Genomic DNA, 56,910 nt, shown 5'->3' with positions numbered 1-56,910 from the left:
AGGTTATTGACCTAGATTTAGTAAGGGAAGTGCATAGAGTACTTAAGACTAATTCTAAGGCATACTTGGTTTTAAGAGATGTAGTATTTGGTGGAATAAATCCAGTTGAAGGTATAAAGAGAATATCAGCAAAATTCAAAGTTGTTAGAGTCAAGGAGAAGGAAGGTTTTTGGATAATAGAGGGAGTTAAGATAAAATAAATTGTATTAAGTTGGACGTTCGGAATTGTTTATTCCTTAACGAAGGCATTAAGTATTAATCTTAGGGAAACTAAATAGATAATGATAGTTATGGACAATAATAAGATTATTACTTTAGATGAAGCAGTTAATCTAATTAATAATGGAAATTCTATCACTACAAGTGGAATATCAATTCATAGGAATCCTATGTCATTCATCTACGCAATGATAAAGACCGGGATACGTGATCTTTATTTCATTGATCGAGAACCTGGTTTCGGGTTAGAGGTGCTTCTGAAATATAATGCCATAAAAAAGCTTAGAATAGCGATGTCTACTCTAGAATGGTTTTCAAGCATTCCTAAAAATTTTAGAAAAATGATTGAAAACAAAGAAGTTGAATTATTAGAAGATACTTGCGGAGCATTTATAGCGGGTATTAGAGCTGGGGCTTTTGGAGTTCCATTCATGCCAGTAAGAGGGATAATAGGATCTGATCTCATTAAGCTTCATGAAAAAGAGGGTACTTGGAAGGTAGTTGAAGATCCATTTAATAATCAAAAAATAGTCTTAGTGAAGGCAATCACTCCAGACGTGGCAATTATTCATGTTAATAAGGCAGACGAGGAAGGAAATGCAGAGATTTTGGGTCCCCTATATGAAGATGTTTATAAGGCTAAGGCTTCAAAAAAAGTCATAATAACAGCTGAGGAAATAGTTCCTAGATCATACTTTTTCGGGAGGAGACCGACAATTAATGGCATATACGTTACTGCCGTAGTACATTCTCCAAACGGAGCTTATCCAACTAGTATGTTTCCCTTATACGATGCAGATTATGAGAAAATCATTGATTTTCTAGAGCACTTCTGAGCTGATAAGGATCCATATCGTTAATGAATTTTAAGTCTCTTTCTTCCAAACTTATTAGCTCCATTTTACCTTTTTCTACACCGAATTCAGTATTTTCTACTATCTTGTCATAGGAGCTCCATGGGTATATCCCATCAACGTACCATTTCTTGCTTTCTCTATCATACCTTAATATCCCTAAATTAGTAACCACGTAAACTAAGTTGTTTGAGAATTTAGCTGTCCCCGTTATGAAATCCACTTTCTTTACCAAGCTCCTTTTATTATGCTTTAAATTCCATAAAATAGCTTTTTTGACTAGGGGTAGAATGAAGGCAGTTGCTGCTCCGCCAGGTAATCTTGTGTTAGGTTTATCATAATTTCCAATAACTGAAAGATTAACATTGGTTTCTTCATCTATTTGAGCAGGACCTAAAAACATTACATCTAACTTTCCTTTTTGAGCTAAATCAAAGGAATCTGCTGTAATTATTACTGGAGAGGACTCTACAAAAAATGGATTTCCAGTTGATGGTGATAAAATTACTTTCTGCGGGTTTTGTGCTTCAGCTACTCCAATAATTCTAATCTTTTTCCCATAGAGATCCCTAGCCATAAAACTTCCAATTAAAGCAGGAATGGAATTTAACCCTATATAAACTAACTCTCCATCTCGTAAAAGCGTGGAAATGGCTTTTATCACATAATCTATTGTGTAAGTCATCAGTTAATTTTTAAGTGATATTAGAATAAATATTATTGATGTCTAAAGTATATAAAATAGGCGAGTATTATCTAGCTGGAGTAGAGCATGTAATTCCTGGATATTTTCAAGATGTAGTTTTCGTTTATAAAAATAACAATAACTGGATTAGTGTGAGTGCAGAGAGGTTCAGAGCGAATAATCCTGATATAGAGAAGGTAAAGGAGGCAGTAAAATATGCTACTCATGAGGATGATTTAAAGCAGGCTATTGAAAATTTGAAGAAGATGGGAATTAAGATAGAGGAGATACAAAATATTCCTTTCCCAAGGAAGCTTATTGAAGGGAAGAGGAAGATTCAAGAAGAAATAGATTGATTTTTGAATTTGCTTTTTCTTAAAGCAAAGTTAAGAATTCTTTGGTCTACTTTAAGCCAAGAAGCTAGCTCTCTAGCTTTCTCCAAATTCAATTCATTCATTTTATTTATTTCTGTAACTAATCTATTTAGTTTATCAGCGTTTGATTGTGATAATATTATAGCATCTTCTAATGATGATCCCGTAATAGTATTAAGAACTATCTCAACAATCTTGTTTATCCTATCCGGAACTCCCACGATTGATCCCCTTAAAGTTATTTTTACTTGAGGCAAATCGTCGTAACCATATTTTTTTGCCAAGAGAGTAGTAGCGTTCTTATATCTTCTTCCCTTGTCCACTATACCTCCTATTATGAAAAATTTACTGTTCAATATTATACTCTCATTAGCGATTATATCTCCATATGGATTTAGAACAATAGTTTTCTCCTTAGGGATTTGATTAATCGTATAAACCTTATTTTTAACCTCTAACGAGAAGAATTCAGGTTTATTGAATAACTTTAAATTTAAATCACTTAGGTAATGTCTAATCGTTACTAAAGTTAGTTTAATCTGCTCTAATAAGCTTATTTTTTCTTCCTCAGTATGTTCTTTAAAAAGTCCCAGATCAATAATAAATTGAGGCTCTAATGGGACTATTTCTTCCTTAATCTTTATCTCTCCGCCTTTACTGGTAACATAATTTGTCTTAGCCTCGCCATTTCCCGCGAGTATCTTTACTTTCTCCTCTTCAGAAACTATCCACCCTTTTTCCTCCTTTTTCAGTAAACCGTAGTTATATATCAGCATATTAATAGCAATCGACTGTAAATATCCCGTCTTGAAAACTTTCTTTAGCCTAGTTACTTTCAATGAGTCAATACCTAGCTCATCTCTTAAGTATTTGCCAAACGCCTTGCCTAGTATCATGACCTCATCTTTTTAGTTACTTCTGATAAATCAGCTTTTTTATCACTTCCTAATTTTTCAGTCTGTTCAATCAGATCGGACCTTCTCGTCTCCTCAGCGATTTGTCTCAGTTGATTAAGTATTCTAGTAGTGTCCTTGCCAGAGACTAAAGCCTCTGTGTATTCCCTCAAGAGTCTATAATATCTAATCGTCAATAATACGTCCCTATTGATGTGACTTTCCACAATTTGAGTATTTCCTCTTTGAATAACAACGCTCTTAGTTTCGTTTTTTTGCTGATTATCTACAGGATCAATATAAGTTATTGTAAAGAAAACAGTGAAAGCAGTGTTGCCTGGAGGGATCACAAGGCTCCCATATATTGATGTTAGTTTATCTATTATCGGTAGTCTTATTGGTAAATCATAATTATAAGGTATAAATCCTTGTGGCGTTATGAATTGCAAATTATATGCATAAGCTGAAGTAGATCTCTCTTTCTCAAATACGTTAGGTAGCTCAGAAGTATTCTGAATATGATAGAAGTTTCCAGCACTTTTATCAGCTAATTTCTTAAGTATCTCTTCATTGTAATCCTTACCTATCCCTATTGTAATGATTTGGACGTTTTGGGGAATGTCCAGTTTTTCGTAATCTTTAACGTTTCTCTTATCTGTTGGTTTACCATCGGTTAGCATTATTATTTTAGTGGGGACTTGTGACTGCTTAGCTAGATTTAAGCTGAATGAAATAGCCTCGTGTAACCTGGTTGTGTAACCCTTACCTACATCAAAATTAACTGCGCTTCCGGTAGGTCCTTGGTATTTTATCTCGGGATGATTAGAGAAAGCTATTATAGTTACGAAATTACCTGGGGGCAAATCACTTAAAAGCTTTTTTGCTGATTCAACCGCTGTACTAAGTTTTTCCCCTTGCATCGAAGGGCTGTTATCTATCATAATGATGTAGTGTGTATTTCTCGTGATTGCTGTCTTCTCTGGCGTTATATAAATTACGAAGCCCACTTCTGTTGGTCTGTCAGTATATGCGTAATCATGTGTTTGCTTTACGTTAAGTGTTACAGTCATGTCAAAAATATTATAACAGAAATTTTTAAGTACTATTACTCGATTTATACAAACATGACATGGAAATGTCCAGTTTGTGCGTATGAAAACGCTGATGATTCATTGTTCTGTATAAAATGCGGTACTAAGAAACCTGAAGAGGCTGTTGCTCCCCAACAACCAGCTCAACCGCAAGTTTCCTCTCAGCAACCGGAATCTATTCAGCAACCAACAACACAACAAAGCCAAGTTGAAATTTCTCAACAGCTACAAGTCGAATCTCAACCTTCTCCATCTCCGCAAGCTCCAGCCCAATCTCCTACCCCAGAACTTTCCACTCAACCATCTGTTCAGCAGCCTCAAGTAGCAGTCCCTCAACCATCTAAATATTATTTGTTGTTCATAAATACTCCAAATTCGGCATTCAACAAGACTAAATTACCCTTAGACTTTGATATCTTTCCCTCAATTTCATTAGGGAGAAGTCCAGAAAATGTAATAGTTATCCCTGACCCTGAAGTTTCTAGAAAGCATGCAGTTTTAAGCCTAGAAAATGGAGAGTTGTATATAGAGGATTTGAATAGTACGAATGGAACCTATATTTATGATGGTAAAATGTTTCAACCCATAAAGGGTAAGGTTAAGATTCAATCTAACTCAATAATAAAGTTAGGTAACAATACAGTAGTCAGAATTGTGGGAGAATGAGTTTGATTGAGCTAGACGAAATCAAGAGCATTGTAAATAAGGCTCTAGAAATATTTCAATCGTTTGAATCCCCTTTTCTAGGAACAATTGAAGTAGATGGTAATGTAGCATTCGTAGGGGATACACATGGCGCAATTGATGTCACAAGCCAAGTTTTTTCTGATATTGCAGATAAGGTTGACAAGGTAGTTTTTCTTGGGGATTACGTTGATAGAGGGGAGGATCAGTTAGGTAATTTGAAACTTATATTACAAAAATTGATTGAAAATAAGGAGAAATATATAGTGCTAAGGGGAAATCATGAGAGTCCATTAACAAATGAATATTATGGCTTTAAGAAGGAGATTAGTAACAAGCTGGGTGAAGAAAATTACAATATGTTTATAGAGTTATTCTCTTATATGCCCTACGCAGTTGTAGTTAATAATTATTTTTGCGTACACGGAGGAATAGCTTCGGGGCTTGAAAAAGTAGAAGACATAAAAAAGCTACCTAGGCCAGACGAGATACCTAACGATCCTATAGCATTCCAGCTACTTTGGAACGACCCGAGAGAAGGATTAGGAGATTTAGATTTTTTGCCTAACATAAGAGGTGAGGGAACTTATTATTTCGGAGAAAGAGTAGTAGAGGATTTCTTAAAGAAAAACTCGTTAAATGGGATAATTAGGGGTCATGAAGTAGCGGATGGATTTAGAGAAGATATGAATGGGAAAGTGATAACAGTTTTTTCAAGTAGGTATCATAAAATGAGAGCAGGTGTTTTAATTTTAAAAAAGGATGGAAAAATGGATAAGATTTATCTATAGGTGGGTAAGATGACTCTCTCATTAAGGGTAAATACTAGTCACAAGTATTCGTATAATGCAGATGTTAGGTATGTCTTTAAAGTTTTATTAGTTCCGGAAAAATTGGGGTCAGCGTCTGGCTTTCATTACATTATAGTGTTGGATACTAGTGGGTCAATGGCTGGATATAAGATAGAATTAGCAAAACAAGGTGCAATTGAGCTATTTAAACGTATACCTAAAGGGAATAAAGTTTCATTCATAACTTTTTCCTCAACAGTTAATGTAGTTAAGGAATTTGTTGATCCATCTGATATGACTGAGGAGATACAGAATATAAGCGCTGGAGGTCAGACCGTTCTTTATACAGCATTACTCAGTGCAAACAATATTGCTAAGAAATATAACATTCCTGCTTATATATTGTTATTGACGGACGGTAATCCGACTGATGAAACCAACCTGGATAACTATCTTAAAGTGAAATATTATGATAGGCTTCAGATTCATTCCTTTGGTGTTGGTGATGATTATAATGAACAACTACTCCAAAAAATTAGCGATAAAACGGGAGGAGTAATGTATCATGTATCTGATCCCTCAGAGATCCCACAAAAGTTGCCCCAGAAAGCCGTAACCCAAATAGCGGCAAAAAATGTTACAGTTGACATAACTTCTGAAGGGGCAGTAAAACTATTGAATTATGCTAGTCTGCCGGTTAAGATTAATGGAATAGAAAATGTAGTAAAGATTCTAGGGGAGACCATATTGCCAGCAAACTATGAGGGAAACTTCCTAACAGTAAGAGTAACTTATGAAGATCCCGTTACAAGTAAGCAAGAGTCACTATTGCAAGTAGTTCAAGTTAGGAAAGCTACTGACCAAAACACGTTTGTTTCCTCTTTAGATGAGGATTTATTAAATGAGTATAGATACTATGAGCTCTTAGACAAATACGCAAAGCAAGTTCAAGCAGAACAATTAGTAGAAGCTACTAGAACTTTAACACAAATGAACCAAATAGCTCAACAAACTAGGAGACTTGACTTCATAGAGACTACCAGAAGACTCTCAGAGAACTTAGAGACAACTAAAAGGTTAGGCTCAATAGAACAGACTAAGAGACTATCAAAAGAGGTAACTAGTGAAGTGACAAGAAAGCTTAGGGAAGGATAAGTGGGTTTTGATAGTAATCAACGTCAACTATTTTCACTTTTCCTCTCTTCCTAATTTCTCTATAATCTGATGCATTTACAATAGTAGGCAATGTGGAAATGTCAAGACCTAATTCTTGTTTTATAAATTCTATTGTTTGTGAAATCAATTCTTCTTTTCTATTTGTTGTAACGATTGGAATATCGTTCACTACTAGGAGTTTAGAAGGTTTATCATTCTTTAATCCTAAAAAGTTAATAATTGGTTGCATTACTTTCTCGTTTCCCATACTTTTTCTCGTAGCCTTGATATATATTAATATCTTTTCGGCATCTTTAAGTGATTGTAAGGAATAGTTATCATTAAAATTACTCTTCTCTATAATATACTTATAATTTGGATAGAAACTGAAATTGATTCTAGGCCTAGAAAGTACAATTAGTTTTCTAATAATTCTTCCATTTACATCTAAAGAGATATACGTAGGGAAGTCTTCAGCGAAGATTTCTATGAACTCGTATGTTGTAGCTACGTAGGCTGTTTGGGAACTGATGATCGATGAGATATCAATTCCGTTTAATTTCATATTTATATATACTTCTTTATGATATTTAATAGTTTCTTTTTTATCGTTGATTTTTTTGAACAAATAGCTGATCTATCATTATATATTTTGCTATATAATTAAAAACTTTTTAATAGAGACCGTCAATAAATTTGCATAGATAATGGTAAAAAGATACTACATGATATTATTATGTGTTTATAGTAATTCAGTCTTTATAATTAAAATATTTTATATATTTATCTAAATATCTACATTTTTATATTTTATAAAATAGATAGAAAAATTCAATTCACTCTTGTCCGAAAGCCCATTGATGAATTTAATCATTTTTTAAATCTATTTTACTTACTAAATCCTAAAATTAAAAAATAGTCAACATTGGAAGTCTTTTTATACTCTTTAAAAACATTAAGTTAATTTATTTTCTTTAGCCATTTTAACTATATTGTTTAAAACTTCTTTAGCTTTAGACACTAATGAAGAGGGCATGAATTTGCTCTTTTTTTCTAGCTCATCCTCATCCAATACGATTATCTCAGAACCCTTAATCACAACATCAATCTCCAGATCTAGATACCTTATTTTTCCTCTAAGTAACTCGGGTGGAGTAGAGATGTTTACATATGTTCCAATTAATTTATTTTCACTATTAAAATATCGATGTATTTGATACCACTTCTCAGAGTCATATTCAACTATATCATAAGTTCCCTTTGTGATTTTCTCGTTAATACCATCAAGTACTCCACCTTCTTTGAGATCTCGTTTAAGCTTTATTACGTACTCATTTTCTCCAATGTTTTTCTCTAGGACTCTACCTCCAGTTAGATATAACACTTTCCCATCAGCCTTTATATGCTCAATGTTTAAGAACTCACTAACTAATCCATCCAATAGTTTTGCTAAACTACCACCATTTTCCTCTACGATATCAACTTCTTTTCCATAGCTTAGTTTTAACATGTGATGAAATTTAACAGTATTTACTATCCTTTTCCTTACATCGTCTAGATATAATTTATCTGTCAAAGAAATATTTACAATATAAAATTCTTCACCTTGATTTCCGAAATTTTCTGAGTTGTATCTCAGTAATAAGTTGTCTAAATCATTTTTCAATTCAGCTAAGTTTGCAAATCTAGCATTGCTCCTCCACTTCACGTTATATCCTTTTTTATTAAGGTTTTTACTTAGCTGTAAAAGTCTAATCCTATCCTCGTCTTCTCTTATGTGCTCAGAAAACACTGTATAACCTTTTCCTCTCCATAACATTGCATACTTACTAACTACCTTTGGTTCACTTAATCCAATCTTATTATCTCCGTACGGGACTTTCACGACCAAACCTTTATTGATACAAGGTTCGACCTTAAATTCCAAGTAAGTGCAGTCTTCTTTTGGTTCTATGACAGAATACAATTTTACTGGACTCCTCCATATGAACGAATTCTTGAAAACATTAGCTATATCCTCATAGATATCGTCATCACTCATAATGATTAGCGTTCCTTTATCCTCTCCATCTTTAATCGTTATATCAGCTGGTTCTTCTCTTATCTCTTGCATGAACCTTTCAGCTATTTCAAAAGATTGTTGCACTACGGAAAAAAGTGATGAAAAAATTTCTGTAAGTGCAGTAGAGTAAATTCCTCTTATTCTAACTCTTTTCATCATGTTCTAAAAATCTTTTGAGCACATAATTTAATATTCCTCCTTCCTTTACATAAGATAATTCAGCGTTATTATCAACTCTCACTAAACCTTTTATAGCAATTTTTTCTCCATTATCTCTTATAAATTCAATAGTGACTTCCTTCTTCGGAGTTAGATCTTTTAATCCGTATATATTTACAGTCTCATCTCCCTTTATTCCAAGCTTTCTCCAATCTTGAATCTCAATTGGTATAACTCCCATAGAAACTAGATTACTTCTGTGTATTCTCTCAAAGCTCTCCGCTAATACTGCTTTAACGCCTAAAAGCTTAGTAACCTTTGCAGCCCAATCTCTTGAACTCCCGCTTCCATATTGTTTACCTGCTACAATTACCAGTGGTACTCCCTCTTTCTTATATTGCATTGCTGCCTCATATACACTCATTACTTTACCTTCAGGTAAATGCTTTGTATAACCTCCTTCTTTATCTACTAATAGGTTCTTAAGCTTTGGGTTAAAGAACCCTCCTCTTAGCATTACCTCATGATTTCCCCTTCTAGCACCATAGGTGTTTAACTCAGAAGCCCCTAATGATTTAAGGTATTGTCCAGCTGGAGAATCTGGCGTTATAGGACCTGCTGGTGAAATGTGGTCTGTAGTTACTTTATCTCCTAGAAGGAGAAGAATCCTAGCGTTAATCACATCATTCAATTCTTCTTCCTTTTCAGCGAACCATGGTGGTAATCTAATATATGTTGATTTCTCATCCCAATTATAAACATCTCCTTGTGGAGCCTTTAGTGAGTTCCATAACTCATTTCCTTCAAATATGTTAGATCTTTTCTTATAAATTTCTGGGTTTAAGGCTAAATTCATGTAAGTCTTAATTTCCTTCATAGTTGGCCAAATATCCCTTAAATAAACTGGTTTGCCATTTGGATCATAGCCTATTGGCTCGTTATAGAAGTCAATATCAATTCTTCCAGCTAAAGCATAAGCAACTACTAGGATTGGTGAGGCTAGGAAAGTTCCTTTTAATAGTGGATTTATTCTCCCTTCAAAGTTTCTATTCCCGCTGATCACTGAATAAGCCTCTATTCCATTGTTTTTGATATCGTCTTCAATGTGCTTAGGTAATGGTCCAGCGTTTCCTATGCAAGTAGTACATCCAAATCCTACAATGTGAAAGCCTAAAGCCTCTAAGTATGGTAACAATCCAGTCTCCTTTAAATATTCTGCAACAATCGGAGAGCCTGGGGCAGTACTTGTCTTTACGTACGAAGGAACTCTTAACCCAAGCTCTACAGCCTTTTTAGCTAAGATTCCAGCTCCTAACATGACAGTAGGATTTGAAGTATTTGTACAGCTCGTTATAGCGGCTAATACTACATTATTGTCTTCTATGAACCTACCTTTCTTCTTTTCTTTAACTTTCAACTTGTTAGGAGCATCTTTCAATGCTATTCTCTCATCTGGGTTTCTCGGTCCTGCTATTGAAGGTTCAATTTTACTTAAATCTACTTCAACAACATCAGAATATCTAACTTTTAACATGTTATTGTAAAATAATCCTTGTAATTCGGCATATGTTTTAACGAAATCACCATCTCTATTAGTTAATTTTAGATACTTTATGGTTTCATCATCTATGGGGAAGTAAGCTGCAGTAGCTCCGTACTCTGGAGCCATGTTTGCTATTGTTGCTCTATCAGGTACTGATAGAAGTGATAATGATGGTCCAAAGAACTCTACAAACTTATTTACAACATTCTTCTTTCTAAGTAATTCCGTAATATACAATACGACGTCTGTCGGAGTAACTCCTTCTTGAATCTCACCAGTTAATCTCACTCCGATTACTTCTGGTACGTTCATGTAATATGGCTCGCCTAGGAGAACAGATTCTGCTTCTAATCCTCCTACTCCCCAACCTAAGATTCCTAAACCCTCTATCATAGTAGTGTGAGAATCTGTTCCTATAATTACCTCTGGATATGCCGTTAAAACGCCTTTGACCTCAGACTTAGTGACTACCGTACTTAGATACTCTAAATTCACTTGATGGATTATACCTTTTCCAGGTGGGACAATTCTTAAATTTCTAAAAGAGCCTTGTGCCCACTTTAGAAATTGATATCTTTCATAGTTTCTCTCGAATTCTTTCTTCATGTTAAAATCTAATGAATAAATCGTTCCAAAGTAGTCCACTTGGATTGAGTGATCTATAACTAAGTCAGCAGGTATTACGGGATTTATAATCTTTGGATCTTTTCCTATTTTTCTGACTATATCCCTCATAGCTGCTAAATCAACTAACAAGGGAACTCCAGTGTAATCTTGCATCACAACTCTAGTAGGCATAAAGGCGAATTCTTTTCCTACTTTCCAATTAGCTATTGCATCTAAATCTTCTTGAGTTATCTTGTTTCCGTCTAGATTTCTGTAAACGTTCTCTATTAATATTCTTATTGAATAAGGTAGATCGCTAATCTTATATCCTTTTTCCTCCAATTCTTTTAGAGGATAGTAGTATAATTCAGTATTCTTATATAAAAACTTACTTGGCATGTTTTAATATTTATCTTCCGCTTTAAAAAACCTAATCTACGAGATGCTTATGAAACTTCTGAAAACAAACATTATTCCAGTATTTTTAATAGATTTTAAAAATTTTTGACTAGCGATATACTGACTTCCTTCCTGTCATAAATGGTAAAGATTTCTTATTCTGTAAAGCTTCTCCTCTTAGTTTAAGTTTTAAACCATCTGATGCTTAGCAGTAATTATAATAATTTTCCGTCTAAGGAGATTTTTGTGAGTGAATTATTAGAAATTTGTAAGAAGGTTAAGGTTCTAGCATTCTTCGGCTCTTATACTAGGGAAGAGGATTTTGTCGAAGGAATATCTGATATTAATATTTTGGCTCTTTCAAACGATAAAAGCGTTTTAGTCGAGTTAGCTAGTTTCGGATATTCTCCTATAGTATTATCTGAGTACAATTTCAAGCGAATATGCGAAGAAGGAGACCCAATATGTTATTATGCTCTTTACGACTCAAATGTTATATGTGGAGAGTTTCCATTTAATATAAGATTTAATCTTTCAAAGTTCACTTGTGAAAGGATAAGAAAGGCAATTCTTCCCTTCTTGTCTCTGTCGATAACAGCTTTTATACGTCGAGACGAGATTTCTACGGTGGAAAACTCATTTAGAGCATTAAGGAATTTAGTTCAGTGGAAATCTTGTGAGTCAAATGGCAATATACCAATTAAAATAGAGGAAATTAAGGAAACATGCACAAGACTTTCCATCAACATATGCAATGAACTTTCTGACATAGTACTCATTAGAAAACTTAAATCGCCCTTATCATTATGGAGTTTAGACAAAATAGTTGAGGGAATATGTAACGAACTGGGTATTAGTTGTGTTAAGCCGTCTAAACTGCTGCAGGAGAATAAGAATATCAAAAAAGTTGATATAAATGAAGATGGATCAGTTACAGTAACATCGTCTTAAGGTTATAATGAATATTTAAGGCAAAATACACATGATGTTTTAAAAGCTCTCTTAGTTTGGATAATTATTAAAAACTCTATTCTTAAAGTTTTATCATTGTCGATGTTATTAGGGATATAGTCTAAATTTTACGTGAATTCCCATGAGAAATTATTTAAAACTTGATAAAAGAGGGCAAGCCTTTTTAACGCGTGGAGGAACTGAGTATCCATCACATTTATCTCAATGGCTCTCTTTCTGAATGGCATGTTTTTGAAAACGTAAAGAATATGTGAAAGGTTTATATTTCTAATTACTATAAATAGTAAATGTATGACAGAAGATTTTAATCGTGATATTGAGAGAGCGGAAGAATATGAACATACTCAGAGCAGGATTTCAGCTTTAGGTAAAAACAAGTTTGAATTAAGTACCGGGCTAATTATAGCTGCGAGATATGCTGATAAGTTAAGAAGAGTTGCTTTAGTAGCATTCAGTAGAGTAGCTCCGAAAGATGTTATTGTTAGGGATGTAAGTGAGTTAAATAAACAATTATATCATAAAATCGTTGAAGAAATGAGGCTAGGTAAGCTCGACGTTATTAGAATACTGGTTGATGCTGAATACGACGAACAAGCTAATAAACTCACTTTTACTAACGTAAGGATTACAAGATATATTCCAGAGGAGGAGTGTGAAAAAAGGTATAAAGGAATAGTTCAAGAGAACGAGATGCTAAAAAAGGAGATTGACGAATTAAGGCAAAAACTTCAAGATATTATTAATATTCTAAAGTAGTCATCCTTTTATTATACCTATTACGAAGCCAATTATGAATACTAGTGAATCGTAGGGAATTATTCCTTTCAATGCGTTTGCCTTTGATAAGATAGATGGCAATTGGCTACTTACGCTATGTAGGAATGTAACAATTTGGTTTGGTGTTATGTATCCAACAGCTAAGAGGATAAGTACTATTGCTAGTAGTATAAGACCTACTGCTATAACTTTTCTTACTAGAAGACCTATTAGTAGTCCTAATAGAAATGCTACAACTAGAGATACAATCCCACTTGTAGTGATAACTGGTAGCACAGAACAATATAGGAAATCAGATTTATAAGCTTATACGAATTCATCTTTTACCATGAAAGTCGTGAAATATCATTTGAAGGCAAAAGTTGAGAGAACTGGTAAAGATACTATAACAATAGAAAGGAACTTCAGAGAATTAATTAATGCGAGGAAATTTATTGATGAATTAGTTAAAGAAGCTGACGTTAAATGTACACCTTTAAATAGGTCAGAGAATTTGATCACGAAGCAATGTGAGGGAAATGGCGTCAAATATTTCTTTGAAATAGGTGTAGAGAGGATTAAGAAGCCAAAGAAAGAAACTAAAAAAGAGGAGAAAAAGCAGACTGAAGAGAAGTCAGAAGAGAAAACGGAAAATCAGAATACTCAACAGTAAACGTCATAAAAGGTACATATTTAATTTAAAGAAGTTCAATAAAGGCGTTATTTTTAGAAAAATTTTAAATTACTATTTCTAATGCTGCAGTCTTCTGCAAGGTTTGTTTCATCGCACCGGCTAATTTTTCTAGATCTGATTCTAGTTTTCTGTATAATCTTTCCTTTTCTACCCAATAGATGTAGTTTGGTCTGCCTTTCTTTTCCTCTTTATCACTAATAGCTTTCTCTCTCTCAATTAATCCCTTGTCTAATAAATTATTTAGTGCTTTGCTTATCGAAGCTTTTGTTACATTTAATTTCTCAGCCAGCTCATCAGTTGTCATTTTGCCATTAGCTAATAACACGTGTAGAACTTCTATGTCGCTCTTGGAGAGTCCATACATGAAAGCTATAAAGTCGTCTACCTCTACTTCTCTCCCATCAGGGAACCTGACTTTTTCCGCCATTTTTGTTTCCACCATCTATAGATTTAACTTAGTTGCTTAAAAAAGCCATATATATTCACATATACATTTACACACAAATATGTACAAATGTTATTCATATATTAATTTATAATTAGTAAAAATTCAATTCATCTTACCTCTTCCTCACTATGTATAGTTATCTATTTTTGTTTAAATGTTATATCTAAGATTATGAAAGGTAAGACAATCATACTCTTATCATCTACATCTTTCTTTTTATCATACTTTTCTAGAGTCTCTTGGTCAATAATTGCACCGCTCTCTCCGTTCAAATCCTCACTAATTTCGAATAGCATAATTTTTGCCCTATTCTTCACGGGATATATTCTAGCTCAATTACCGGCTGGAATACTGTCAGACTATTTATCAGCTAAGTCGCTGATAGTCCTCTCCTTAGTTGGAATTACAATAACATCTGTAGTCTCAGCTTATTATGTCTCTCTTATGATTGAATATATAACAAGTTTCTTCATGGGTTTTTCCTCAGGATGGATTTATCCAATAACGATCAAAATTTTGAGCAATACCTTTTCCGGTAAAGATTTGCCTCTTGCTATGAGCATATATAGTCTGGCATGGCCTACATCGATTGTAGCATCTGGCATTATAATCACTTTCTTAGCTTTAAGATTTAGTTGGGGAACCCCTTTTTACTTTATAGCTATATTATCGATTACTCTGGCTATCCTATCAGCATTCTTTTTGCCTTCTATAAAAGTCCACTCGCAAAGAATAGAGATTAAAACGCTAATATCTAATAAGAGTATAATTTTTATCGCAATAGGTGGATTTTTATTCTTCCTCTCATATTGGATTCTTGTATTATATCTTTACAAGTATTTGTTAGATGTTATAAGAAACGCTTATCTGTCAGGATTAGTATACTCATTTACGGCATTAGCAGGAATTTTATCTACTATTTTATCTGGATACTTAATAAATAAAATAGGTCTTAAGAAGACAGTAGTATTTTCTATCATATTTTATAGCTTCTCTATAGTAATGATTTCTATAACGTTTAACATAATTTACCTTGGATTGATTGCCATATGTATAGGATTCTTCAGGTTCATGATAACACCAGCTAACTCTACTATATTAGCTTTGGAAGGGGGTAAGGAGAAGTCAGGTAGTGTAACCGGTATATCAAACTTATTTTGGCAATCAAGCGGAATATTGGCTTCTTTAGTGTCTCCATTATTTATTGAAATATTCTCTTATACATATCTGTGGATTTTTGTTGGTTTGATATCATTAATCTCCCTAGTGTTTTACTCATCATTAAAAAATAATTGGTCTAGGGATTAAAAGTGTCATTATCCAAGCTCATCCTCTCTACTTCTGCATATGCTAACGTATCTAAAATTCTTCTCATGTAAGATTTCACAAAATAGTAGACTTTATATCGTCTAAACAATTCCTCCTCTCTCTTTATCACCTCTTGTAAATACTCCTCAGGCTTATAATGAAGTATTGTAAATACTTGCCCATCTACTTCTATCTCCTTAGGCAATTCAACATCTGACACTAGTAATAGGCAGTTTTCCCTTATGCCTGCGAGATATATGTGAAATCTATCAAATTTATCTAATGCTTTAAGTAACTTATCTTTATCATCTGGCAATTCTCTTAGCCTCTTCTTCGAACTGTTTGTATGCTTCATTTATTGTTTTGAACTTGTTTTTAACCGTAGATACATCATCTACCTTTACTTTAACTATCCAATTATCATAAGGGCTTTGGTTAAGTAATGAGGGATCCTTTATTACCTTATCATTAACGTCAAGTACTTCTCCTTCTATTGGCAATCTAATTTTCCCTACCCATTTAGCGCTTTCCAAGGAAAATATTATAGTTCTGCTACTAATCTTTTCGCCTTTATTCTTCACAGTTACTTGAAATATCTTTCCCGCCATATATTGACCTAGATCCGTTATACCTATACTTATAACATTATCGTTCTCGATCCTAATCCAGACGTGCTTCTCTGTATCGTATAATAGATCATCTGGGAAATTGAAACCTAGAACCTTCATAATTATTTTTAAATATATTTAAGCTTATAAACTTTATTTAATCAAACTTTATTAATGGTAAATCTAGCTATTTGGTTGGACGGTGTTATTTTAGACATAGATTTAACAGATCATCTATACAATCAGTATAAAGGTATGAGCTTATCGACCTTGCCAGTTTCTTATAGCGTAAATAAGGATTGGTCAGAGGTTAATAAGTATTTGTCAATTTATGATATGGCTATTCTTTCCCCCTATGATAAGTTTACTACAGAAGATGTTATATCTCGTATCCGTTTAGAACCTAAGTATGTGATTTATAATCAAGGAAAAACTAAGCCATCCCCTGAACCATATAAATTATTATTTAGTCTAACGAAATGGGATCCCTTAGATGTTGTTACTATCTGCTCTTCTCCATTAGATCTGTTATCGGCTAGATTTTATGATTCTAGAATTAAAATAGTATGCGTGAAGAGAAATAGGGATTGTTCGAAATATTCACCTTTTATTTATTCTGAAGATTTATTGAAGGCTTATTTTTCGCTTAAAAGGTTAAAGATCTTGCAGTAATAATTGTTTAATAAATTTAGAAATGACACAATTAAGTTTTTATTTTCGTAAACATATGTTTTGTTATGTCAATTGAGAATGAAGCTAAGAAAATTGCTAGCACCTATGCTAGATGGTTAAGAAATCCTCAAGATGCTCTATTTGGAAAGGAAGGTAAAGGTGTGGTATTAAAGATGTATGAGAGGCTAAAACAAGCTAAAAGTAAAGAAGAAATTAGGAAAATTTTAGATTTAAACCAATATGAGATGGAGAAGTCTACTTACAATGATATGAGTAGATTTATAAGTGATCTAATTAATAAAATCCAGCAGTTAGATGACGAGAACAGTATTAAGTTTGTTATAGAAGTCTTTAGATATTTTCAAATAGCTTTAGCTACTAAAATAGATGATATAAATAAAGGTGTATGGGGTTAGTTTTGCAAAAATCACGTTAACTTTTTTTGCTAAAATAAGGAAAGATTTATATATACGTTTTTACTGATATATTCATATGCAAGTAGAGAATATAAGAGTAAGACTTCCATCTGGGAAGGAAGTAGGATTAGTAGATGCATTAAGTTTTTGCTATGATATCTCAGATACAGACTTCCAAGTTCTAAAGACTTTACTAAACAGTGGTGCAAAGACTGAAGATCAGCTAGCAGAAATGCTCCATTTAAGCAAAGCATCCATAAACAGATCAGTAAATAAACTTGTGTCACTGGGCTTCGTGGAGAGAGTGAAGGATTCTTCATCTAAGGGTGGAAGACCTAGGTATATTTATAAGCCGATGGATCCCGATAAGATATCTGAAAAAATCTCTAGTGACTTCAAATACTGTGCTGATATATTCTCGTCCGTAATACCGCAGGAATTAAAGAAATAAGATGTTTTTAATTATTTTTCACTTTTACAATTATATACAAATCTATCTGGCTCTTTCATGAAGGCTAGCATACATATTTCCGTATCAAAATAATACGTGATCTTATTATACTCTTGTTTATATGGTGTGCACTCAGCCTCAAATAATCTATTACAAACTGGGCAGATAACTTTCATTGTAGTTAAGAAATAAATTTTTATATTTATAACGTTTAACTCTACTTATCATGGTCGAAGAACTAGACCTAACTTCATTAGAATGTCCCGAACCCTTTATGAAGGTAGTTGCAAAGTTAATGAAAATGGATAGTGGAGAGCTAAAAATAAGATATAAGGATCCAAAATGCAGGGAAATGATTCTAGAGGCGATGAAGTTGATGAATTGCCAAGTACTAGAAGATAAGCAAGCTAATGGTATATTTTCGATGCATATTAAAAAGGAAAAATCGTCAATGGATAAGCCCAATAAAAAAGTGGAACTAACCGGAAGCTGTTGATAAGATTCTTGTGGCACAGTTTTTAAGATCTTGTTTTATTTTGTTCCTTACGTCTTGTATGACGCTATAAACATATTTTGGTCTTCCTATTCTTTTAGTATCATCAGCAATCTTGGTTCTAACAACTAATCCTAACTCAATCAACTTCTTTAGACTATTCTCGATTGTAGTTTTACTCAACTTCATTAATGAAGCAAATTCTTCAGCGGATATTGGTTTATTTATCTCAATTAGTTTAAATAAGCAATCTACGTCAGTATCTGATATCTTATAGCAACACCTTACTATTTCTTTACTGTCTGGAGATCCTATTATAATTTCTTTTTCCTCTTCTTGTGTATCTATGCTCATCAAATTATATTTTTATTTTCTACTATTAAAACTTTAACTATTATTTAACGATGATTCTGGAGGAGGATTATTTATACTCTCTGTATTTTTTTCATATATTCCTTGTACATACATCTATCTTGAATGACTATTAACCCCATTTTTCTAGCCTTTTCAGCACTCTCATCATGTCTTATCCCTTCCTGCATCCAGATAACTTTTACATCTCCTACTCTCTTCACCCTTTCTAAAATTTGATCAACAATTTTTGGTATTTCACTAGAAGGTCTAAAGATTTCTACTACCTCGACCTTATCTGGTACGTCAAGGATCGATGGATAAGATTTCTTACCTAAGATCTCATTAGTTGAAGGATTTACTGGTATTACATTATAACCATGTTCCATTAAAAATTTTGGAACTTGAAAAGCTGGTTTAGATGGATCTTTTGAGAACCCTATGGTTGCTATATTTTTATATTTAAGGAGAATTTCCTTAATTAACTCCTCTTCATTAACATTTGATGACATATTTTATTATACTATCTCGTGGCTTTAAATCTATTTTTTAACGCCTAAACACATTTGAATGTTTTTTAAAGATAAGTTTTTATATTAAGTTAATTAAAACTAACCTAAATGAAAGAATTTAGGTTTCTAATTGAGAGAAATAGCCAAGCTTATATATTAGCTGGAGAAGAAGCTCTATTAACTTCACTCTCTATTCATGAAAAACCCATTTTAAGATTTGTTATATTTGATCCCCCTGCGGTGCTAATAGGCTATCATCAAGCGGTAGAGCAGGAGGTGAATTTGGAAGAAGTAAAGAAGAGGGGATGGGAAGTAGGGAGAAGACCCACTGGTGGGGGAGCTATAGTAATGGGACCATGGCAATTAGGCTGGGAAATCTATGCTGAAAAGTCAATTTTAGGAGAAACCCCAGATGTTGCCATGAGAAGATGTGCAGACGGTGTAATAAGGACTTTAGATAAGCTTAAAATTAAGGCAAATTTCAGACCTAAAAATGACGTAGAAATAAATGGTAAAAAGGTATCCGGAATAGGTGCTTTTTCAGAAGGGAAATACATTGCAGTAACTGGGACTATTCTATTAGATTTTGATGTTGACGCAATGGTATCAGTCTTGAGATTAACATCAGAGAAATTAAAGGATAAATTAGCCAAAGACTTTAAGGATAGAATTACATGGATAAATAGAGAATTAAATTCAAAAATCGATATGCAAGATCTAATTGCATATGCTAGAGAAGGCTTTTCCGAAGCCTTAGGTATAGAGTTAAGAGACTCTATCTATACGGAAGATGAAAAAGAGTTAATTGAGAAATTGGCAACAAAGTACTCTTCCCCAGAGTGGATATATAACTTAAGAAAACCTTTAGTAGGAGACGATATTAAATATGTAGAAAAGAAACTGCCAGGCGGATTAGTAAGAATTCAAGTCAAACTGGCTGGTGAAAAGCTAATAGAATCAGTATTAATTACAGGTGATTTCTTCATAGAGCCTAAAACTGCAATAAACGATTTAGAGGCTAGGCTTAAGTGGTCGAGGGTTGAAGATATAGAAGGAGAGGTAAATGAATGGTTCAAAAATGTTAATCTATTAGGAATTACTGCGAGAGACTTAATTGACTTGATTAAAGGTGCTTTGCAATGAGGCCACTTTTTCTATATGCTCCAAATCTGAAAAGATATGAGTCTGAGTATTTATCGTCTAGCAATGGTTGGAAAGCAATTTCCGTAACCGGAACTTATTGTGCTTTTAATTGTAAGCATTGCGGGAGAAGGGTATTAGAATCCATGATAGATGGTTCTAATTTATATAAGATAGAAGAGGAGTTATCGAAAGCAATAGCAAGAGGTGACAAGGGAATAATACTGTCGGGTGGTTCTACTTCGAGAGGAGATGTTCCCATATGGAAATATTCGAAATTATTAAGCAAATATTCAGATAGATTAACTATTATTGCTCATACTGGCGTTATAAAGAATGAAGAAATAGCACAAAAATTTAAAGAAAGTGGTGTGAAAATCGCACTACTTGATATGGTAGGCGATAATGAAACCATTAATAGTGTCTTAGGACAACCTTTTACAGTTGACGATTATTTAAACTCTTTCAGATATCTTAAAAAGGTTGGAATCAGAGTAGCCCCGCACGTAATAATAGGGTTAAGCAAGAAAGGTATAGAAGGTGATCTTGAAGCAATAAGGCTTCTTAAAGAGGTTAACCCAGATGCCTTAATAATTGTAGGACTAATGCCGTTAGTGGGCACGAAGATGGTAAACTCTAGACAGCCATCTCCAGATGACATGATAAGAGGACTTAAAGTAGCTAGAGACTTGTTCAATGATATTCCGATTAACTTAGGTTGTGCAAGGCCTAGAGGAAAACATTACTTAGATGTAGAAAAATTTGCTGTTGATTATGATATTGATGGGATAGCTTTTCCAGAAGATGAAACTTTCGAATACGCAAGAAACAAGAGAAAGGTTTTTTTGAGTCATGCGTGTTGTGGTAATGTAATTTTAGACTTAATGGAGGTGATCAACTCATGAGTCTTCGTCTGGTCTCAAGTCCAGATTGGGTAAGATTAAGTTTTGGAGCAGATATGGTATTAGGCTTTTCACCCGGTGTCTTCTTAAAGGGAGCACTAAACACTACTATAAACTTACTACAATATTATCCTGATGGTTGCAAGGCTAATTGCTTATATTGTGGCCAAGCCAGAGAAGTAGCTAACGGACCGGAATGTAAAACATTAATTAGAGTGGAATGGCCGTTAAGGCCATTAAATCAAGTTATACAAAGAATAAAGGAAAGACAAGGAAATCCAGATTACGGTTTACAAAGGATATGTGTAGGACAATTAGCTCATCCTAGAGCTTCTCCTGATGCTATTGAAATAACTAAGAGAATAAGAGAAGCTGGAATAGAATTACAAATATCAGAATTAGTAACGGCAACCTACACTTTTAAACATCACATGATAGAAATGAGGAAGTATGGAGCTGATATGATAGACGTTGCAATTGACGCTGCTAGTAAAAGAGTATTTGATGAGTTAAGAGGGAAGAAGGCTAGGAGTATGCATTCTTGGGAACGTTATTTAAAAGCTATTGATGAAGCTGTAGAAGTGTTCGGCAAGAAAAACGCTGGGATCCATTTAATAATAGGCTTAGGAGAGACAGAAAGGGAAGCGGTGGAATTGATGTGGTACGCTCATGAAAGAGGGGCTAAAATATCGCTATTTGCATTTTATCCAGAGTCTGGAACACCAATGGAAAAGAAGAGACCAGTACCAGTTAGTGTGTACAGAAGAATGCAAATAGCGAGGTGGCTAATAGAAAATGATTTAGTAACTATCGATTCATTTAAATTCAACGAAAAAGGAGAAGTAATAGACATTGATTTACCTAAAGACTTAACCCTTGACGAAATAGCTCCAGCCTTCATGACTAGTGGTTGCCCAGGATGTAATAGACCATATTCGAATGAGAGACCTGGTAAGGTTCTGAAGAACATACCATGGTACCCTAATAGACAACAAGTTATAAGTTCAATCAAAGCATCTAAATTAGATACTTTAGTTAAGATATTAATTAAATAAAAAGGATTTTTGTTAGATTTTTTATGGGGAAGTATTTAATGTTTATATGCAATAAATCCCTTATTAGTTACTTCACGAGTGGATTTCCCTCTCATGTTAGGGTAAAGGCAATAGATATATCATCACCAGATTTCAAAACCTTTTACTCACCGATTAGTGGAGAGATTGTTGATATAATCAAGTTTGAAATAGGTAGACCTAATAAGTTTTCTAAGATAAACTATGACTATCTCACGTTGATTCATGATGACAAAGGTAGAAAGATAAAAATATTGCACGTTTTACCATATTTCCAAAAAGGTGATTACGTTAAAGAGGGAGATAAGTTTGGGGAATTCCTAGAGACTCCTTATACCGGTGGAGATTTTCCTCATGCTCACGTTGAGGGTTTAACGATCCGATTTCCTAAGATTAAGAGATACAGAGAATCAAAAGTAGGCATTGTAAAATACAAGACAAAGGATTTCTTCGATATAATAATAAAGGACTTCTCTGAAGCAGGTAATCTAAGGGGATTAGGTTGTTGTAATGGTCTTTTGAACGCCAGTATACCTTACGCTTGTTACGGAGGTATAATAGGAGGCTATAAGGAACCGGTAAATCTATACGGCATATCATTAGGAAGGATAGTCATGAAGAGGAAAACCTATGCCCTCTTCGAGGGCAGAAATGGTATTTTGCGAAACTGGGAAAAGGAGGCTTCATTCAAGGTGTTAGCAAATAAACCTATTTGCGGATTCGCCTTTATGGAAATAGTTCTCTCATATGGCGGATGCCCTATGATCAGATTCTTTTTTAATAACAATGAGATAAAGGAAGGTGAAGAAATTGAGCTATCAACCCTTATTAGGAATCATTTGGGATCAAAGATTTACTGAAATATCGTTTTCTCATCCGATGATAAGGGATTTATCGAAAGCGAGGATTAGAGAATTCATAAAGATAGCTAAGGAAAAGCTCTCATTCATCCAAATTAAGCCAGAAAAGGCTAAGATAGAAGATTTACTTACTGTTCATACTAAGGAGTATGTGGATAAACTTCAAGAGGCTAGCAAGATCCCTTATTTGGGATTCTTAGATGATGGGGATACTGTACATTATCCGGGGATCTTTGATGATATATTACTAGTTCTGGGCTCTTCCCTCACAGCGATAAAGTATTCTTCATACCTGGATCGCATCTATATTCCCTTAGGAGGCTTTCATCACGCGTTACCAAATAAGGCAATGGGCTTTTGCCCTATAAATGACGTAGCTATTACAGCATTGAAGCTTTATGAAAAAGGAGAGAGAGTAGCTATTGTTGATGTTGATGCCCATCATGGAAATGGATTGCAACAAATTTTATATGATAAGCCCATTCTCAAGATAAACATTTTTGCATACGATGGTCATTTCTTCCCCGGAACCGGCAAGATGGATGAAATAGGTGAGCGAGAAGGAAGGTATTATAACATTAATATACCTTTACCTCTGGGTTCTGGGGACGATGTTTTTGAAGCATCTCTAGAAATACTAGATTTATTAGAAAGCTTTGATCCAACATATATAATTGCGGTGGTTGGAGTTGATGGTCATAGGGATGATCAGTTAAAGTCGCTTAATCTTACTACTAATTCATATAATCTTTTAGGATTAAAGTTGAGGAGGTTCAAGAAAAAGATTATTGCATATGGCGGAGGAGGATATGGTCAGATGTCTGCATTAAGTATGGTTAATTTTTTAGAAGGCTTAATGGGCAAAATTGTCTCCTATGAAGAGCCAACATCGAGCAAAAAAGAGATTTTATTTGACATTAAAAATAAGATCTCAAGATTTAAAGGTCTTTCCTACTTGTTTAGCTAGCTCTAGCATTAATCCTATTGCGTATCCAGTATCTTTATCACTTCCAGCTCTAAGTAAGCTTAGAGTTCCCACTGGTCTAACATTTGGTATCTGATTAATCCATTCCTTAAAGGCTTGCGAGAACTTTTCAGTTACTAGTATCATACCATTAATGAACTGTGGATCAGCAAATATATCTAGTAATTTAATTAATCTATCCATCATTCCAGTTTTCTGTAACTCAGCGAATTTACTCATCAATGTTATTAATGAATCTATGTCTAGTTGGGATAGCGTCTTCACAGTTTTCTCATCTGTTAACTTCTTAAGTATTGGTATACTTGCCTCAACAGCACTTAGCGTCGTAGCTATATCAAACTGTTGAATGATTTTAATTGCTTTATCACTAGTTAGCTGTTTCATCATAGGTGTTAACGCTTCAATTGCGTTAAACATTGCATCCCAATCCATACTCTGTAGGATGTTCAGAGTTCTCTCGCTTGTTAGTTTTTCTACTATTGGCCATATTGCTTGTATTTTTGGTAGTTGGTCCATTCCGAACGATATTATTGCATTTATTAGGTCAGCCTTCTGGACAGCATCTAAAAGTGAAATGCCTTGTTCCATGAGACCCATTAGCATGTCAATTTGCCCTTTACTATACATGTCGTTCATCATATTTGCTATTTTATTTAGACTTGGGCCCATTTTCGATAATAATTCAATTAAAGAGTCAATGTCTAGGCTTTCTATAGCCTTCACAGTTTTTTCATTAGCTAACTTCGAAAGAACTGGTACTAACCTAGAAGTACTATCAATAAGTGAGTCAATATCCAATTGATCTAAAATCTTTAAGGCTTTTTCACTCGTTAACTTTTTCATTACTGGCATGGTTTTTTCTAGTGTCATTAACATAGAATCAATGTCAAATTGTGAGAGCAATTCCATAGACTTCTCGCTTGTTAGTTTTTCTACTATTGGCCATATTGCTTGTATTTTTGGTAGTTGGTCCATTCCGAACGATATTATTGCATTTATTAGGTCAGCCTTCTGGACAGCATCTATTATTGAAATAGTTTGATCAAATAAGGACATCATCATATCGACTTGTCCTTTTCTATCCATTTCCACAAATTTATCAGTAACTTTTTCTATTACTGGTAATGCGTCCAATAATTTACTAAGCCTACTTAAATTTTCAGGTTTTAAGAGTTCCTCAATAGGATCTTTTGTTAAACTCATTCAGTACTACCCTAGATTATTTAATATCTGGAACTTATATATTTAATATGTTTGCAGTTATCTCTCCTAGCTCATTCGAGAAATTAAAGGATATTATAAAGGTAGCTAAGAACTACAAACTAATAATTACGACATTAGGAGTTTCATTTGCGATAAAGAACAATATAGACATAGATTATGCTTTAGATAATGGTGTTACAGTTAGAGCGTTTTCTCACAAACCTCCCAAGGTAGATGATTTGCCTTCCTATGAGTCAGAGGCTATAATGGTAGCATTAGAGTTAAACGCCATACTAATAGCAAATGATAGATTAGTTATAGAAAAAGCTAAAGAATTAGGAGTTAAGGCAATTACTATTGATGAGCTTTCAATATCATCTTAAGTATCATTAGCGTAGGAAACGTTCCAGGAATTTCTACTTTATCGTTATAAATTATCTTAGGTACACTTAATACCCTATACTTTTCTTTAACATCTTCATATTCAGTTACATCATATATTTCCAAGTTAATGTTTTCATTAACTTGAGCAACTTGATAGAGAAATTCTGCAGTAATTGGACATTTAGTACAATCTGGAGTGACAAATAGTTTTAAGTTTCCCCTTATCTGCTTTGCTAACTCTAACTCCTTTTCTTCTAAGTGAATTACATCGTTAGAAAGTCTGACAAGCGCATTAAGGAAAGGCCAAAGTTCGTTAACAATAGGCAGTCCATGATAGGTAAATATTGTTCTACTATCCTTAACTACCTTTACCACTGGTTTTTCACAGTTGTTAAGTTTTTCGATATTTAGAAAACTTTTCATATTATCGAACAAATCATCTCCCTTACATTGAAGAATCTTTACATTAGGTTTTATTGCAGAAGAGTATTGTTTAATAATGTAATCGTAACTCATAAGAAATACCTCAAACTTTCTATTCCCTCTAATGACTTAATAATTCCGCTTTCTAAATCTTGTCTATTTCCATATTTTTTGATAACATATACTATAGACCCCTTTAGTTCATATTCTAAAGGTGATCCTAATCCTTGAGCAATTCGTGAGGCTCTAGCGTATTTGATTCCCATGCTCACTAAATCATCTAAACTTTCTTTCCCAGTAGGTAGGGGTATAGGTAATAGAACAGTATTGCCATTAGCTATGTAAAATTCGTAGTCATCCATTACAACCTTTTCCATCTCGTTATGCTTGGTTAACGAAAAACCCTTCTTCTTTAAGTAGTCATTTAAGCTCATCCTTACTCTTATATCTATCCACATCCAAATCAAAAAAGCTCTTCGCTGAATTAGTTATTGCCTCTGAGAAAGAGGGATGAATAAACGGAAGCAAAGCCAATTTTTCCACACTTAGTTTTAAATTCACAGCAATAGTGAGGATATTAATTAACTCCTCTGCATTTTTTCCTACAACCTCTCCAAAAACTATCTCATCCCTATCATTAACACCGATTTTAACGTAGCCCTCTCTTAATCCTCCAATTATAGCCCTCGTTGTAGCATTGAACGGGAACGTCTCAAATTTCCTTGCTTCCCTCACATCTCCCACTACACCGACTTGGGGATCAGTATAAACGACCTGTGGTATTTTAAAATTGAATTGGTCTATCACGCTCATCAGTCTATTATCTCCTAATATGTGTAATGAGGCAATTATTGCATCTAACATTGCAGAGTGTGCAGTCTTATTAGTTTTATCTACCACGTCTCCTATTGCGTAAACGTTTTCTAAAGCTCTTCTAAACTTATCAGTTTTAATACCATTGGGAGAAATGTTTAATCCTAACTTTTCAATTCCTATTGGAAAATTTGGCTTCCTGCCAGTGGCATATATTACTACTTCTCCATTTATCTCTCTATTATCATTTATTATAACTTTTTTATTTTCAATTTTTTTGATAAAAGTATTTTCTATAATTTCTATCCCATCAAATTCCAATGACTCTCTAATCACCTTTCTAGCGTCCTCTGGGACACATCTAAGAATTGAACTCCTTGTTACTAGAGTCACATTAGATCCTAGTCTTACAAAGAATTGAGAGATCTCTACACCTGCAAATCCTCCGCCTATTACTATCATAGAGTTAGGTACATAATTTAGGTTTACAGCTTCATCTTCATTGATAGCATTATTGACTCCTTCTAAATCTGGTGGACTAGGAGATGACCCACTTGCTATAATTAATTTTTTAAATCTTATTATCTTACTATCCACTTCTATTTCATTTGGTGAGATAACTTTAGCCTCTCCAAATAGAGTATCTCCTCCTGAGTCTTCAATTAATTTTTTACCAGCATTGGATAAGTATTCTACTATCTCATTCCTCCTAAAAAATAAGTTTTCATTAAGCTCTGCACTTATGTTTAATCCTAAATAAAAACCTAGCTCTCTCAATCTATTTAATAAAAAAGTTACATCGTAAAGAAAAATGCTTGGCACACAACCATAGTTTACACATACTCCACCGAACTTATTCTTCTCTACTACTAGTACTTTTTTTCTACTTCTAGCTAATACACTCCCTGCCACATAGCCAGCGGTTCCTCCGCCCACTATCACAGCATCATATTCCATGCTTGATCAGAAGAACAATGTTCTATCAGCATCCATTGTTAAATCTATTAACGTAGATCCTCCTACTAATTCAATTCCATCTACAACATCATCTTCCTTCATGTGGCACATATCCTTAAGACTTTGAATGCATACATACATTTTAACTCCGTTATCCTTAGCCATGTCGAAGAAGTGTATAAATGGATTGTTACCTTTCTTTCTCTCTTCTTCTTGCCATTTCTTGTCTAATAGCTTTGGTCCCTTTATCATGAAGAAGACTGACGTTTCATATTCCATTGAAGCAGCAATAGATGCCATAAATAATGGTGCATACGTTCTATCAAGATCTTCGGGTCCATGAGTAACTACAATTAATACTTTTTTCTTCTGTTCCTGCTCTTGACTTTGAGTCTGTGCTTGTTCCATACTTCCCACTCAACTATAATTTAAAATGAACTTACTTAAATTTTTTATTTATCAAATGTTAAAGGTATGCGGTAAAACGGAGACACAGATAGCCCCAAGGTGAAAAGGAGGTCAGTTCACACATAACGAAAAGTAATAAAGTGTGTGAGTTAATTCTAACATAATATATTTATTAAAATGTGAAATATTTGAAATATATGAAAAGCGAAAAGCTTAATAACTTAAAAATGAAAAAGTTAAAAAGGGGATTTTAGGTGGCAGAAGAAAAGAAGAAAAAACTATCCATAATAGTATTCTCCGGTACTATAGATAAACTGATGCCAGTAGGGATATTAACCTCAGGTGCAGCTGCTTCTGGGTACGAGGTAAACTTATTTTTCACGTTCTGGGGGTTACAAGCAATATCAAAGAGAAGTTTAACAAGTCAAACTCCTCCTCCAATAGATAAGAATTACGAACAGATGGGTCCAATGATGATGAAGAGAATGCAAGAAATGAAGTATCCAATGTGGCACCAGTTAGTTCAACAAGCTAAAGAAGTAGGAGAGGTCAAAGTATTTGCTTGCTCCACGACTATGGAATTCTTCGGAATAAAAAGGGAAGATCTAGCGGAGTTTGTAGATGACGTAGTTGGTGTAGCTACCTTCTTAGACAGAGCAGAAGGCGGAATAACTTTATTCATTTAACAGGGGTGTTTCTTGGTGTCAGAGCTTAGGATTTCTAAGACTTTGGATGTTAGGGGTATGTATTGCCCTGGTCCCGTTTTGGAGACTGCTAAGGCTATTAAGCAGATTAATGTTGGTGAGGTTTTGGAGGTTTTAGCTACTGACCCTGCTGCTAAGCCAGATATTGAGGCTTGGGCTAGGAGGACTGGTAATCAGATATTGGATATTAAGCAAGATAATGGTGTAACTAGAATATTAATTAAAAGAGTGAAGTAAGTTACGTTTCTTTTTTATTAATAAAATTTATAAGTTTCTGGGCTTAATCTTATACTGTGGGATGGATGGCTACTAAAACTTTATTACCAGCTCTCCCGGACGATCCCAGATTTTTAGATATGGCTTATGAAGTTCAAGAATCATTGCCGGAAGAGGATAGGAACTTAATAAGTAACTTAAAACCTGAGGAAAGGGATTTAGCAAAGAAATTCTGGGAAGCAGTAAAAAGTGATTTTAGATATAATGAATATCTTAGAGGATGTTTGAATTGTGGTGTGTGTACTTCTGGTTGTCCTGCTGCCAAGTTCTATGATTTTGGTCCCAGAGAAATGATTCAATACATGATGAGGGACGCTGTTGATAAGATTTGGGAATTTGTGAATAAAAAAGTGTGGGCTTGTGTCCAGTGTTATACTTGTTCTATGAGGTGTCCATTCAATAACGAAATAGCCGGGTTAATAATGCTACTTAGAGAATATGCAGTAAAATTTGGGTTAGAATCAGCAAAGCAGATCTTGGCTCCCTATAGAAGGGTATTATTAACAGTAATAACTATGGGTAATCAAGTTACCCCTGATATGATACAGCCTGACGCTTTTCCTGATTGGGGACCTCAAGCCGTTGAGGAATCTAAGAACATGGATGTTTATAGAAAAGCAGTTCCAGTTGATTTATTGCAAAGGACTGATATAGGTTGGCACGCATCACTACAGACCGCTGTTGAGATGATGACAATTTTTGTAGAAGCTGGGGTCTTAGACTCGATTAAGAATGTTGATAAGGATTTATATGATATGATTATGGATATATATGAAGAAAGAAAGCAGCAGCTAGAAGAAATTAAGGAGAAGTGGGAGAAAGGAGAACTCAATGAAGACGAATTACCAGATAGTTGGTTAGACCTATAAAGAGAATTAAAACGACTTTTCTTTATAACTTTTTCAAACATGTAAAGACTTTTCTTATTCCTTATTCTTTATAACTTTTTTCAAAGATATAAACTGTATAATATTACTATGAAAGGGTTGGTTACATCTGTAACTAACGTTAATTCCCCAAATTTCAATATTTAGTTAATTATTTGTACTCATTACCATAAAGAAGTTTTAAAATAAAGCTTATAAATCTAAAAAACTATTATTAATCGGGTGTAATTGTGAGTCAACAAGAAGAAAAACAATTACAAAAGTCTATTGAAGAGGCTTTTCCAATGGCTGATACAGTAAATTGGGACGAAGTTTATCAAAGGATAATTTATAAGTATAGTACACCTCATAGTTTAGAGCATGTTAAAGAAGAATTATATAAGCTAGAAGATAAGGGTGAAATAATTGTCCATCATATAAAGCCTTACAACAACCCCGTGGAATATCAGACATTGAATGGTCAACCAAAGAAGATTCCAACTACTAAGCTATGGCATCATAAGAGTTGTGGGCAATGTGGTCATATACCAGGGTATCCTACTTCAGTGTTTTGGGTAATGAATAAATTGGAAATTGATTACCTAGACGAGCCCCATCAGACTTCATGTACGGGTTGGAATTATCACGCCTCTGGAGCTTCTAATCCAGTTGCCCTAGCTGGAGTATACGTAAGAAACATGTGGAGAGCTTATGAAACAGATTACTTCCCGTTAATACATTGTGGTACGTCTTTTGGACACTATAAAGAAGTTAGAAACATGATAATTTTACACAAGGAAATAAGGGATAAACTAAGACCTATAATGAGAAAACTTGATATGGATATAGTTATTCCAGAAGAGGTTGTACACTATAGTGAATGGTTATACGTTATGAGTAAGAAAGCAGCCCAACAGAAGAAATATGACTTAAGTAACATAAAAGCCGCTGTTCACACACCTTGTCACGTATATAAGCTAGTACCAGAGGATACTATTTATGATCCAGAAGTCTTTCAAGGAAGAAGACCAGCTGCACCATCTGGAACTGTACAAAACTTCGGAGCTAAGTTAGTAGATTATTCCACGTGGTGGGATTGCTGTGGATTCGGATTTAGACATATATTAACAGAAAGAGAGTTTAGTAGAAGTTTCGCGTTATTCAAAAAAGTAATTCCTGCTGTGGAAGAAGGTAATGCTGACGTATTCGTGACCTCTGACACTGGATGTGTAACCACGTTAGATAAGAGCCAGTGGGCAGGAAAAGCTCATGGGTTTAACTATAATTTACCAGTGTTAGCAGATGCACAGTTCGCAGCTTTAGCTATGGGAGCTGATCCCTATGTAATTGCTCAGATTCATTGGCACGCTACAGACGTGGAAGGGTTCTTAAGGAAGATTGGCGTTCCAGTAGATGATTATAAAGAGAAATTCATTCAGTATTTACAAGATCTAAGAGAAGGTAAGGCCGAACCACAATACTTATATCCCAAGCATAGGAAAATTGACTTTTATCTATCGCTGCCAGATAGAGTTAAATGGTATAAGAAGGAACAAGTTGGAAAATAAATTTAAAATAAAGTTTTTTAAATCTTAACTAATAAGTATAAAAGGTGATTAAATGGTTAATAAATCCATCCTAGTTATAGGGGCGGGACCAGCAGGATTATCTGCTACCAAAGAACTTGCTAGAATGGGGGTAAATGTTACAGTAGTTGAGAGAGAAGCTTTCTTAGGAGGTACTCCTAAAAGGTTAAAATATAGCTTACTATTCCCAGAATTAAGACCGGCATCTGAAGTAATAGATCCTCTTGTTAAAACAGTAGAGGAAAACGGTAATGTCAAAGTTTATAAGGAAAGCATAGTTGAAAACGTTAAAACAGTTCAAGATGGCTTCGAAGTTGGTATAAAAGATAAGAGTGGAAAATTAACCACTGAAAAGTTTAACGCAATTATAGCAGCTTCAGGTTTTGAGCACTTTGATTCTAGGAGAAAATACGAGTATGGATACGGCATTATACCCAACATTTATCAGATTTCTGACATAGAAGGTATGCTTCATGACAATAAGTTAGTCACTACTAAGGGAACTCCTCCAAAGAGAGTTGCGATATTATTATGTGTAGGTTCAAGAGATGCTACAGTTGGAAACACTTACTGTTCAAGAGTATGTTGTGCTGTGTCAATCAAGCAGGCTATGGAAATAAAGCAGAGGATACCAGACGCTGTTGTACATATCTATTACATGGATATAAGGACTTATGGATTAATGGAAGACAAATTATACTGGAAGGCTCAGTTAGATTACAGAGTAGGATTCATTAGGGGTAGGATATCCGAGTTCATGAGAGGACCTAACGATACTGTTATAATCAAGGGAGAAGACACTATGAACCTTAATAGGGCATTAGTAGTTCCTTATGATATGGTAATATTGGCTAACGGTATGGAATTAGGATTAGGATCAAAACAAGTGGCTAAAGTATTAGGCTTAGAACTAGAAGAACATGGTTTCGTAAAGCCATTAGATCCAGACAGCTTACCAGTACAATCAGCTAGGAGAGGAGTATTCTTAGCAGGGGCAATAACAGGACCTAAGACAATCTCTGACTCAATAACTGAGGGATATGCTGCAGCTATGAAAGCTTATGAATATGTAACTAGTGGGATATGGGAAGATTCTGACTATTATAAGAAGACTGCAGAAGCCAAGGTGGTTCACCATTAACATTTTTTTAAACATTGACTATGTTAGGGATATTTTTAATGCAATGTTAGCTAAAGAGCCAAATAATACTGTAAAGGGCAATCCTAAGGAATCCTTGTCAGTTATTTTGAAAGCAATGAAGATGAAGAGTGATTTCTTATCCACTTTACAGATAAACTCTGAAGAAGACGTAAAGAAACTATTTGATGTAATATTTTATGCAAAGAAACACTACAGTGAGGTAATCAGTAAAAATAGTGTGGAAAAGATTAGACAAAGTTATGATAAATTAAGGGATAGTAATTTAAGTTATGACGAAAGAGTAAGTGCATTTTATTCTATTTTTGATCATGAAGATATAGTTGATATGGCTAGAGAGATAATTCATTTCTTAGAAGCGGACAAATATCCCTTATGGACTAGGTGGATATGGAACCCTGACAAAAATTCAGGCTCAATAACTTACGTACTAAAGGAAGGAGTGACCATAAATTCCCCTCAAGATTATTTCAAAGCACTTTCTGAACTTAAGGATACTCTTTCCATATTTGGATTAGATATAGGTAATTATTATGCTACTTCAATTTTTTTAGTTTACGCATATGTTAGATATGTAGATTATGCAACTCTGTTAGCTGTAGATAGGAAGGGAGGGGGACTATATCCCTCTCATCTTTCTACTACAGCTATGGTTCTTGGTTTAAAACCTTTCCTTAGGGTGATTCAACTTGCCAATTCCTGAGTTAGAGAAACCTATAATTAAAGGTTTAATTCAAAAAGATAAGGTAATAGTTGATGGAGTGGAGTTAGATGGTACATGGAATGCCTTCATGATAGAGAGGACGCAAACTGGCTATGATCCTAGTGTATGGGATGAAATAGCTAACACGTTAGAGGGAGTTACTATAAGCGCTTGTTGGCAATGTGGAACGTGTACTTCAGGATGTACTATGAGGGAATATGATCCTAACTATAGCCCTAGAAGGTTTATAGATTTAGCTAGAAAGGGAGATAAGCAAGCCTTAATTGAGTTACAAGATTCTTTGTGGAGATGTGTATCATGTCAGAAGTGTACTCACAGATGTCCTAAAGGAGTGATGGTAGAAGAAGTAGTGCATGCAATACATCATTACATGTTGAAACATGGGTTAGTCAAGAAGGACCCTGGTACGATATTTGATGAACTTTTCTTAGAGACTGTAATGAAGAATGGAGGTAGGATATCAGAGCTAACATTAGGAGCAGCTGCAGCGAAAGCAGGAATGGTGACGTTAAGCCTAAAGGATATGATTAATATAGGTGCTGCAGTTTTGAAGGGAGGGCTTATAAAAGATTTATTAAAGCCGAATAGAGTGAAGGATTGGGATAGGGTTCAAAAAGTCCTAGAAGAGGCAATGAAAGAGGAGGTGATCCCAGAATGACCTTACCTACACCTTATGGTAAAGCAGTATTTTACCCAGGATGTGCTCTAGATGGATTAGGGAAGTCATATGATGTTTCATTAAAGCTTATTGCCCAAGATTTAGGTGTCCCAATAGAAAGAATAGAGGATTATAACTGCTGTGGTGCTTTAGAAGTTAAAAATGTAAACACTATGGCTGGAATCTTATTACCAGCTAGAAACTTAGCATTAGCTAGAGAAATGAATGCAGATGCTGTAGTTTCAGCATGTCCCGGCTGTCATTATTCCTTATCTAGAACTCAATATTATCTAACAAAGTACCCAAAATTAAGAGAAAAGACTAATACGTATTTAGAAAAGATGGGTACGAAAGGATATGATCTGAAGTTAATGCTAGTTCATGCAGTGGAATATGTTTATAACACTGTTGGAATTGAGGGGATCAAAGCTAAGGTTAAGAGACCTCTAACTGGATTAAAGGTTGCTCCTTATTACGGTTGTCTATATGTCAGACCTAAATCGTATACCTTATCCGGATACATGAAATTAAGGGATGATCCAGAGAGACCATTCTTTATGGACGAAATATTAAAAGCAATAGGCGCTGAAGTAGTTCCGTTTGAGGCGAAAACGATGTGCTGTGGTGGACCTCACGTCTACTCTGATAATGAGGTATCAATACACTTAGAGGCTAGAATATTAAAGGAAGCTAAAAGGAATGGTGCTGAAATATTAGTTACTGATTGTCCATTAGGACATGTTGCAATAGAGACTAACATGAACAAGATAACCCAGAAGTATGGCAAAGACTTAGAGATGCCGTTAGCCTACTTCTCGCAATTATTAGCGTTTGCATTTGGTCATAGTCCAGAGGAAACCTTACTTACTGCTAACATAACTAATCCTATGTCAGTGTTAAGAAGATACTTGTAATCAAGAGATTTCTATTACCTTTGTTTTTATCTCTTTTGATTGAAGCTTATTAATAATCTCCTCCCAACTTTTTATTGGTTCTTCCTCATCTACTTTCGTTCTGAGCTTATTCTCTTCTACAATCTTTTTAGCGTAATAAATACATAAAGCTTTAACTTTACACACTGAACAAGTCTCATAAATGTTTGAGTGTAAGTTCATGTAAACTATTTCCCCATCACGTGTTAGATATAGTAACCCTTTTCTCAGGCTTATCGAATCCTTAGTCTTCTCGAAAGGAAAGACGAATCTTACATCTATCATGTTTTCTTTAAGAACTTTTATCTTATTTAAATAATCTCTTATATAATAATAGTAACTTTTACTATAATTGTCCCTCGAATCAGAAGTCAATATTCTAAATACCTTATCTTTACTTAGCTTAACAAAATCATAATAGTCTATAAGCCTGACAGTTGCACTTCTATTAATTGGTCTATTACTCTTAGTGGCTTTAAACTCACACATCAATTAATACTGCTCTTATTAAAAGTTAAACATTAAATGTTGGTCTCATGTAATAAGCTTAGTGCATTCTTGAACGCAATTACCTCATTATAATCATGAGTCTTAACGAATTCTCTTGCTGATTCAATTAGATCTAAAGAATTGTATGGCGAATCACTACCGTATATAGAATCACTATTAACGATCTCACTTTCATGGTTTATCATGTAATAGACTCTCCTATCATTAATAACGTTTTTATTATTAATCAGTACAACGGTAAAACTATATTTACTCAATATCTCTCTTAACTCATTTATATTGGGATTATAAACAACAATAATCAGATTTCTCTTCTCGGCAAAAGAATAGACAAAGTTAAGTTTAGGATGAAGAAGTGAGAAATTATGATGAGAAGGATTAAGTACAATTCCAACTATGCCTTTTTGGTATTGTCTCTCAATTTCTACCTCTGGTGATATTCTACAATTTGGATTATAAATTCCCAGTCTTGATATGAATTTTTTATCCTTACTCCACAAGTATTGCTGATAAAATCCATCAACACAACAATTACAAGAGTATTTATAGATTGGGTTCAAAACAATCCTCTCAATTTCTATATCCTTATCTTTAAGTGGTGGTAGATTAGTGTACTTATACAACTCTATTCCATAGTGAGTGTTAAAGTCGATAAAAATCATGATGATAATATATCAAGATTTAAAAAATAAATGATTTATCAGCGTTCGTACCCTTCTTCATCCTATCAAGTGAGCTGGGCTCATCACTCTAATTTAGTCTTTTTAACTAGTGTCTTAAATACTATTCCTCCTATCAAAGTAGTAAGTAGAGACATTAATATTATACCTTCAAATTCAACTTGGTTCAGCAAGTTTAACGATTCCCCTATTGATGCTACGACCAATCCAGTCTCACCCCTAGGTATCATTCCAATCGCTATTGTATTCGCCATCTTAAAATTCCTAGTTCGTAGAAATGCGAATGGAAAAACCCCAATCCACTTAAATAATCCCGCTATACCAGTCAATTCTAATGCAAATACTATAGTACTTAGATTGAAACTAGTTAAATTAACCTCACTCCCTACTACTACGAAAAATAAAGAACCGAAAATGCTAAGTAATGTGTTACCTATTTGCTTTATCTTTTCGCTTTTAGTACTATTAGCGATAGAAACTCCGGCAATAAAGGCTGATATTATTGGCGAGTATCCAAGTGACACCATGATCAATGTCAATCCAAATAACACTACGAAAGGAAATTCCTCTATGTATTTATCACTAAGTCTGTTGATTACTCTAGGTATTAAAATTACTGAAACTATGAATATAACTAACCATATTATTATGAGCTCAATGATCTTCACTCCCAGATACTGTATGTTTAATGTAGTCTCGCTTGAGATGCTGATCGCAATTGAGAGAAGTAGTAAATCAACTACATCATCCGATGCTGAAGCGGATATGAGGAAATCTATCCCCTTTCCTTTTAATTTTTCCTCCTCTATTATATATGCTACAGCAGCTAAACTCGTTGCTCCCATAGCCACCCCTAAGAATAAAGCTGAGTTACTACCGAACTCGTCTGAATAGAGGTAAAATGTAACTAAGAAAGGTAATAATGCTCCGAGAGTAGCTCCTAGAAAACTATACAAACCACCAGACCTTATTGGACTAATTCCATGTTCCAATCCCGACGTGAATATTAATAAAATTATTGAGAACTCAGAAAGAAATGTTATGTATTCGTTGATTGAGATCAATGGAAAACCAACAATTTGATTGATTATCATTCCCATTGCATAAGGACCGATTATCATTCCAGCTATAATTTCCCCCACTAAATAAGGTAAGTTGTATTTTGCTAAAAAAGATCTTATGATTTCAGCGACGAGAATGAACAAAGATACGTCAAATAAGCTGACTACTATCTCGTTCATCGCTAAGGTTTAGCTTTTGAAAATGAATTAAAAAGGTTATCTTAAGCGATTTTTCGGGAAACTAATTTTATTACTTTTAATCTCTCGTCACTCAACATTACATACCACATGATAAAAGGAGGCAAACTTTCTCTCAAGGCTAGGATGAGGTCAGTGCGAGAAATAAATTTTAACGTTTTCCTAATATTAATCTCTGAATTCCTCCTCTTAGGCAGGTTTCCCTTATCGATTCTCATTTTAGGGGCAAGTCAAGAGGCTCAGAGAACTCCTCCCATATAAATTCAATTATAACAATAGCATCCCTATCATTCTCATAATTACAACTAGAACAGCGAAAATACCTATAAGAAACCTCTTCCATCTCGCTATCGCATTTAGGACATTTGCTAGATGAGAAACTAGGATCCTCATAAGTCACTTTAAGACCATTCTTTTTAACCTCCCATTCAATCCAACATTCAATACGACTGCATCAAATACAACCTATCACTAAAAATAGTTGGCAAATTCCAAGATCTAACTAGTATAGGGGTTAACCAAATTGATGCTTTATGAACCCCAGGATATCTACCACGTTTAGGGTTTCTAAGTCAACTTTTATATATTGCTATAGTATCCATATAACAATCTTGAGCTTAGGGTGAAGGTTAAACTTTTCCTTCAAAACTTGATAATTTATGAACTTCCTTAACCTTTTTCAGTTTAATTTCCCTCAACCAATTAAGAACATATTTTAAACCTTTTTTATATCTTTGAACAAGGCTGAGTAGGGGAGGGAAATCATAAGGCTAATAGTAGCCATGATTCCTAACCCACCTTTACTAACTCCCCCACTCATAAACGAAGAGATGAGGAAAAGAGTTATACTTTATCATCCCCCACCATGAATGGCGAGGCTTTAACCACTTTGCAATCTAGTGTGCGGATCTTTTACGAAATATAGTGATTATTATAATTACTATTATCAAGATAATGACTGTTATAATAGGTAAAAATAATGGGCTGTTAACGACTATATTAGGTTTATATGAAAGGGAAGATATAATGAACATCGCAGAGGACCATGTTAATGGAGACGTGGTGGGTAGCGGATTTCCATAATTTGGGTCTATAGCTTCTGGTAATAACCCGTGTTGTGAATGATCGTAAGCCCAATAGAGCAAATTTAATGCATGAGCATAGTTTCCCCTTTGCTCATAATATAGGGCTTCGAATAAGGTAGATATTATCCACGGAGGACTAGGTCCGCTACTATCATAAAGATATTCTGAGTAATGGTATAGATCATCAGGGAATCTCGATAGACCTCCGTTAACAGTAAGCTTATTTATAACCGTGTTAAAGTTACTCGCCGCATAGGCTGAATTAACTGGAAGATATCCCATGTCAATTGGCAGTAGTGTGGCGGAATCTATGGCGGGAGGCTCTAGAGATAGAGTAGTAACGCTCTTTCCGTTTTCGTATATAACGGAAGTCCCTAAAGCTGATGCAAAATAAGTGTTGTTATACCAAAAATATTTGATTATACTTTGATTAAGAACGTATTCTTCCCTAGAGATTAGTGAATAGTTTAGACCTAAAACTTCGTAGATCTTAGCAGAATCAAATAGTCCTAGGTCATCAAGTGATTCTGTCCAGAAGTGGTATGCACTCCTATCCTCCCATACACTTAGATCTTGTGGAAGTAAATGGAATTTGGAACTGTTTATTTCCTTTATCTCATATAATAAACTGAGGTTAAGTGTACGTAATACTTCCCTTAAAAATGTCATATTTTTTGTTAAATTGTAAAATTGATATATGCCTATCTGGTATAATCCTATACTATCTAGTTCTGGGATTCCAAAGGAGATATCTGGTTTACCGTTATAGAAATCATATCTAGTATACCATACCCCCGGTTGTATTTGCTCTGCTTTACTCATCCATAGCCAGTATTTCAATGCAGACTCATAGTGACCAGCTTCTTGTAGCGCAATTGCACTGAAAGCTGAATCTCTTACCCAAGAGTATAAATAGATTGGCGATGGAGAAGCAGCAAAGGTTCCCAAATAAGGATTTTGATCATCTTTCAATAATAATAGACTTAAATAATATTCATTTAGCAATACTTTGGGTAAACCATTAGGAATCTTTGATTTATTCAACCATTCTTTTACACGATCGAAGTTAATTGAAAGTAATTGAGACACATTTTCATTGGGCTTAGCATTTACACTTATTTCAATAAATGTCTTTCCTTTAGGTATTACGAAATCTATTTCACTCTTCTTAACTAGATGTGTGATATTGCTTAAAACATAAATTGGTAGGCTAGCGTTTATTAGGAGACTAGTTTTATTAATCGAGATTATAGAAGTATTTGATGTTAATTTAATTTGAAAAGTGGAGTTAATACTAAACAAGATTAATAGATAAGGAGAGTAAGGAGGTTCAATAATACTTAAATTTCCTTGCATACTCTCAATCACCACACTATTGTTGAGCGTCAAATATGCTGATGAGACGCTTAGATTTGAAGCACTTAGAGTGAAGTTAAGTATGCCGTGTTTCCCTATATAGAGATTTCTGATAGAAAAAGGATATGGAATAAAGCCATTTAGTTGAGGATTAGGAATAGGTATTCCTGTAGTTATCCATATGGATTCGTCTTTCCAATTATTAAGTAACAGATAGGAAGGACTGTAACTTAGACTTCTTTGATAACTCATAGTCTGGCTAAAATATGGTAATGGTGTAAGTGATATCAAGATTAAAATTATTATAAACAAAACTCTCAAGTTTTCCCTACCAATAAGTTTCTTTGATCATTAGGATCAAATAGGTTTATGTTATTAGGATCAACTAAGATCTTCACTTTATCTCCTTTCTCTCTCTTCACTGTAGACTTCTCTAAGACTCTTAACGTGGTATCAACTAATCTCACATGTATAATGCTATAAGAGCCCAAGTTTTCTATCATCTCTACAGTTCCTTCTATGGTTCCATTTTCATTAATTGATAAATCCTCTGGTCTAACTCCTACTATTACTCTCTGACTATCCTTTACCAAAAATTTAAACTTATCAGATAATTGGATCTTACCATTTTCCACAAATATAGCATTTTTGTCTACCTCTCCTTTCAAAACATTCATTGGAGGATTTCCTAAAAACGTACCTACCCATACGTTATTAGGCGACTTATATATTTCCATAGGGTCTCCATAGGCTTGTACTACTCCATCATGAAGTATAGCTAACTTAGATGCTAAACTTAATGCTTCTATTTGATCATGCGTAACGTAGAGAATTGTGGGTTTAATATTCCTCTGTAACTGCTTCAACTCTTCCCTAGCTATTACTCTTACTTGTGCATCTAGGTTAGATAATGGTTCATCCATTAGTATTATATCCGCATCTTTAACTAAGGCTCTAGCTATTGCCACTCTTTGCATTTGACCTCCACTTAGTTGACTAGGCTTTCTATCTAATAGGCCATCAATTTTCAACATACTCGCCACTTCAATTACCCTCTTCCTTATTTCCTCTTTTGATATGTGCATCACCTTTAACGGAAATGCGATATTATCAAATACCGTCATAAAGGGATATATAGCGTAATTTTGAGGTACCATAGCCACTTTTCTATCCTTTGGAGGTACTTCGTCGGCTAACTCACCTCTCAAATAAACGTGACCTTTGTCTTGCTTTAATAGTCCTGCAACTATTTTGAGGATAGTAGTCTTTCCTTCTCCAGAAGGTCCTAAGATTACGACAAATTCTCCTTTTTCTACTTCTAAATTAAGGCCTTTTAATACTTGAGTTTTCTTTCCTCTTAGTTCATATTCCTTCCAAATATTCTCTAATTTAACGTAATGCGCCATTATTGCTTCACCCCAGCTAGATTACTATATGCTCTAGTCATCATTCTTTGTGATACTATAAATAAAACCATTAATGGAATTCCCATCAGCACTGATCCAGCTGCGAAAATATTGTACGCAGGGGCACTTGATGGATTTAGTAACCCAGCCATATAATATAATCCTATGGTTGCTGTCCACTCCTTAACGTTAGGTAAAAGGAAAGAGTAGGCTAAAGCGAAATCTAAATACGCTCCATTAAAGCCCAAAAGTGCAGTTAATGCTACCACGGGTAATGCTAGTCTCATAACTATCCTTAGGAAAGCCTGAAACCTAGACAATCCATCTATCATAGCTATCTCCTCATATGAAGGAGGTATGGAATCAATACTAAGTTTGGCTATAAATGCTGCGAAAATTGACGTTCCGGGTGTATAAGCCAATATCAAACCTAAATAGTTTAGGAGATGGAACTTAGCAAATAATAAATATAAAGGGACTGCCGTGGCAGTGTATGGGAAGAAAGTCACTATGTAAATGAAGGTCGCTAGAATTTTTTTGGCAGGTATATCAAGTCTAGAAAGGGCATATCCAGTTAATAGGGCTAATAAAACTGATATAAGAGCTGTAGAAAGAGCTAATATTAAACTATTTCTTACCCATAAAGGGAAGGTCCCCCCATATAGGTTTGTAGTAAGTAAGTATTTGTAAGCATTTAGGTATAGATGTTTGGGAACTAAGTCAGAAACACCTAATGAAATTAGGTTAGGAGCATTACTAAAGGATGTTACAAACACATAATATAATGGGAAGAGCGAAAATAGAGCAATGATTAACAATATTAAGTACGAGATGGCTAGTCTTAAGACCTTAAATAGTTTCGCTTTTATCATATCTATCTCACCTTCTTTACACAAATGTATCTAAAATTCTAGTATATTTTATCACTACTATAGCTAAGATAATTACAAATATTGTAGAAATTATAGACCAAGCTGCAGCTAAAGCGTAATTATTGTAACTAAAAGCTTCTTGATACGCATAAACTATGAAAGTCTCTGTAGATATACCGGGTCCTCCGCCAGTCAATATATAAATTGGATAGAAGTTATTCCACGTAAATACAAAACTAGTTATGAATACAAACGCGATTGTCTTTTTTAATGAAGGTAAAGTAATCTTTAAGAACTTAGTAAGAGCATTAGCCCCATCTAATTCAGCTATCTCATACAACTCTCTAGGGATGCTTTGTAAGGCTGAATAAAATACAACCATAAAATAAGGGAAGGAAAGCCAATCATTTGTTAAGATAAGCTCTGTCCACGCATCAGTTGTTGATGTTAAAGAATTAATATGAGGCAAGTGCAATAACGGTAGTATTAATCTATTCATCATACCATATGGATCTACCCAAAGTCCTTGCCATACTAGAAGAGAGATAAACCCTGGAAAGGCCCAAGGAAGAATAAGAATAGCGTAAAATATTGTTTTTCCCTTTAAATCGCTTTGATTAAGAACTAAAGCCAGCAAAAATCCTAGAAACATCATTGTAACCAGACTTCCAATAGTCCAGATTAACGTATTCCCTAATAGCTGTAAGAAATAACCATATTTAAAAATTATAAGATAATTCGTTAATCCAACATAACTATACTTAAGGAAGTGTAAAAGACTAAGATTCGTAAACGAAATGTAAAGTGAATATAATAAGGGAAATATGAAGAGAAATAAGGTAATTGCTACTATAGGAACAATATAAAAAAGTGAAAAAACTTTTTCTTTTTTCATTCTTTCACCACTTTTTCATTACTTTGGGAGTTTCTACGACGAAAATTATTGAGGAGATTATACTTACCATCAGAAGGACTGGAGGTACTATAGGCAATGGCATAACATATGATAATAAACCATTTTGCACTAATGATTGAACAAATGCCTGCTCCATACCTTGAGATGCCTGAGTCGCATTTATCTTATCAGCGAAGAACTCACTTGCATATTGGTGGAAGGAATTCCAGTAATAAGCCATTTGAGGTATGTTAGGGAATTTTTGTCCATATTGAGCTTGCTCTAATATTCCCTCCATTATTTGGTTAAGGTAAGCTGGTTGTAGTTTACCTTCCTTTAAGTCAGTTAACGCTTGATTATAAGCTTGAACATTAGCAGGAATATCGTGAGCTACCGCGAAAAGTCTATAATCTGCCTCGTAGTTCGTAAAGTATAGTACAAATATGATAGCAGCTTTAATTTGCATTTGGTTAGCTCCACTAGCTTGAGGAGAGGCTATCAAGAAGCCCGTAGAACCTACAAATGGTGCAGCCCTTAAACCTGTCTGGCTGACTACCGGCAGTGGTGCCGCCCCTAGATTAGGACCTAAAGCTTGCAAATAATTGTTTAAGTCCCAAGGTCCATCAAATATTATAGCAGTCTTATTAGCTATGAATAATTGTCCTTCAGCTCCTCCAGCACCAGTTGAGGGTGCTAAGTAATTCACTTTCAAATTATAAGTTAAATTATACCAGAAGTTTAAGGCATCAACCATGGCTGTGGTGTTTAAGTCTGGAATTACTTTACCGGAACTCGTAGTAAATATTTGACCACCAAATCCCGCAAACCATGCAGCAAACCTATAACCATACTCATCAGAAGCGCCATATGCAATACCCCATACGCCATACGTCTTGTTAACTTGTTCTGCAATTTGCACCAGTTGGGCAGTAGTATTAGGTGGATACGGAACAAATTGTTTATTGTAAAACATTACTATGTAATTTATATTGTCTGGTAAACCATATAACGATCCATTTAGTTCCCAATCTTTAATTGCTGTAGGTAAGTATAGTGACGTTATACTATTTGGTAAATATTGTGATAAGTTCAATACTAGTCCCGCAGCAAATAATGCTCCGCCGGAATCACTAGTATCCCTATAAACTATCGGTGCTTGTCCAGCCTTTGCAGCAGTTTCAAATTGTGATGTTCCAACACCTACACCATAGGTTACTTGTACGTGAATCCACGGAAACTCTTGTTCAAATTGAGTTAAGGTTTCATTGAAAGCTTGATTCTCGGACACACTATAACTATTCCAAACCGTTATAGTTACTGGAGTAGATGGGGGTGAGCTAAGACCTACAAGGCTCATTAAGACTTGAGGATTACTCGTATTTAAGTTACTTATGGATGATGTAGTTGATGAGGAAGAAGTCGTCATACTAGTCATCATACTTGATGGATGCTTAGTAGAAAGGTATGCATAAGCACCAGCTACAGCTATTATTACAATTACAACAATTATTACTGCTATAATTGTTTTTGATATAGCTTTTTTATTTCCCATTAAATTATCCCCTATCTTTATTACATTTATGTGGCATAAAAAACTTTCTTCATGTACATTCTATTGAGAAAAATTATATTCTCTTTTTTATTATATTATAGTCGAATGCATACTTAAATATGTGAATCGAAAAATTTAAAAAGATAACCAATTCTATGAAATTATGAATAAAAATAAATACTTCATTTTAAGTGTAATGCTCCTTTTTGCTATAATATTATCACTAGTTAACTTCCCAATACTTGCTACACAGTCTACTTCTATAAGGGTTAATTTCACTGTCACGTCAAACGGTCTAGTGACCATATATTTATCTGGCTTTCCTCAAAATAATACGCTAATATTACACTATGGTATTGAAAACGGTCCTCAACAAGCGTGGACAAACATTTCTAATGTGGTCATGAAATGGGATGGAGATAATTTTAGCGCATCTATAGGTCCTTTCAGCAATGGTACATGGATAGGATGGGTATTTTATGATAATACAACGGGAGAGTGGATTAACTATGAGAATCATCCCTTCTGGAACTGGAATCTTGAGATTAATCCCCCAAATGTTGGGCAAACGTATGCTGTAGTCCTCCAAAACGGATCAGTTCTTATAACCACAATAGGGAGAGCACCAGACCAATTAGACATACATTACGGATTAACAACTGGTCCTCAAACAGGTTTACCTTGGAGTAATATAACCGATGAAGAAATGATTTACAATCCTCTCTGGGGAAATTATACGGTATTAATAGGACCCTTTAAACCTGGGCAGTGGGTTCAATGGGTTTATCACGATTTAAGTGTAAATCAATGGTATCATAACATATCTAATACAAACTTCGCTATTCAAGACATTTACTCATACATTCTTTATATTAATTCCAGCTATGATAGGTTCATTTATGTGGAAGGTCAGTCGGCAAGAATATCTGTATATCTTTATAATGAATTAAACCAATCGATCAACTCTTCTATTTTAATTCAACTGGCGGGACAAAATTATACCACTAGTCAAATTTTGAACAGCGGGAGGAATCAAGTTACATTATCAATTCAAACAAGTAACATCAAGCAGGGTATTTATCATCCTCTCCTTATAGTATTGGTTAATAAAACGTTAGAGATGCAAGCTATGCTTCCCCCATTTTATATACTAAATACTACTGGGAAGAAACCATTGAGTCTAGTAATAGTTTGGAACATGCATCAACCATTATACATTGCCCCCAATGGCACTTGGGAGGAGCCTTGGGTATGGTTACATACTGGACAAGACTTCGAGTGGAATAATAGCATAATAGGAGCTTACGAGTTACAAGCCTTATTAATAAGGCAATTTAACGTAAGTGTAACTATTGACTTCACACCTGTTTTATTATATCAATGGGAGGTTATACTACATGAGAAAAATGTTAGTTTTTCCTCAAACTTCGGAATTGAAGTAAATCATGATATTGAAGCCGTTAATTACACTTTAAATCTGTATAAACAACTAGCAAACGAAGGGAAAGTAGAAGTTCTTACGGTTCCCTTCTATCATCCATTACAGCCATTATTGCTTCAAGATGGCTATTGGAGTGATGTCTTAGCCCAGATATTAATGGGAGAAAACTTAACTCACCAAGTTTTTGGAATATGGGCTAATGGTACTTGGACACCTGAAATGGCTTTTGGCATGGGATTAGTAGGCTTATATAATCAGAGTAACATATCTTTCACAATCTTAGATCAACAAGCCTTCTTACCATATGTCACTTTAGTAAATGGTTCCTTAAACCCTGACCAGCCATTTATTGTGGAAAACAACTTAGGGCAAAGGATAATAGTGTTATTCAGAAACACTACACTATCTAACGAGTTCGGCTTCCAATTCTTCAGTCAACAGCCTCAGCTTACCGCTAAAGAGCTAATTCAACAATTAGCTCAAATATACATGAATGACCCCGGTGGTATAGTAACAGTTGCATTGGATGGAGAAAATCCACTGATATTTAATCCCTCAACAGGTCCACAAGACCTCTATGCAATATATCAGGCACTATCCGAGTATCAAGGTCAGTGGTTAGTAACCCAAACAGCAAGCGAGGCTATAATTACACATAAACCATTCAGTATAATAACTAATCTACCCGTCAGTTCATGGGATCTTAATTTAAATTACTGGAACAATGGATATATAGGGAAGACCGAGATATGGCGCAACGTTTCAATAGCCAGAGAATACCTAATAGCGTATACTGTTATGTTAGGGGAGAACATATCGCCATTAGTTTATCTACCTTTTGTAAATGCCCCTAATTCTACTAGTTTACTTGACACCTTATGGAATTATCTATACATAGCGGAGGGGAGTGACTGGACGTGGCAAACTGGACCACCAGCTTACGGTCCTAGTTGGTTCAAGGAGCAAGCACTGTTATATACCTCTACCATAACGTCTCTAGTTAAGAGTCAATTTTCTATGATTAAAGTAGAAAGTGTAAAGGTTAGTAATAATCATATTCAGTTTAGCATCTATAACGGTATTAATCATACTGTCTACTTAACGGTCGTTGTGAAATACGGGAACGGACAATTAGTGATGCCTACTGTTTTAGGAGAAGGTCTTAACAAGATCGACATAAAGGAAAATAACATTAGCTCGACTTCGCTTCAAATATATCTATACTCTCCAGTGCTTCAGTCAGAGATAGGAAATACATTAATCCCAATAACTAGCTATGGTTTCCTCATAGCACAATATAGCTTTAATGTTTCCGAGTCTTCATCAATGGATCAAATATACATTATAATAGGTGCTATAGCATTAATCGTGTTACTAATAGAAATTTCGATTAGAAGATTTATAAAGTAATGTCCTTTTTTCTCTATCTTAACCATAGTATTCAAAAACAGATTATGAATAAGTCATGTGTCTATGAAATATGAATAAATTATAATATATCTCTACATTAATTATTCTCGTTATATGGTATAAAAACGTTATAAAGAAAATGAAAGATTGCCTTTCTTTCTACGCCATTATCCAAGTACACTGACCTCCTCCCCGCCCTAAAGGGTTTTGCCAAGGTCTAAAGCGTTACTCCCCTTTATAGGAGTTACTCCGTTTGAAGAGATAAAGAAAGATATGGCTTTTTCAACCCGTTTACGACTTTCCTTACTCCAAATATTCAAAGCACCATTAACATCGCTGTGAAGCTTATGAGATAAATTAATAACTCCCCTAGGTCTCCTAACCACCTCTACTTCATGATAAGCACAAAGCCTAGAAGTATTATACTCTACAACAAAGAAAACCTTTATACCATATACTCGTAGAACTTATTTTGTGTGGACAACAATTTCGTCCAACTGTAAATTTTTTACTTATGCGATGGATTTAGAGTATATTGTGGAAGAATATTTTCAGCTATTTTGCTATTGTGTTTCTCGTTGAGTTAAGTGCTAAGAAATCAAACACATTCTCGCCCTCACCCTAAAAATACTTTTCCACGATAAAGAAAATTCAATTTATATCAACTAAATTGTTGTCCACACACCCTCTTCCGAAAATAAAAGTAGTCACTCTTAACTATGGAACCACGGTAAAAAAGTACAGTACCATCATCCATGACAACTGTAGCCAACATGTTTATACCAAGGTCAATTGACGTTGTCTTGTCACCTTTAGGAATGGCTATTTGTATTTTGTCCCTCTCACCGTGAATGATGAGGGAATCCTTCATTGGCTTATTACTCTTCTTCGAAATTATTCCACTAACGTCAACTGGTATGGAAGCGTAGAACTTATTGTCGACGATATGTGTCTCTAGCCTTCCTTTTACACCAAACCATCCTAATTTGCCCACAAAGGGCATTTCCATCTTCCAGTCCTTCAGCATTACTGCGTGTCTCTCCTCATCAACCTCATAATGATCTTGCCTAACAACGAGAATAAGCTTTCTCTTCTCATTTTCTTTCCAGTAACCAGGTAGCGAAACACGTTGGATGAAGGGTGGCTTTTTCAACAATGAAAAGAATGATTACCAAGCTTCAATTGTTTTTCTGCAATACTGCTTGTGCATTAACGCCTAATACACCTTTATACTTCTCATAATACTTGTCCCAAGTACCCTTGAAATCTACTTTTTCTCTTTTGAAGAATTGTTGTCTTCTCTCGTAATTGATCTCGTTCCACATTTTAGAAGTTATGTCTGCTAACTTTCTTTCTTGGTATCCGTTAGGGAATAGTCTAACAACTATAGTTCTTACACTCTCCTCTGGTATTGCGGGAGAAATTGGCTCCTCGTCTTTATTAGATTGACCAGAAGGGAGTTTCATGAGAGAAAGGATGTTTTGTCTTAAAAACTTTTACCCCGCCTTAAAAGGCGAGGTTTGACATTCCTTTATCATGAAACGTTAGGATATTTTTCATTATGCACCTTGGGTTACGATGTATAATTCCAGTTTTGTAAGGTTCTCTGATTCTCTTAATCTTCAGATGAGAGATGCGGGGAACCTTCTAAGGGAGAAAGTTCAGCAATCATTTGTCTCTTTAAGAAAATGATAGCTGGCAATAATATGTCAATCGCGTTATCTACATTATAAATTGCATGCCCCATATTAGGAACGACGTGTAATTCAAAACTCTTCCCACTTTTATGAAGCTCTTGAACATATCTCATAACTGGGCTTAGAGGAGTTCTGCTATCGTTTTGAGAGTGTATTATACATAGTGGAACCTTAACGTTTTTCACGTAAGTGATAGGAGACCTTTCCTTCATTAACTCCAGATTTTTACCATTAAATAAAATCTCTATAAAGCTCCTAAACGTCGCATCGGATAATTCATACATTTCCACCCAATCAGCTACTGAAGCTCCAGCAATACCGAAGTCCCACTTATCAGGCTCTTTTCCAACAGCTAATAAGGTCATATAACCACCATAACTATATCCCATAATTCCTATTCTCTTGACTATCCCTTTTTCTACAGCGTAATCTCTAGCTTTAACTACATCCCTTAAATCTCCTCCGCCTGGATCACCTATGTCCATTAGGTTAAACTTGCTTCCATATCCCGTTGATCCTCTGAAATTAGGTGCAATTACGTGGTAACCGAATAGCAGTAATGGAGAAATTAATAAATTCCAACTGTCATCAACATCACTCCAAGGACCACCGTGAACATAAACAATTCCTATCCCCGGAACTCTTCCCCTATTAGATTTAATTATCCATGTAGGTACTTCAACCTCACTCTTTATTTTAATATACTCAACTTCACCTAAATTTAACTCTAGCTCATTGCCAACTACTACCTCTCTTTCTCCCTTAATGTTTACTCTATACACCTTATATGGGGAAACTAAAGACGAATGTGAGAAGTATATATAATCTCCTATTTTAGTTGCTCCACTTATAGTTCCGTGAGGAGTGTCTACTAGCTTGCCGTTTAAAAATAACTTAGACCTACCATCCCTCTTACCAATTATTAAGTTGTCATCCGGATCATAAAATATCTCTACGGGTTTGTACTCATATATATCCTTTTCTGGGAAATTAACCCTCTCGTAAGAATTAGAGTTAATGTCGTAAGTGTATACCCAATATGATTCGCCTGGATTCTCGTAATCACTTGAAATATATATTTTGTCCCCCTTTATACGATATGAGACATTAACACTATCTTTTTTAGGTGTTAGTATCTTAAACTCTCCATTAAGATTAGCTATGAAGAACTCTTGAGATTTAGGATTAACTTGCACTACTCCAGTGATTAAACCATTTTCTACATCGGTCACGAAAGAGAAGGGAGGCACTTGGGATAATCTACTTAATTTTCCTCCTTCAACTGCATAAAGAAATGCTCCATCGTTTGAAGAGCCTACAAACGCTATAGTTTTATCATCATAAGCTAAACCCATTATTCTAACCTTGGGAGAGGTTAACTCGTATTCCTCTCCTTTTAAATTGCATATATAAACTGAGTGAACCTCTTTTCCTCTTTCCACATCCCTAGTAAAGGGTAAGAAATCTAGATTAGCCTTTGGTGTAGAAGGCATAGCTATCGGTTCCTTAGTTAATCTGATTATCTTTCCGTCAATTAAGGCTGAGATATTAGTTTCTCCTTGTGTGGTAGAGTAAAACACTAGGTTGTCTTTTAACTTTCCTAAAACGTAATATGTGGGAATTTTAACCAGACGTTCTAACTCTTTAACTATTTCCGAGTATTCCATGTTTTTAACTATATTTTACAAATATATATGTCTTACGTAAATTATAATTTATCAAGAATGTTTTTCAGTAAATGAAGATTTATTAGCTTATAAAAACAGTCTCAAAAACATGAGGGAGATATCCTTTGAGTGGAATGGTAAGATACTAGTTCTCTCTGACATTCATTACCCTAAATGTAACATAGATGAGATAAATAAGGTAATAGATAGTGAGAAACCTTCATTAATAATACTTCTCGGAGACATAATTACTGAAGGATGGGAGGAGAGTTATAGGGAGTTCATATCTAAGTTAAAAATGAAGAGGAACATAATTTACGTTAGGGGAGATGAGGATAAGTTAAAAGGTGATTTTGACGTCATAAAAATAAAGACATATGGGAAATCTTATATTCTTCTTCACGGTCATCAATACTTTAATGAAAAGCAAGAGTATTCTTTAGCTAAGTTATTAAAGAAAATAAACCAAAAACTCCCTCCATTACTATTTTGCTTAATGTTTAGACTTGTTCTCCACGACTTTAGGGACGTTTTAATATTAGGTCATTCTCATGCTTTAGTTCACTTCAAAAGTGTAAAATGTGTAAATGCAGGTACTATGTCAGATGTTACTAACAACATATACAATGATAAGGGATATGTAATTATTGATGAAGAAGGTGTAAAAACTTTTAAGATAGTTTAACTGTTTACGCTTTACTCGAGATCTTCTCTAAATCTACTTTATCGGGGAAATATTTCATGAACTTCTTGATCTTAGGGCTGATGACTAAAGTGCAATAGGGATAATATCTATGCCTCTCATAAAATTTATGATGATACTCTTCAGCCTCGTAAAAAACTTCGAATGGTACTAACTCTGTGACAACTTTCTTACCTAATTCCTTTTCCACCTCCTTTATTACTTCTTCAGCTATCTTCTTCTGTTCCTCGTTATGGTAAAGGATGATTGACCTATATTGAGGACCTACGTCATTACCTTGCCTATTTGGAGTTGTTGGGTCGTGTATTGCAAAAAATATTTCCAAAATCTCCTTATAGGAAATAACAGAGGGATCAAAAGTTATTTGAACTACTTCCGCATGACCAGTCTCACCTGTGCAGACTTCCTCGTAAGTCGGATTTGGTACCTTACCTCCAGAGTACCCCGGCTTGACGTCAATTACTCCTTTTACCCTTAAAAAGACAGCTTCAGTACACCAGAAACACCCTCCACCTAGTGTTGCTACTTCCATATTTAATAATATGTATTAGAGGAATAAATATAGTTGTTAAATTCTTTCTAATACCTTAATAAACTATTATATTTTATTGACGAGAAATATAGAACCATAAATAAACTATTACTATATTTTATCCCTCTACATAATTAAAGCTAAATCATTTAAAAAATATATATATAAATATAGTATTTACTATATTTAAAAATAGAAATATTAATACTTAAAAAGTATGTCTGGTTTGGGCTATCCCAAATGTGAGATTCTTAAGGGGTATTATTAATTTGTGTATTACTTGACAGAAAGTATAGCATAACGTTATTAATTCTGAACATAAATCTAATCCAATCTATTTATATCTAAAAACTTGATACTATCTTTAGACGAGATATATGTCATAAATAACTTTTACAATAATTAAAGTCATTCAGCTCTTTTCCTTAGGCAAAAAGTCTTAATTATATTTATGATAATAACTCCTTATCGTGAATAGAGATATAGGTAAAAACGCGGAGAGGGAACTAGTCTCGCTTTTAAAAGAAAACGGATTTAAAGCGGTGAGAATTCCTACTTCTAATTCATCTCATAATCCATTGCCTGATGTCTTTGCGACGAAAGAAAACACTTTGCTGGCGATAGAGTGTAAAAGTACTTGGGAAGAAAAAGTCAAAGTAAGGAGTATTCAAGTTGAGAAGTTATTTGAATTTCTATCAATGTTCACAATGGAAGGTATACCTCTTATAGCCGTGAAATTTAAGAAGTTTCATCAGTGGAGAGTAGTTGTCTTAACTAAGATAGAGGATATATTAGTAAGCTCTGACAATTCTGTGCCTATAGATGAGTTCTTGCTCAATAAAGTTAACAGAAGAGAGGAAGTCTTAATTTAATTTTTCTCCTTGCTAATCATTTCGAGAAGCTCAGTATAGATAAAACCTATTATAATCCAACCTAAGAAAACATAGTTTATTATAGGACTACTCTCCTGCATGGAAAATACTAGTATAGCTCCGGACAGTATAGCTGATAGTAGGGCTAAAGTTACACTTCCTTTTCTCTTCCATAACTTCTTAACCGATATTCTGAATAATGAAAAACTAGCTGAGATTGATATTGTCAAGTAACTTAATACTGTTAATCCTCCTAAAAATAGGAAAGTATCGTAGATTCCGTAAAAATGGATGAACAAGAAGAGAAATATGGAATATGTTATTAACGAGAAGATTTCCGCATTAAATGGTCTATTATTACTAAATGCCGAGAATATTAATGGTAAGAATTTTTTAATGGACATTGCGTAAACTATTCTGGACATAGAGATTATGTAAGCTATACCACCTAAGATTCCACCATTTAAGGCAGAGAAAATAAGGTATGGAAAAATAAAGCCTACATTGTGTTTTAACACTCCTATTAGGTCTGTTCCATAGGGTGACACAGCGTAAAACAGTAACGCAGAGAGTAATCCGCCTAATAATATTACTAAAACTGTAATTAAACCTACCATCCTCCTAGCATTCCTTATCTCCTCGGACATGGGATTTAAGTTACCGTATCCAATGGGCATTCCAATAGCGTAGAGTATTACAAGGAATGGTTGCAATGGCATGCTTAAAACTGAGGCTAGGTGTTGCGATTTAGCTAATAATACAACGGAGCTGATGATTATTGCTAATATTTCTGCTATTGAGATAAACTCTGCGTACTTGGTCGATACTTCCAGTCCTCTTATTATTAGTGAAGCTGACACTGCAATTATTATGAGAGTAAAGATATCGTAAGTGAGGAACTGCATTTTTATATAACTAGAAATGATATATATTGATCCGGCTAGTAAAGTTCCTCCGTACGAGAAAGCATAAAGTATGAAAACCCAACCTGTTATTAACCCTAATCTTTCTGTTAGTGAGTAGAAGGCATATGTAAAGTAGCCTCCTTGTTGGGCGAACTTCAAGGATAATTTATATATTACTAATCCGTTTATCAGAACTATTACAGTGCCAATTATAGTTGCAATTGTTAGAAAATTCCCTCCGATCTGTAGCCCAATAGTTCCAAAGGTTATTATAGATGTAAATGGAGCTTGTCCACCAAAGGATAATGAAAATGCTTCAAAGGTTGAAAGTTTCTTTCTGTTCACTAGGTCTAAATGATTCAGTGAGAATTATAAAATTAATATGCTTGGCGTATAAAGAGATGAGAGAATGCTTACCTCCTCCCACACTAAAGAGCGAGGTATCTCTCCTTTTATCATATTATAAAAGATAAAAAGACAATTGCAAAGTAAATTGTGACTAGGGCAATGGATTCGGATAACTTTAGCTTCTTATCAAATAATATGTACAAGGCTATAACGTTGGCTACTATCATTGACAATATTTCTGGCAAAGAAGAGTAAATTGGATACTCGGTAAAAATTCCTACTATTCCTAGCAGTATGGTAGAATTCTCTATCTTACTACCTACAAAGCTAAGAATAGATAGTGATCCACCAGTCTTAGACATTTGTACTAATCTTATTGCAGATATTTTTTCCTCTAACTCACCGGCTATAGGAGAGATCACTAAAGAAAGCCATACTGCTGGGACGTTGAATAAGCTAGAAATCGTATTGATGTATTCAATGAAGGGTTGAGATAATAGGATAAGAAGTAATCCTCCTATGATCATGAACATAACTGATTTCCTTATGCCTAATCCATTTTTTTCTTCATGCCTCTCACCTCTAAATTTTCTTATCCTGTAAGCCACGTAGCAAGCGTAAATTAGGAATAGGAGTACTCCGGTTATAATGTTTAAAGTCCCGTAAATTGTGATCCCAGCAATCACTAAGGTGGTAAGGAGGAGAAACTTGTTTTCTACCTCATACTCTGCATTAATAGATAAGTCACTTTTCCACCTCAGCTTATACAGAATTCCTACGAGTCCTATTCCGAAAGTAAATAGTAAAACATTTCCGCCTAAAGCTGAACCAAAAGCTATATCGAAGTCACCTTTTAGTGAGGCTATGAGCACAAATATTGTCTCCGGTAAAGCAGTGAGGATTCCGAGTATTATTCCTCCAGAAATGCCTTGTCCTAAAAAGTCCTCTAACTCATCCGCGCCCTTGGCTAGCAATTCGGCTGAAATAAAAATTCCTATAAAGATGCCTATGAACTTAAGCCAGAAGAATATCAACCTAATGGAAAAATCTACTTTAATCCTATAAAGCTTTAATTATTATTTTGTTTTTGTTGAACAGTCAATTGTGTCCTATACTCCTTTCCTCTTAATGCTGATAAAACTAGTCCAACAGCTAATATACCTACTGAAACGTAAAATGCTGACCTTAAGCCTATTAGAAATGAACTAGCTACTCCACCTATTAAATTGGTCGTCCCTAAGAAAACCTCAAATGCTACATATCTAGGCACTGTTATAGAGGCTATGCTAATAGCTATTGTGTAACTAAGTAATGTTCCTATATTTGATAATGTTCTAGCTATGCCAGAGGCTCCACCATAAAAACCTCTTGGTGCATTAGCCATAATTGCACTGTTATTTGCTGGGAAAAATAACGATGATCCTAAACCGCCTATTGTAGAGGCTATGATTATGAAGTAAAGTGGAGTAGTTAAGGTTAAGAATTTTACATATAACAACACTGCTGATATCATTAACGCTAACCCAATAGTAGCTGGGATTCTAGCTCCTATTTTATCTGACAATCTACCAGTGAAAGGTGCAACTAAGCTAGCCAATACATAACCTGGTACTAAAAGCAAAGAGGCACTAAACGGAGATAGACCTCTAATACCTTGTAAATACATAATAATTATGAAAGCTGTTGCTAAGTAGCCAGTAGTTTGCATAAAAGATGACATAAGAGAGTAAGTGAATACTCTATTAGCTTTAAACGCTCCAAAATCTATTATGGGGAATTCCTGTTTTCTTTCAATCAATCCAAATATTCCCAACAAAACTATACCACCTAAGATCATGTATATGTTTAATGGTCTGACACCCTCCCCAGCTATATCAGCACTCCCATATGCTATCAAAGACAAAGAGGCTAACAAGCTTAACATTCCTCCTATATCAAGCTTAACCTTTCTCCTCTCAAAGCTCTTTATGTACCTTAACCCAAGGATTATAGCAATTATACCTATTGGCACGTTAATATAGAAAATATAACGCCAACCTATGAATGTTGTGATAAAACCACCTAATACTATTCCTAGTGTAGCCCCAGCATTCCAACCAATTGATGTGTAGCCATAAGCTCTCCCCCTTTGATTTGGGGGAAATATATCGGCAACTATAGCCCCGGAATTCGCTTGCATCATTGCTGCTCCTAGCCCTTGAACTCCTCTAAAGCCTACCAAGAATAAGGCACTAGGCGATGCTCCACACAAAGCGGAGCCTATTGTAAATATTGCGAATCCTAAATTATATAAACGAGATCTTCCATAAATGTCACCAATTCTTCCTAGTTGTGTAGTAAATACGGCTATTACTAGCAAATAAAGAATGATAACCCAAATGATCGTGTATAGATCAGTATGTAACTCTTGAGCAATTGATGGAATAGCCAGTATAACGATCGTAGTATCAACAGCCGACATTAGAGTTCCC

At 34.6% G+C, this 56,910-nt stretch carries 66 protein-coding genes (2 of these 66 only partly in view); 31 read left to right on the top strand and 35 right to left on the bottom strand.

Annotated elements, in window-relative coordinates:
* On the top strand, positions 1-200 hold the final stretch of the coding sequence (locus BFU36_RS01115) for a hypothetical protein (protein WP_069281551.1). The gene continues 376 nt to the left of window position 1, outside the view; only the last 200 of its 576 coding nucleotides appear in the window; its start codon lies beyond the left edge, outside the window; it ends in the stop codon at positions 198-200.
* An 81-nt stretch (positions 201-281) separates the two neighbouring features.
* A complete protein-coding gene (locus tag BFU36_RS01110) occupies positions 282-1,055 on the top strand; it encodes a CoA transferase subunit A (protein ID WP_083216335.1) in 774 nt (257 codons plus the stop codon).
* On the opposite strand, the gene BFU36_RS01105 is transcribed toward BFU36_RS01110, so the two are convergent.
* Entirely contained in the window at positions 1,030-1,758 is a 729-nt protein-coding gene (locus tag BFU36_RS01105; RefSeq protein ID WP_409349227.1) for a CoA-transferase subunit beta, read from the bottom strand. The genes BFU36_RS01110 and BFU36_RS01105 overlap by 26 nt on opposite strands.
* Before the next feature lie 38 nt (positions 1,759-1,796).
* Here BFU36_RS01105 and BFU36_RS01100 point away from each other — a divergent pair, with 38 nt between their 5' ends.
* A complete protein-coding gene (locus BFU36_RS01100; protein ID WP_069281544.1) occupies positions 1,797-2,114 on the top strand; it encodes a hypothetical protein in 318 nt (105 codons plus the stop codon).
* Here the strand turns inward: BFU36_RS01100 and trm10 are convergent.
* On the bottom strand, positions 2,096-3,028 hold the full coding sequence (trm10, locus tag BFU36_RS01095) for a tRNA (adenine(9)-N1)-methyltransferase Trm10 (protein WP_069281543.1): 933 nt from the start codon (positions 3,026-3,028) through the stop codon (positions 2,096-2,098). The two genes, BFU36_RS01100 and trm10, sit on opposite strands and share 19 nt — an antisense overlap.
* Positions 3,025-4,095, bottom strand: a complete 1,071-nt coding sequence (locus tag BFU36_RS01090; RefSeq protein ID WP_069281542.1) for a VWA domain-containing protein — start codon at positions 4,093-4,095, stop codon at positions 3,025-3,027. Before BFU36_RS01090 ends, trm10 begins: the two co-directional genes overlap by 4 nt.
* A gap of 54 nt (positions 4,096-4,149) precedes the next feature.
* Between BFU36_RS01090 and BFU36_RS01085 the strand changes: the two genes are divergently transcribed.
* From BFU36_RS01085 to BFU36_RS01075, 3 genes are read left to right on the top strand one after another with little or no spacing between them, the layout of a single operon-like run.
* On the top strand, positions 4,150-4,782 hold the full coding sequence (locus BFU36_RS01085) for an FHA domain-containing protein (RefSeq protein WP_069281541.1): 633 nt from the start codon (positions 4,150-4,152) through the stop codon (positions 4,780-4,782).
* The gene (locus BFU36_RS01080; protein WP_197490539.1) at positions 4,779-5,591 is read left to right on the top strand and encodes a metallophosphoesterase; all 813 of its coding nucleotides are present in this window, start codon (positions 4,779-4,781) and stop codon (positions 5,589-5,591) included. The genes BFU36_RS01085 and BFU36_RS01080 overlap by 4 nt, the downstream gene beginning before the upstream one ends.
* Positions 5,592-5,600: 9 nt before the next feature.
* Positions 5,601-6,746 carry a VWA domain-containing protein gene (locus BFU36_RS01075; RefSeq protein ID WP_069284518.1) on the top strand — a complete coding sequence of 382 codons (1,146 nt, stop codon included), beginning with the start codon at positions 5,601-5,603 and terminating at the stop codon, positions 6,744-6,746.
* Here BFU36_RS01075 and BFU36_RS01070 read toward each other — a convergent pair.
* The 3 genes from BFU36_RS01070 to acnA all read right to left on the bottom strand — a co-directional run bounded on the left by BFU36_RS01070 (position 6,733) and on the right by acnA (position 11,515).
* On the bottom strand, positions 6,733-7,311 hold the full coding sequence (locus tag BFU36_RS01070) for a hypothetical protein (RefSeq protein WP_069281540.1): 579 nt from the start codon (positions 7,309-7,311) through the stop codon (positions 6,733-6,735). The genes BFU36_RS01075 and BFU36_RS01070 overlap by 14 nt on opposite strands.
* 390 nt (positions 7,312-7,701) lie before the next feature.
* The gene (locus tag BFU36_RS01065; protein WP_069281533.1) at positions 7,702-8,967 is read right to left on the bottom strand and encodes a DUF402 domain-containing protein; all 1,266 of its coding nucleotides are present in this window, start codon (positions 8,965-8,967) and stop codon (positions 7,702-7,704) included.
* Complete coding sequence (acnA, locus tag BFU36_RS01060) at positions 8,951-11,515, bottom strand: aconitate hydratase AcnA (protein ID WP_069281531.1); 2,565 nt, start codon at positions 11,513-11,515, stop codon at positions 8,951-8,953. Before acnA ends, BFU36_RS01065 begins: the two co-directional genes overlap by 17 nt.
* 246 nt (positions 11,516-11,761) lie before the next feature.
* Here acnA and BFU36_RS01055 point away from each other — a divergent pair, with 246 nt between their 5' ends.
* Both BFU36_RS01055 and BFU36_RS01050 read left to right on the top strand, forming a co-directional pair.
* On the top strand, positions 11,762-12,466 hold the full coding sequence (locus BFU36_RS01055; protein ID WP_069284517.1) for a hypothetical protein: 705 nt from the start codon (positions 11,762-11,764) through the stop codon (positions 12,464-12,466).
* 312 nt (positions 12,467-12,778) lie between these two features.
* Positions 12,779-13,243 carry a DUF2258 domain-containing protein gene (locus tag BFU36_RS01050; RefSeq protein ID WP_069281529.1) on the top strand — a complete coding sequence of 155 codons (465 nt, stop codon included), beginning with the start codon at positions 12,779-12,781 and terminating at the stop codon, positions 13,241-13,243.
* Here BFU36_RS01050 and BFU36_RS01045 read toward each other — a convergent pair whose 3' ends face one another.
* Positions 13,244-13,540: a hypothetical protein gene (locus tag BFU36_RS01045; protein WP_069281527.1), complete on the bottom strand. Its 297-nt coding sequence runs from the start codon at positions 13,538-13,540 to the stop codon at positions 13,244-13,246.
* Between the two features lie 52 nt (positions 13,541-13,592).
* Between BFU36_RS01045 and BFU36_RS01040 the strand changes: the two genes are divergently transcribed.
* Complete coding sequence (locus BFU36_RS01040; protein ID WP_069281525.1) at positions 13,593-13,916, top strand: hypothetical protein; 324 nt, start codon at positions 13,593-13,595, stop codon at positions 13,914-13,916.
* A 64-nt stretch (positions 13,917-13,980) separates the two neighbouring features.
* Here BFU36_RS01040 and BFU36_RS01035 read toward each other — a convergent pair whose 3' ends face one another.
* Positions 13,981-14,364 (bottom strand): helix-turn-helix domain-containing protein, encoded by a 384-nt coding sequence (locus tag BFU36_RS01035; protein WP_069284516.1) that lies wholly within the window; start codon positions 14,362-14,364, stop codon positions 13,981-13,983.
* Between the two features lie 192 nt (positions 14,365-14,556).
* Here BFU36_RS01035 and BFU36_RS01030 point away from each other — a divergent pair, with 192 nt between their 5' ends.
* Entirely contained in the window at positions 14,557-15,693 is a 1,137-nt protein-coding gene (locus BFU36_RS01030) for an MFS transporter (RefSeq protein ID WP_069281523.1), read from the top strand.
* Here the strand turns inward: BFU36_RS01030 and BFU36_RS01025 are convergent.
* On the bottom strand, positions 15,683-16,009 hold the full coding sequence (locus BFU36_RS01025; RefSeq protein ID WP_069281521.1) for a hypothetical protein: 327 nt from the start codon (positions 16,007-16,009) through the stop codon (positions 15,683-15,685). The two genes, BFU36_RS01030 and BFU36_RS01025, sit on opposite strands and share 11 nt — an antisense overlap.
* Complete coding sequence (locus tag BFU36_RS01020) at positions 15,999-16,421, bottom strand: glycine cleavage system protein H (protein ID WP_069281519.1); 423 nt, start codon at positions 16,419-16,421, stop codon at positions 15,999-16,001. Before BFU36_RS01020 ends, BFU36_RS01025 begins: the two co-directional genes overlap by 11 nt.
* 54 nt (positions 16,422-16,475) lie before the next feature.
* On the opposite strand from BFU36_RS01020, the gene BFU36_RS01015 reads away from it, so the two are divergent.
* From BFU36_RS01015 to lrs14, 3 genes are all read left to right on the top strand, one after another.
* Positions 16,476-16,973 (top strand): hypothetical protein, encoded by a 498-nt coding sequence (locus BFU36_RS01015; protein ID WP_069281518.1) that lies wholly within the window; start codon positions 16,476-16,478, stop codon positions 16,971-16,973.
* Positions 16,974-17,038: 65 nt separating this feature from the next.
* Entirely contained in the window at positions 17,039-17,389 is a 351-nt protein-coding gene (locus BFU36_RS01010) for a hypothetical protein (RefSeq protein ID WP_069281517.1), read from the top strand.
* Between the two features lie 76 nt (positions 17,390-17,465).
* Complete coding sequence (lrs14, locus tag BFU36_RS01005) at positions 17,466-17,840, top strand: HTH-type transcriptional regulator Lrs14 (protein WP_069281516.1); 375 nt, start codon at positions 17,466-17,468, stop codon at positions 17,838-17,840.
* A gap of 11 nt (positions 17,841-17,851) precedes the next feature.
* Here lrs14 and BFU36_RS14025 read toward each other — a convergent pair whose 3' ends face one another.
* On the bottom strand, positions 17,852-18,016 hold the full coding sequence (locus BFU36_RS14025; RefSeq protein WP_185957805.1) for a hypothetical protein: 165 nt from the start codon (positions 18,014-18,016) through the stop codon (positions 17,852-17,854).
* 50 nt (positions 18,017-18,066) lie between these two features.
* On the opposite strand from BFU36_RS14025, the gene BFU36_RS01000 reads away from it, so the two are divergent.
* Positions 18,067-18,336: a sulfurtransferase TusA family protein gene (locus BFU36_RS01000; RefSeq protein WP_069281514.1), complete on the top strand. Its 270-nt coding sequence runs from the start codon at positions 18,067-18,069 to the stop codon at positions 18,334-18,336.
* On the opposite strand, the gene BFU36_RS00995 is transcribed toward BFU36_RS01000, so the two are convergent.
* Together BFU36_RS00995 and BFU36_RS00990 are read right to left on the bottom strand one after the other, a co-directional pair.
* Positions 18,319-18,687, bottom strand: a complete 369-nt coding sequence (locus BFU36_RS00995) for a helix-turn-helix domain-containing protein (protein WP_069281513.1) — start codon at positions 18,685-18,687, stop codon at positions 18,319-18,321. The genes BFU36_RS01000 and BFU36_RS00995 overlap by 18 nt on opposite strands.
* Before the next feature lie 71 nt (positions 18,688-18,758).
* Complete coding sequence (locus tag BFU36_RS00990; protein ID WP_069281511.1) at positions 18,759-19,196, bottom strand: CoA-binding protein; 438 nt, start codon at positions 19,194-19,196, stop codon at positions 18,759-18,761.
* Positions 19,197-19,304: 108 nt separating this feature from the next.
* Here BFU36_RS00990 and BFU36_RS00985 point away from each other — a divergent pair, with 108 nt between their 5' ends.
* Genes BFU36_RS00985 through BFU36_RS00965 form a run of 5 tightly spaced genes read left to right on the top strand, consistent with a single transcriptional unit; the run spans position 19,305 to position 24,138 of the window.
* Positions 19,305-20,339, top strand: coding sequence for a biotin/lipoate A/B protein ligase family protein (locus BFU36_RS00985; protein ID WP_069281509.1), 1,035 nt, complete (start codon positions 19,305-19,307; stop codon positions 20,337-20,339).
* Positions 20,336-21,241: a radical SAM protein gene (locus BFU36_RS00980; protein ID WP_069281507.1), complete on the top strand. Its 906-nt coding sequence runs from the start codon at positions 20,336-20,338 to the stop codon at positions 21,239-21,241. Before BFU36_RS00985 ends, BFU36_RS00980 begins: the two co-directional genes overlap by 4 nt.
* Positions 21,238-22,293, top strand: a complete 1,056-nt coding sequence (locus BFU36_RS00975; protein ID WP_069281506.1) for a radical SAM protein — start codon at positions 21,238-21,240, stop codon at positions 22,291-22,293. Before BFU36_RS00980 ends, BFU36_RS00975 begins: the two co-directional genes overlap by 4 nt.
* A gap of 38 nt (positions 22,294-22,331) precedes the next feature.
* Positions 22,332-23,171, top strand: coding sequence for a hypothetical protein (locus tag BFU36_RS00970; RefSeq protein WP_069284514.1), 840 nt, complete (start codon positions 22,332-22,334; stop codon positions 23,169-23,171).
* A complete protein-coding gene (locus BFU36_RS00965; protein WP_231961205.1) occupies positions 23,122-24,138 on the top strand; it encodes a histone deacetylase family protein in 1,017 nt (338 codons plus the stop codon). Before BFU36_RS00970 ends, BFU36_RS00965 begins: the two co-directional genes overlap by 50 nt.
* On the opposite strand, the gene BFU36_RS00960 is transcribed toward BFU36_RS00965, so the two are convergent.
* Positions 24,103-25,359, bottom strand: a complete 1,257-nt coding sequence (locus BFU36_RS00960; RefSeq protein WP_069281504.1) for a DUF1641 domain-containing protein — start codon at positions 25,357-25,359, stop codon at positions 24,103-24,105. The two genes, BFU36_RS00965 and BFU36_RS00960, sit on opposite strands and share 36 nt — an antisense overlap.
* A gap of 47 nt (positions 25,360-25,406) precedes the next feature.
* Between BFU36_RS00960 and BFU36_RS00955 the strand changes: the two genes are divergently transcribed.
* Positions 25,407-25,742, top strand: a complete 336-nt coding sequence (locus BFU36_RS00955) for a hypothetical protein (protein ID WP_069284515.1) — start codon at positions 25,407-25,409, stop codon at positions 25,740-25,742.
* Here the strand turns inward: BFU36_RS00955 and BFU36_RS00950 are convergent.
* From BFU36_RS00950 to BFU36_RS00935, 4 genes are read right to left on the bottom strand one after another with little or no spacing between them, the layout of a single operon-like run.
* Positions 25,714-26,259: a thioredoxin family protein gene (locus BFU36_RS00950; protein ID WP_069281503.1), complete on the bottom strand. Its 546-nt coding sequence runs from the start codon at positions 26,257-26,259 to the stop codon at positions 25,714-25,716. The two genes, BFU36_RS00955 and BFU36_RS00950, sit on opposite strands and share 29 nt — an antisense overlap.
* Positions 26,256-26,624, bottom strand: coding sequence for a hypothetical protein (locus BFU36_RS00945; RefSeq protein WP_069281502.1), 369 nt, complete (start codon positions 26,622-26,624; stop codon positions 26,256-26,258). The genes BFU36_RS00950 and BFU36_RS00945 overlap by 4 nt, the downstream gene beginning before the upstream one ends.
* A complete protein-coding gene (locus BFU36_RS00940) occupies positions 26,587-27,936 on the bottom strand; it encodes an NAD(P)/FAD-dependent oxidoreductase (protein ID WP_069281500.1) in 1,350 nt (449 codons plus the stop codon). The genes BFU36_RS00945 and BFU36_RS00940 overlap by 38 nt, the downstream gene beginning before the upstream one ends.
* A 6-nt stretch (positions 27,937-27,942) precedes the next feature.
* The gene (locus BFU36_RS00935) at positions 27,943-28,344 is read right to left on the bottom strand and encodes a DsrE family protein (RefSeq protein WP_069281498.1); all 402 of its coding nucleotides are present in this window, start codon (positions 28,342-28,344) and stop codon (positions 27,943-27,945) included.
* Between the two features lie 254 nt (positions 28,345-28,598).
* On the opposite strand from BFU36_RS00935, the gene BFU36_RS00930 reads away from it, so the two are divergent.
* From BFU36_RS00930 to BFU36_RS00895, 8 genes are all read left to right on the top strand, one after another.
* Positions 28,599-29,030 (top strand): DsrE/DsrF/DrsH-like family protein, encoded by a 432-nt coding sequence (locus BFU36_RS00930; RefSeq protein ID WP_069281496.1) that lies wholly within the window; start codon positions 28,599-28,601, stop codon positions 29,028-29,030.
* A gap of 12 nt (positions 29,031-29,042) precedes the next feature.
* Positions 29,043-29,285, top strand: coding sequence for a sulfurtransferase TusA family protein (locus BFU36_RS00925; protein ID WP_156770046.1), 243 nt, complete (start codon positions 29,043-29,045; stop codon positions 29,283-29,285).
* A gap of 65 nt (positions 29,286-29,350) precedes the next feature.
* Positions 29,351-30,193 (top strand): 4Fe-4S dicluster domain-containing protein, encoded by an 843-nt coding sequence (locus tag BFU36_RS00920; RefSeq protein WP_069281494.1) that lies wholly within the window; start codon positions 29,351-29,353, stop codon positions 30,191-30,193.
* Between the two features lie 248 nt (positions 30,194-30,441).
* On the top strand, positions 30,442-31,758 hold the full coding sequence (locus BFU36_RS00915) for a CoB--CoM heterodisulfide reductase iron-sulfur subunit B family protein (protein WP_156770045.1): 1,317 nt from the start codon (positions 30,442-30,444) through the stop codon (positions 31,756-31,758).
* A gap of 52 nt (positions 31,759-31,810) precedes the next feature.
* On the top strand, positions 31,811-32,917 hold the full coding sequence (locus BFU36_RS00910; protein WP_069281492.1) for a CoB--CoM heterodisulfide reductase iron-sulfur subunit A family protein: 1,107 nt from the start codon (positions 31,811-31,813) through the stop codon (positions 32,915-32,917).
* A 43-nt stretch (positions 32,918-32,960) separates the two neighbouring features.
* Entirely contained in the window at positions 32,961-33,638 is a 678-nt protein-coding gene (locus tag BFU36_RS00905; RefSeq protein ID WP_069281490.1) for a hypothetical protein, read from the top strand.
* A complete protein-coding gene (locus BFU36_RS00900) occupies positions 33,625-34,317 on the top strand; it encodes a 4Fe-4S dicluster domain-containing protein (RefSeq protein WP_069281488.1) in 693 nt (230 codons plus the stop codon). Before BFU36_RS00905 ends, BFU36_RS00900 begins: the two co-directional genes overlap by 14 nt.
* Positions 34,314-35,231, top strand: coding sequence for a CoB--CoM heterodisulfide reductase iron-sulfur subunit B family protein (locus BFU36_RS00895; protein ID WP_069281486.1), 918 nt, complete (start codon positions 34,314-34,316; stop codon positions 35,229-35,231). The genes BFU36_RS00900 and BFU36_RS00895 overlap by 4 nt, the downstream gene beginning before the upstream one ends.
* Here the strand turns inward: BFU36_RS00895 and BFU36_RS00890 are convergent, their stop codons facing one another.
* From BFU36_RS00890 to BFU36_RS00855, 9 genes are all read right to left on the bottom strand, one after another.
* Positions 35,232-35,738 (bottom strand): hypothetical protein, encoded by a 507-nt coding sequence (locus BFU36_RS00890; protein ID WP_069281484.1) that lies wholly within the window; start codon positions 35,736-35,738, stop codon positions 35,232-35,234.
* A gap of 32 nt (positions 35,739-35,770) precedes the next feature.
* Positions 35,771-36,421, bottom strand: coding sequence for a hypothetical protein (locus BFU36_RS00885; protein WP_069281483.1), 651 nt, complete (start codon positions 36,419-36,421; stop codon positions 35,771-35,773).
* A gap of 83 nt (positions 36,422-36,504) precedes the next feature.
* The gene (locus BFU36_RS00880; protein WP_069281482.1) at positions 36,505-37,680 is read right to left on the bottom strand and encodes a cation:proton antiporter; all 1,176 of its coding nucleotides are present in this window, start codon (positions 37,678-37,680) and stop codon (positions 36,505-36,507) included.
* Between the two features lie 232 nt (positions 37,681-37,912).
* The gene (locus BFU36_RS14465; RefSeq protein WP_342719104.1) at positions 37,913-38,098 is read right to left on the bottom strand and encodes a zinc ribbon domain-containing protein; all 186 of its coding nucleotides are present in this window, start codon (positions 38,096-38,098) and stop codon (positions 37,913-37,915) included.
* Positions 38,099-38,594: 496 nt separating this feature from the next.
* The gene (locus BFU36_RS00875; protein WP_156770099.1) at positions 38,595-40,391 is read right to left on the bottom strand and encodes a glycoside hydrolase family 15 protein; all 1,797 of its coding nucleotides are present in this window, start codon (positions 40,389-40,391) and stop codon (positions 38,595-38,597) included.
* A 65-nt stretch (positions 40,392-40,456) separates the two neighbouring features.
* Positions 40,457-41,545 (bottom strand): ABC transporter ATP-binding protein, encoded by a 1,089-nt coding sequence (locus tag BFU36_RS00870; RefSeq protein ID WP_069281478.1) that lies wholly within the window; start codon positions 41,543-41,545, stop codon positions 40,457-40,459.
* Positions 41,545-42,417, bottom strand: a complete 873-nt coding sequence (locus tag BFU36_RS00865; RefSeq protein ID WP_069284511.1) for a sugar ABC transporter permease — start codon at positions 42,415-42,417, stop codon at positions 41,545-41,547. Before BFU36_RS00865 ends, BFU36_RS00870 begins: the two co-directional genes overlap by 1 nt.
* A 16-nt stretch (positions 42,418-42,433) precedes the next feature.
* The gene (locus BFU36_RS00860) at positions 42,434-43,312 is read right to left on the bottom strand and encodes a carbohydrate ABC transporter permease (protein ID WP_069281476.1); all 879 of its coding nucleotides are present in this window, start codon (positions 43,310-43,312) and stop codon (positions 42,434-42,436) included.
* Between the two features lie 4 nt (positions 43,313-43,316).
* Complete coding sequence (locus BFU36_RS00855) at positions 43,317-44,864, bottom strand: extracellular solute-binding protein (protein ID WP_069281471.1); 1,548 nt, start codon at positions 44,862-44,864, stop codon at positions 43,317-43,319.
* Positions 44,865-45,027: 163 nt separating this feature from the next.
* Here BFU36_RS00855 and BFU36_RS00850 point away from each other — a divergent pair, with 163 nt between their 5' ends.
* Positions 45,028-47,715, top strand: a complete 2,688-nt coding sequence (locus BFU36_RS00850) for a glycoside hydrolase family 57 protein (RefSeq protein ID WP_069281470.1) — start codon at positions 45,028-45,030, stop codon at positions 47,713-47,715.
* Positions 47,716-47,912: 197 nt separating this feature from the next.
* Here the strand turns inward: BFU36_RS00850 and BFU36_RS13450 are convergent, their stop codons facing one another.
* The 4 genes from BFU36_RS13450 to BFU36_RS00835 all read right to left on the bottom strand — a co-directional run bounded on the left by BFU36_RS13450 (position 47,913) and on the right by BFU36_RS00835 (position 51,079).
* The gene (locus tag BFU36_RS13450; RefSeq protein WP_083216332.1) at positions 47,913-48,164 is read right to left on the bottom strand and encodes a zinc ribbon domain-containing protein; all 252 of its coding nucleotides are present in this window, start codon (positions 48,162-48,164) and stop codon (positions 47,913-47,915) included.
* Between the two features lie 212 nt (positions 48,165-48,376).
* The gene (locus tag BFU36_RS00845; protein WP_231961204.1) at positions 48,377-48,868 is read right to left on the bottom strand and encodes a transposase; all 492 of its coding nucleotides are present in this window, start codon (positions 48,866-48,868) and stop codon (positions 48,377-48,379) included.
* 25 nt (positions 48,869-48,893) lie between these two features.
* Entirely contained in the window at positions 48,894-49,181 is a 288-nt protein-coding gene (locus BFU36_RS14150; protein ID WP_231961203.1) for a hypothetical protein, read from the bottom strand.
* Positions 49,182-49,330: 149 nt separating this feature from the next.
* Positions 49,331-51,079, bottom strand: a complete 1,749-nt coding sequence (locus BFU36_RS00835; RefSeq protein ID WP_069281469.1) for a S9 family peptidase — start codon at positions 51,077-51,079, stop codon at positions 49,331-49,333.
* Between the two features lie 109 nt (positions 51,080-51,188).
* Here BFU36_RS00835 and BFU36_RS00830 point away from each other — a divergent pair, with 109 nt between their 5' ends.
* Positions 51,189-51,764, top strand: coding sequence for a metallophosphoesterase (locus tag BFU36_RS00830; RefSeq protein WP_069281467.1), 576 nt, complete (start codon positions 51,189-51,191; stop codon positions 51,762-51,764).
* Between the two features lie 4 nt (positions 51,765-51,768).
* On the opposite strand, the gene msrA is transcribed toward BFU36_RS00830, so the two are convergent.
* Positions 51,769-52,314: a peptide-methionine (S)-S-oxide reductase MsrA gene (msrA, locus tag BFU36_RS00825; protein ID WP_069281465.1), complete on the bottom strand. Its 546-nt coding sequence runs from the start codon at positions 52,312-52,314 to the stop codon at positions 51,769-51,771.
* Between the two features lie 470 nt (positions 52,315-52,784).
* Between msrA and hjc the strand changes: the two genes are divergently transcribed.
* A complete protein-coding gene (hjc, locus tag BFU36_RS00820) occupies positions 52,785-53,186 on the top strand; it encodes a Holliday junction resolvase Hjc (RefSeq protein ID WP_069281463.1) in 402 nt (133 codons plus the stop codon).
* On the opposite strand, the gene BFU36_RS00815 is transcribed toward hjc, so the two are convergent.
* From BFU36_RS00815 to BFU36_RS00805, 3 genes are all read right to left on the bottom strand, one after another.
* Positions 53,183-54,436 carry an APC family permease gene (locus BFU36_RS00815; protein ID WP_069281461.1) on the bottom strand — a complete coding sequence of 418 codons (1,254 nt, stop codon included), beginning with the start codon at positions 54,434-54,436 and terminating at the stop codon, positions 53,183-53,185. The two genes, hjc and BFU36_RS00815, sit on opposite strands and share 4 nt — an antisense overlap.
* 110 nt (positions 54,437-54,546) lie before the next feature.
* Positions 54,547-55,479, bottom strand: a complete 933-nt coding sequence (locus tag BFU36_RS00810; protein ID WP_185957823.1) for a sodium:calcium antiporter — start codon at positions 55,477-55,479, stop codon at positions 54,547-54,549.
* A 29-nt stretch (positions 55,480-55,508) separates the two neighbouring features.
* A protein-coding gene (locus BFU36_RS00805) for an MFS transporter (protein ID WP_069281459.1) crosses the window boundary here: on the bottom strand, positions 55,509-56,910 show its 3' portion. The gene runs 38 nt beyond the window's last position; only the last 1,402 of its 1,440 coding nucleotides appear in the window; its start codon lies beyond the right edge, outside the window — the gene reads right to left on this strand; the stop codon is at positions 55,509-55,511.

The sequence above is a fragment of the Sulfolobus sp. A20 genome, from assembly GCF_001719125.1.
Taxonomy (GTDB): domain Archaea; phylum Thermoproteota; class Thermoprotei_A; order Sulfolobales; family Sulfolobaceae; genus Saccharolobus.
This window is presented reverse-complemented; position numbering and strand designations above follow the sequence as displayed.

Excerpts from the sequence above, each read along its gene's own strand:
- BFU36_RS01110 (WP_083216335.1), top strand. The coding sequence starts at position 282 with ATGATAGTTATGGACAATAATAAGATTATTACTTTAGATGAAGCAGTT.
- BFU36_RS01105 (WP_409349227.1), bottom strand. The coding sequence starts at position 1,758 with ATGACTTACACAATAGATTATGTGATAAAAGCCATTTCCACGCTTTTA.
- BFU36_RS01100 (WP_069281544.1), top strand. The coding sequence starts at position 1,797 with ATGTCTAAAGTATATAAAATAGGCGAGTATTATCTAGCTGGAGTAGAG.
- trm10 (WP_069281543.1), bottom strand. The coding sequence starts at position 3,028 with ATGATACTAGGCAAGGCGTTTGGCAAATACTTAAGAGATGAGCTAGGT.
- BFU36_RS01090 (WP_069281542.1), bottom strand. The coding sequence starts at position 4,095 with ATGACTGTAACACTTAACGTAAAGCAAACACATGATTACGCATATACT.
- BFU36_RS01085 (WP_069281541.1), top strand. The coding sequence starts at position 4,150 with ATGACATGGAAATGTCCAGTTTGTGCGTATGAAAACGCTGATGATTCA.
- BFU36_RS01080 (WP_197490539.1), top strand. The coding sequence starts at position 4,779 with ATGAGTTTGATTGAGCTAGACGAAATCAAGAGCATTGTAAATAAGGCT.
- BFU36_RS01075 (WP_069284518.1), top strand. The coding sequence starts at position 5,601 with ATGACTCTCTCATTAAGGGTAAATACTAGTCACAAGTATTCGTATAAT.
- BFU36_RS01070 (WP_069281540.1), bottom strand. The coding sequence starts at position 7,311 with ATGAAATTAAACGGAATTGATATCTCATCGATCATCAGTTCCCAAACA.
- BFU36_RS01065 (WP_069281533.1), bottom strand. The coding sequence starts at position 8,967 with ATGATGAAAAGAGTTAGAATAAGAGGAATTTACTCTACTGCACTTACA.
- acnA (WP_069281531.1), bottom strand. The coding sequence starts at position 11,515 with ATGCCAAGTAAGTTTTTATATAAGAATACTGAATTATACTACTATCCT.
- BFU36_RS01050 (WP_069281529.1), top strand. The coding sequence starts at position 12,779 with ATGACAGAAGATTTTAATCGTGATATTGAGAGAGCGGAAGAATATGAA.
- BFU36_RS01040 (WP_069281525.1), top strand. The coding sequence starts at position 13,593 with ATGAAAGTCGTGAAATATCATTTGAAGGCAAAAGTTGAGAGAACTGGT.
- BFU36_RS01035 (WP_069284516.1), bottom strand. The coding sequence starts at position 14,364 with ATGGCGGAAAAAGTCAGGTTCCCTGATGGGAGAGAAGTAGAGGTAGAC.
- BFU36_RS01030 (WP_069281523.1), top strand. The coding sequence starts at position 14,557 with ATGAAAGGTAAGACAATCATACTCTTATCATCTACATCTTTCTTTTTA.
- BFU36_RS01020 (WP_069281519.1), bottom strand. The coding sequence starts at position 16,421 with ATGAAGGTTCTAGGTTTCAATTTCCCAGATGATCTATTATACGATACA.
- BFU36_RS01015 (WP_069281518.1), top strand. The coding sequence starts at position 16,476 with ATGGTAAATCTAGCTATTTGGTTGGACGGTGTTATTTTAGACATAGAT.
- BFU36_RS01010 (WP_069281517.1), top strand. The coding sequence starts at position 17,039 with ATGTCAATTGAGAATGAAGCTAAGAAAATTGCTAGCACCTATGCTAGA.
- lrs14 (WP_069281516.1), top strand. The coding sequence starts at position 17,466 with ATGCAAGTAGAGAATATAAGAGTAAGACTTCCATCTGGGAAGGAAGTA.
- BFU36_RS14025 (WP_185957805.1), bottom strand. The coding sequence starts at position 18,016 with ATGAAAGTTATCTGCCCAGTTTGTAATAGATTATTTGAGGCTGAGTGC.
- BFU36_RS01000 (WP_069281514.1), top strand. The coding sequence starts at position 18,067 with ATGGTCGAAGAACTAGACCTAACTTCATTAGAATGTCCCGAACCCTTT.
- BFU36_RS00995 (WP_069281513.1), bottom strand. The coding sequence starts at position 18,687 with ATGAGCATAGATACACAAGAAGAGGAAAAAGAAATTATAATAGGATCT.
- BFU36_RS00990 (WP_069281511.1), bottom strand. The coding sequence starts at position 19,196 with ATGTCATCAAATGTTAATGAAGAGGAGTTAATTAAGGAAATTCTCCTT.
- BFU36_RS00985 (WP_069281509.1), top strand. The coding sequence starts at position 19,305 with ATGAAAGAATTTAGGTTTCTAATTGAGAGAAATAGCCAAGCTTATATA.
- BFU36_RS00980 (WP_069281507.1), top strand. The coding sequence starts at position 20,336 with ATGAGGCCACTTTTTCTATATGCTCCAAATCTGAAAAGATATGAGTCT.
- BFU36_RS00975 (WP_069281506.1), top strand. The coding sequence starts at position 21,238 with ATGAGTCTTCGTCTGGTCTCAAGTCCAGATTGGGTAAGATTAAGTTTT.
- BFU36_RS00970 (WP_069284514.1), top strand. The coding sequence starts at position 22,332 with ATGTTTATATGCAATAAATCCCTTATTAGTTACTTCACGAGTGGATTT.
- BFU36_RS00960 (WP_069281504.1), bottom strand. The coding sequence starts at position 25,359 with ATGAGTTTAACAAAAGATCCTATTGAGGAACTCTTAAAACCTGAAAAT.
- BFU36_RS00955 (WP_069284515.1), top strand. The coding sequence starts at position 25,407 with ATGTTTGCAGTTATCTCTCCTAGCTCATTCGAGAAATTAAAGGATATT.
- BFU36_RS00950 (WP_069281503.1), bottom strand. The coding sequence starts at position 26,259 with ATGAGTTACGATTACATTATTAAACAATACTCTTCTGCAATAAAACCT.
- BFU36_RS00945 (WP_069281502.1), bottom strand. The coding sequence starts at position 26,624 with ATGTGGATAGATATAAGAGTAAGGATGAGCTTAAATGACTACTTAAAG.
- BFU36_RS00940 (WP_069281500.1), bottom strand. The coding sequence starts at position 27,936 with ATGGAATATGATGCTGTGATAGTGGGCGGAGGAACCGCTGGCTATGTG.
- BFU36_RS00935 (WP_069281498.1), bottom strand. The coding sequence starts at position 28,344 with ATGGAACAAGCACAGACTCAAAGTCAAGAGCAGGAACAGAAGAAAAAA.
- BFU36_RS00920 (WP_069281494.1), top strand. The coding sequence starts at position 29,351 with ATGGCTACTAAAACTTTATTACCAGCTCTCCCGGACGATCCCAGATTT.
- BFU36_RS00910 (WP_069281492.1), top strand. The coding sequence starts at position 31,811 with ATGGTTAATAAATCCATCCTAGTTATAGGGGCGGGACCAGCAGGATTA.
- BFU36_RS00905 (WP_069281490.1), top strand. The coding sequence starts at position 32,961 with ATGTTAGCTAAAGAGCCAAATAATACTGTAAAGGGCAATCCTAAGGAA.
- BFU36_RS00895 (WP_069281486.1), top strand. The coding sequence starts at position 34,314 with ATGACCTTACCTACACCTTATGGTAAAGCAGTATTTTACCCAGGATGT.
- BFU36_RS00890 (WP_069281484.1), bottom strand. The coding sequence starts at position 35,738 with ATGTGTGAGTTTAAAGCCACTAAGAGTAATAGACCAATTAATAGAAGT.
- BFU36_RS00885 (WP_069281483.1), bottom strand. The coding sequence starts at position 36,421 with ATGATTTTTATCGACTTTAACACTCACTATGGAATAGAGTTGTATAAG.
- BFU36_RS00880 (WP_069281482.1), bottom strand. The coding sequence starts at position 37,680 with ATGAACGAGATAGTAGTCAGCTTATTTGACGTATCTTTGTTCATTCTC.
- BFU36_RS00875 (WP_156770099.1), bottom strand. The coding sequence starts at position 40,391 with ATGAGTTATCAAAGAAGTCTAAGTTACAGTCCTTCCTATCTGTTACTT.
- BFU36_RS00870 (WP_069281478.1), bottom strand. The coding sequence starts at position 41,545 with ATGGCGCATTACGTTAAATTAGAGAATATTTGGAAGGAATATGAACTA.
- BFU36_RS00865 (WP_069284511.1), bottom strand. The coding sequence starts at position 42,417 with ATGATAAAAGCGAAACTATTTAAGGTCTTAAGACTAGCCATCTCGTAC.
- BFU36_RS00860 (WP_069281476.1), bottom strand. The coding sequence starts at position 43,312 with ATGAAAAAAGAAAAAGTTTTTTCACTTTTTTATATTGTTCCTATAGTA.
- BFU36_RS00855 (WP_069281471.1), bottom strand. The coding sequence starts at position 44,864 with ATGGGAAATAAAAAAGCTATATCAAAAACAATTATAGCAGTAATAATT.
- BFU36_RS00850 (WP_069281470.1), top strand. The coding sequence starts at position 45,028 with ATGAATAAAAATAAATACTTCATTTTAAGTGTAATGCTCCTTTTTGCT.
- BFU36_RS14150 (WP_231961203.1), bottom strand. The coding sequence starts at position 49,181 with ATGAAACTCCCTTCTGGTCAATCTAATAAAGACGAGGAGCCAATTTCT.
- BFU36_RS00835 (WP_069281469.1), bottom strand. The coding sequence starts at position 51,079 with ATGGAATACTCGGAAATAGTTAAAGAGTTAGAACGTCTGGTTAAAATT.
- BFU36_RS00830 (WP_069281467.1), top strand. The coding sequence starts at position 51,189 with ATGAGGGAGATATCCTTTGAGTGGAATGGTAAGATACTAGTTCTCTCT.
- msrA (WP_069281465.1), bottom strand. The coding sequence starts at position 52,314 with ATGGAAGTAGCAACACTAGGTGGAGGGTGTTTCTGGTGTACTGAAGCT.